Raw genomic sequence first — 57,079 nt, 5'->3', positions numbered from 1 at the left:
CGTAGCGCCTTGGCGATGCGGCCGAAATGATTCTGATGCGTAAGCGCCGCGCGAATCGCGTCGCCCTGCTCGCCCGTCAACACGCGATAACAGATTTCGCGAACCACGCCAGGTGCGAGAATGCGCGCGTCTAGCGGCGAGGCTAAGGCTTCCATCAAACGCTGCACTGCATTGTTCAAGGCCGGATCGAGCGGCGTCGAATAGATGCCGAGCGGCTCGTTCTGCGTGGCGCCCTGCGCTTCATTCAGCGCCATGAGCAGCTCGGCTACCATGGTCAGATCGACACGCACCGAGATGGCGAGGAACGGCTGTTCCGGGCTCGCCTCGGTTTCACACTCGAACGGCAGCGGCACCGAGAGCACCAGGTATTGCTGCGCATCGTACTGGAATACCTGATCGCCGAGAAAACCGCGCTTGCGCCCCTGGCAGACAATCACGATGCTCGGCTCGTACATCACGGGCCTGCGCGGCATCGGGGTATTCGCGCGCATCAGACTGACCCCTTCCACGCTCGAACGCGTAATGCCCGGATCGGGCGCAAGCATGTCGAACAATTCGACCAGACGCTGCTGGGCAGGGTCGGCAGGGCCGCCAGCGGCCGGGGCGCGAGTGAGCGGGGCGCGCTCGACGGGGTCGCTATCGACAGGGTCGCGCTCGACCGACGCGGGTTCAACGGAACGGGTTGGCATGACGGTATAGTGACGCGCAAGAGAATAATGCTTGAAATTTAGCACCGAACGACCAACTGCGCTCGCCGCCAGGAGTTTTAGGCAAATCTTCAAGACGTTCAGGTATTCCCCGGTTCGCGCCCGGCTCCTACTATGGGAACCCTGCCGGATCATCTTTTTCCGCGCTGCGCCGGGCTCGGTCGCCTGTTCACCTATTCACCGTTTCGGTGAATACGTCGGCCTCCATCTGCGCCGCGATCCTGGTCTACAACAAGGTTTGGCCGCATCGGCGACGCGCATCGCCCATCGTTGGCGCCTTGCGACATTACCCTCTTTGCTGGAGCTACCTATGAGCACGACTTATGCCTATGCAGCGACCGACGCTACCGCGCCGCTCGCCCCGTTCGAAATCCAGCGCCGCGAACTGCGCGCTCATGACGTGCAGATGGAAGTCCTTTTTTGCGGCGTGTGCCATTCCGACTTGCACCAGGCACGTAACGAATGGAAGAACACGGCTTTTCCTGTGGTGCCGGGCCATGAAATTGTCGGCCGCGTGACGGCGGTGGGTCCGGACGTGACGAAGTACAAGGCAGGCGACCTGGTGGGCGTGGGATGCCTCGTCGACTCATGCCGTACGTGTGCGAGTTGCGAGGAAGGTCTCGAGCAGTATTGCGAAAACGGTTTTGTCGGCACGTACAACGGTGTGGACCGGGTTGACGGTCAGATCACCTACGGCGGTTATTCGACGCAACTGGTGGTGGATGAGGCATTCACGCTGCGGGTGCCGGAGAATCTCGATCCGGCGGGTGTGGCGCCGTTGCTGTGCGCGGGTATCACGACGTATTCGCCGCTGCGCACGTGGGGTGCCGGTCCTGGCAAGAAGGTCGGGATTGTCGGTCTTGGTGGCCTGGGTCACATGGGCGTGAAATTGGCCCGTGCGATGGGTGCGCATGTGGTGTTGTTTACGACGTCGCCGTCGAAGATTGAAGATGCCAGGCGGCTTGGTGCGCATGAGGTTGTCATCTCGAAGAATGCTGAAGAGATGGGCGTGCATGCCAACAGCTTCGATTTCATTCTGAATACCGTGGCTGCGCAGCATGATTTGAATCCGTTTTTGAATCTGCTGAAGCGCGATGGGACGATGACGCTGGTCGGTGCGCCGGAGCACGATCATCCGTCGCCGCAGGTGTTCAATCTGATCTTCAAGCGTCGCCGGCTGGCTGGTTCGCTGATTGGCGGGATTGCCGAGACGCAGGAGATGCTCGATTTCTGTGGCGAGCACGGAATTACTTCGGATATTGAAGTGATTCCTATGCAGGGGATTAATGAGGCTTATGAACGGATGCTTAAGAGTGATGTTAAGTATCGGTTTGTTGTTGATCTGGATTCCTTACGGAAGTACTAACTGGAGTCAGAATCGTGATTGACAGAATAACTGCAATGCGGACATTCATCCGAATCGTGGACACAAACAGCTTCACCCGCGCAGCGGAGTCGCTCAACATCCCCCGCGCGACAGCGACAACCATCGTCCAGAACCTGGAGGCCCTGCTAGGCACTGCCCTCCTAACCCGCACGACGCGGCGTCTGAGCATCACGCCAGAAGGCGCGGCCTATTATGAGCGCTGCGCGCAAATCCTCGCTGACATCGACGAAATGGAAGCCAGCCTCCGTCACTCAACGGATAACCTGACCGGCCGCCTGCGCATCGAAATGCCCGGCGCGGTAGCGAGCGCCATCGTCCTGCCAGCCCTGGAGGACTTCCACGCCCGCTATCCGAACCTCGATCTGGCCATCGGCGTCAGCAACCGAACAGTCGATCTGATCTCGGAAGCCATCGACTGCAGTATCCAACTAGGCGAATTGCCGGATTCAAATCTGATCGCGCGGCAATTGGGCACCCTCGAGCACGTGACATGCGCAAGCCCGGCCTACCTGAGCCGCAACGGCACACCCGCCGACCTCGACGATCTGCGCGGACACACCGCCGTCAATTGCATGTCGCCGCATAACGGCCGCGAAGTCGACTTCGACTTTGAAGTGGACGGCGAAGCGCAAAACGTCAAGGTCAAAGGCTTTGTCAAAGTCAGCGACGAGCAGGCTTACCTCAGCTGCGGATTGCAAGGTCTGGGCCTGATCCAACCGGCGCGAATCGCCGCACAGCCCTACCTCGATTCGGGACGGTTGCGCGAAGTGCTGCCGCAATGGAAACCCGTGCCGATGCCGGTCTCCGTCGCGTATGTAAAGAACCGCCGGATCTCGCCACGCGTGCGGGCCTTCGTCGACTGGCTCGCTGAATTGTTCGAACAAGCCGAACACGTCGATCAGGACCTGTCGCGAGTCCGGCAATTGTTGCGTGGCCTGCATCCCGCCTAAGGCGGGTTTCATGCAGGCTCGCAACACCGTATTCACGAACGCCGCTGCGACGTATTCTGCCCCGCGGGCACGTTTAACCGCCGGTCTCGCACCACCTGCCACGGCCGCAGCAAATATACGAGCGACGCAAAGCCGCCCCAGATATGCACGCGCGACCTCGCAAGGCTGCGTCGACGCACCGCCGATGCCTGATTGCCTGCTTACTGCGATTCTTCCGCCCACACAGCGTTTTCGCGCGCCATCAGCGCCGTCGACGCAGCCGGTCCGAACGTGCCTGCCGTATAGCCACGCGGCTTGTCACCCGACTTGGCCCAGCCTTCCAGAATCGGTTCGGCCCACGCCCATGCGGCTTCGAGTTCGTCGCGGCGCATGAAGTGCGTGAGGCGTCCGCGAATCACGTCGATCAGCAAACGCTCGTACGCTTCCGCGCGACGCTCGGTGAAGGCCTGCTGCAAGTCGAGGTTCAAATTCACCGGCAGCATGTGCATGCCGCTGCCCGGCTCCTTCGCGAGCATCTGCAACTGGATCGACTCTTCCGGCTGCAGCTGGATCACGAGACGATTGCCGTAGTTGCGCCCACCGCTCGGAATGATCGAGAACGGCAATTCGGAAAACTCGATAACGATCTCCGACACCTTCTTCTGCATGCGCTTGCCGGTGCGCAGGAAGAACGGCACGTTGGCCCAGCGCCAATTGTTGATATGCGCACGCAAGGCGACGAACGTCTCGGCGCGGCTATTTGCCGGCACATTGTCTTCCTCGAGATAGCCCTTCACCGGCTCGCCATTCACCGCGCCGGCCGTGTACTGGCCGCGCACGGTATCGCGAGCGATATCTTCGGGCGTCATGGGCCGCAGCGAGCGCAGTACCTTGAGCTTTTCGTCGCGCACTGCATCCGGATTGAGCGACACCGGTGGCTCCATCGCGACGATGCACAGCAGTTGCAGCAAGTGGTTCTGCACCATGTCGCGCAGCGCGCCGGTTTTATCGTAGAAGCCCGCGCGGCTCCCCACGCCGACCTCTTCGGCCACCGTGATCTGCACGCGCTTGATATACGGCGCCTGCCACAGCGGGCCGAAAATCGCGTTGCCAAAGCGCAGCACCATCAGGTTCTGCACCGTTTCCTTGCCGAGGTAGTGGTCGATCCGGTAGATCTGCGCTTCGCCGAAATGCTTGCCGACCGCGGTGTTGATCTCCTGCGCCGACGCCAGATCGTGGCCCAGCGGTTTCTCGAGCACGACCCGTGAATTCTCGTCGACTAGTCCCGCCGCCGAAAGATGCTCGCAAATATTCGTGAACAGATCAGGCGAGGTCGCGAGATAGAACACGCGCCGCACACCTTCGCGCGACGCCTCCTTCAGACTGTGGTAGTCCTCGACCGAATCGACGTCCATGCGCACGTACTCGAACAGCGCCAGGAATTTGTCCCAGGCGGCGGAATCGAACGCCTTCTTTTCGATGAAGGGCTTCGCCTTCGCTTCCATGAATTCGTTGATGTACTGCTCACGCGACCACGGCTTGCGGCCAATCGTGAGAATGCGGGTATCCGGCGGCAGATTGCAGTGCAGATGCGCCATGTAGAGCGCGGGCAGCAGCTTGCGAAACGACAGGTCGCCGGTGCCGCCGAAGATGATCATATCCAGCGGCAGGGCAGGAGTGGCTAAAGCGTGTTGGGTCGTCATAGCGCGGTCGCAGCGTCGTGATAGGCGTCAAGTCAAATGACAAGGGGGCAAAAAGCGCCGGCTGACCGGCACTTTTTTGGCAAACGTCTATGTTGCAACGTTTTGGGATTGTTTGCACGGCAAGATGTGCCGCGGGTTGGCGCAAGATGCCAACCCGACTAGCAAAGCCAGCGTTTGCCGAACCTTTTCTGGACCTTTGGCGGGCCTTTTGCCGAGTCTTTTTCGAACCATCCGGACTGCCCCTGCTCAGCCGCCGGACAATGCCTCGCGCGCTACCCGGCAGGCCGCCAGATCCCATGCCGCGCAGCCGACGCTCTTGAACACAACCGGTTTTTCAGGCGGCAACGACGCGGCAGTGTCCAGCACCGCCGCAATTCCGCCGACCCGCGACCAATCGACGCCGGCCTGGATAAAATCACCGGCTTCATGCCTCGCGCCGGCTTCGTCGTCGACGAACAGCGCGCTGCCCGCGATCGTGCGCGCGCCGATCTCGACCATGGCCGGCGTGAACGCGCCCACGCCGATCACGAGCCGGTCCGCGCGCGCCGCTTCGTCGTAGACGGCCTGCTTGCTGGTGGTCAGCGCGATCACCACGTCGATCGAATCGGGGATGGCCGCGCCAGGGTCGGCCAGCGGTTGCAGTTCGCGCGCCTTGCCGCGATGCGCGCGATGTGCGGCGCAAAACGCTTCGGCCCGCGCGGGCGCACTGCCCTTCACCCATACACGCGCGTCGGGAAACAGTTCGCCCATCGCCTCCAGATGGTTCACTGCCTGTGTGCCCGTGCCAATCAGCAGGAATTCGTGCGGCCGGGCCGGCGCGAAAGTGTGTACGCCGAGCATCGACATCGCCGCCGTGCGCCGTCCGGTCACCGTCGGGCCGTCGAGAATGAAGAGCGTCTCGCCGGTGTCGGCGTCGAAGGCCATCACCTGGCCGTGGATCGTGGGGATGCCGCGCGCTCCATTGCTCGCGCATACATTGACCAGCTTGTGGATCGCGAGATCGGGCGCGGTAGCCGGCATCGACAGCATGATGCCGCCTTCGTTGAGCGGCACGACGAGCCGTTCAGGACTCGCGATGCGGTGCTGCGCATAGTCGATGCTCGCGCACTTCAAGGCGTCGACGAGCGTCGCGTACGGGATCAGCCGAGCGGTGGCGGCGGCGTCGAAAATCTGCGTGGTCGGGCGGCTCATAAGCGGGCTTTTTCTGTCCAGGCGAATTGATGGGTTCGATTCAGCGCACCAGAAAACCGTAAGTCAGCGGATCGCGTTCGTCGACGATCCAGTTTGCAAAACCAACCACATGCGCGTCGCCTTCAATCTCCGGAATCACTGCGTCGAATCGGTCGAGCTTCGTCTCCGACACAACGCGGCCGCGAAAAATCGTCCCGATCACCGATTCGTTGACGAGCGTCTCGTCGCGTCCCAACAAGCCGCGCAGATAGAGTTGCGCGACGCGGCGCGTTGTCGACGATCGTGCCGTAGATATGGTTGATTTCCGGAATCAGCGGATGCTCGACCTTGAAGGCCGCGTTCGCCGCGCGTTTGACTTCGTCGCCGAACTGGATCAGCCGGTCGAGCTCGGCTTCGCGCACGTTCAGATCGAAGGGCTTGCCCGACGTGTAGAAATAGAACGCACCGCCGAAGGCGATATCGCCGCGCACTTCGCCGAAACTGGGCGTGTGCACCGTCACGTCGCGCTGCCAGATGAACGACGGCACGTTCACGAAGCGTACGTGCCCCGCCTGCTCGCCGTCCCATTGCACGAACGCTTCAATGAAGCCGCACGGCGCGTCGATGCCGACACGCGTTTCCGGTTCGCTGCGCTCGATCCAGCCGAGCGCGACAGCCGCGGTCGCGAGGGCGATCACGCCGTGGCCGCAATGGTCGCTATACCCCTCGTTGTGCACGAAGATCACCCCGAAGTCCGCGCCTTCGCTGACCGGCTCCGTCAGATAACCGCCGTACATATCGGCGTGGCCGCGCGGCTCGAGCATCAGCGCGCGGCGCAAGTGATCGGCATGCGCCTTGAGCCACGCGCGCCGCTCGACGATGGTCTTGCCGGGAAACTTCGGCAAGCCGCTCGTGACGATGCGAAACGGTTCGCCGGCGGTGTGCACTTCGACCGTGCTGATCATGCGGTTCAGTTTCATGCTTGCGGCCTTCCTGTGTGTGGCTGATCAGACACGCGGCTGCTCCGGGAGTCGAGAACAAGCGATTCTACGACGCCCGTGCGCCGTGGGGCCGGATCGAGTTCTCACCGTCTGCTGGACGGCCATCCCGGCAGCGACGCAGGCGGATGGAATTTATTCGCGATGCAGATATTTGCCCTTTATTCGCCAGACAGATATTTTCACTTTATGCGTCACACGAATATTTGACAAATATCTGTGTGACGCATAAAGTGCATTTATTCGTTTCACGGATAATTTGCCATGATCCACCTCGTCGCCACGCCGGGCCAGATGGCTCAACTGCTGGCTGCCGGCCGGCGCCAGGCCGGCCTCACCCAGGCCGATGCCGCCGTGCGCATCGGCGTCAGTCAAAGCCGCATCTCGGCGCTGGAAACCGACGCCACCGCCCTCACCCTCACACAATTGCTGGCGCTGTGCGGCGCCTATGGCCTGCAATTGCAGGTACGCGACAAGAACCAGCCGGCGCCTGAGTCGGCGCCTTTGATCGAGTGGTAAGCATGGGCCGCCAGACGCACTCGCGGGCGCTTTCGGTGTGGGCCAACGGCGAGCGCGTCGGAGTCTGGCGCCTGCCCACCCGTGGCCCCATGGAGTTCGCTTACGACCCCGCGTGGGTCGCCTCGCCCGTGGGCCGGCCGCTTTCCCTCTCGCTGCCGTTTGCGCCGGGCAACGTGGCGCACAAAGGGCCACGGGTGCTCAACTATTTCGACAATCTGCTGCCTGACAGCGAGGCAATCAGAAAGCGCATCGCCCAGCGCTACCAGACCGATACGCTCGATGCGTTCGACCTGCTGCAAGCCATCGGCCGCGATTGCGTAGGCGCCGTTCAGTTGCTGGCCGTTGACGATGCGCCGGCCGGCGTCGAACGCATTGAAGGCACACCGCTCTCCGACAGCGAGATCGAAACCATGCTGGCACGCACCGTCAGCAACTCCGCCCCCGGCACACCCGACGAAGCGGACGATTTCCGCATCTCGCTCGCCGGCGCGCAGGAGAAAACCGCCCTGTTGTGGCACGACGGCAAGTGGCAGCGTCCGCATGGCGCCACGCCTACCACGCATATTTTCAAGCTGCCGCTTGGACTGGTCGGCAACAAGCTCGCCGACCTCAGCACCTCGGTCGAAAACGAATGGCTATGTCTGCGGATCCTGCACGCCTATGGCCTGCCGGTGGCCAACACCGAGATCATGACGTTCGGCAAGCAGCGGGTGCTGAGTGTCGAACGCTTCGACCGGCAACCGCATTCGAGCGGGCAATGGCTGCTGCGCCTGCCGCAGGAAGACTTCTGCCAGGTCTACGGCGTGCCGTCGCATCGCAAGTATGAAAACGAAGGCGGTCCGGGCGTGCTGGACCTCGCGCGGATTCTCCAGCAATCGGTGTCGGCGCAACAGGACATCGAGACGCTGCTGGCCAGCCAGATCCTGTTCTGGATGCTGGCGGCGCCGGACGGCCACGCCAAGAACTTTAGCATTCGCCTGCTGGCGGGCGGCCAGTACCGCCTGACGCCGCTTTACGACGTGATGTCGATCTGGCCGGTGGAAGGCAACGGCCCGAATCAATGGTCATGGTTCAAGGCCAGGCTCGCCATGGCGATGTGGTCGCGCAGCAAACACGACGCCTTTCGCGATGTGCAGCGGCGCCACTTCAATGCAATGGCGCAGCGATGCTCGTACGGCGCGAACGCCGAGCCATTGATCCAGCGGCTGATCGAACAGACGCCGGAGGTCATCGCGCGGGTCTCGGCCGAATTGCCCGAGCGGTTTCCGGGCAAGGTCGCCGAGCGGATTTTCAAAGGCCTGAAAAGCTCGGCGGCGAAACTTCACGCCATGCCGCCAGCATAGTGGCGCGTAAGGAATACACCAGCCGGCATTATTTCTTTACAGATGCCGCGCGCTTTCATCGGTAAAATGCGGTCAATGCCAACAGCATAAACAGATCGCCGGATCTGTCCGTTCGCACCTCGCACCGACAGGCTCGGCGGCGGTCATACAAAAACACAGACCGCGATACTTTTTACGGTACATTTGCTGTCCCCTGCGTAGCCGCGTCGATGCGCATTCAATGTGCATGGCGGCGCTGCGCGTGTCGTACGCACGCTCCACAGCCAACCTACAAGAAGGCGGATCCTCACGCAGCATGACCAACGAAACACACTCACCTGACTCCATCGCAGTCGCCGAGCGCGTGCGCGAGTTGATGAGCCGGCATGGAATCGGCAAGCGCCAGCAAACCACTGAGCTGTGCCGCATCCTCGATCTGAGTTTTTCGCAGGGACACCGCAAGCTGCGCGGCAACAGCCCATGGACCCTCTCGCAGATCAAGAAGGTTGCCGAGGTGTTCGGCGAACCTGCCGCTCAGCTATTCGGCGCACAGTCGCTCGATCCAGGCATGGTCGGCGCCATCGCCCAGGAGGCGGTGTTCTGCATCGGCGCGATCGAGCTGGCCTGCACCGCATGGGTCGGCGCCGCGCTCGAACCGGGCAGCCGCCCCGAATTTGTCGCGTACCCGAAGCTCGGCCAATGGCGCGTTGCGCGTCACGACGGCACGCTTTATCAAAGCGCGTACGAAGTCCACAAGATCGAGATCTATCCGCGCCGCGCTGAAACCGACAAGCCGACCATCGCCGTGGTCGACGACGATCAGGCCTCCGCCGACAACCTGCGCGACTATCTCGAGCGCAGCGGCTTCGCGGCGGTGGCGATTTACGGCCTCGCCGCGTTCGCCGAACAACTGCAAACGCAGATCTTCGACGGCATTGTGATCGACTGGCTGTTCGGCTCGCAGACCTCGGCAGAGGCGATCCGCGCGGTGCGGGCCTCGGAAAATCCGGACGCGCCGGTTTTCGTGCTGACCGGCGAATTGCTGACCGGCAAGGCCAGCGAATCGGAGATCAGCCAGGTCATCCGCAATTACGACGTCGCGTGCTATGAAAAGCCCGCGCGTATGGCGATCCTGGTCGCCGATCTGTCCAAGCGCCTCAACCGGCCTTGATGTTGCACGCGCCGGCAAGCGGCTGAAGGTGCGCTCAGGTTGAGCCCTCCTCCATCTGCGTCTTCCCAGGCGTCACGTCACACCGTATGCCGCGAAGCCAAAGCACGCTGCAACGCGCTGCGCAGCTCCTCGTAATGTACTGGCTTTAATAACGCTTCGAAAAACGGCTGCAAGCCGGCTTCGCCCGCTTCCTCTGCCGCTTTGCCGTCTGCATTGCCCACCACGCTATCCGGCTGCGGCGCATACGCGCTCACCACGATCACTGGAACACCCGACGACGGCCCCCCGCGTGCCGCGAAATCCGCAAGGAACGCATAACCGTCGCGATCCGGCATGTGCAGATCGAGCAGCACCACATCACAGCGATGCGCGTCGAGCCACGCGAGCGCATCGTCGGCATTGGAGACGGCGTGCGCGTCGAAATCCATGTGCGTAATCATTTCGCTGAGCGACTCGCGAATCAGCCGGTTGTCGTCGACGATCAACACGCACGGGCGCGCGCCGCCCGGTTTGGCGTGCGCCGCCACGCCGGGAGGCGCGGTTGCCGCAACGGGCGTGACAGGGATCGTCACCGTAAACGCGGTGCCCTTGCCCACCGTGCTCGCCACCTCGACGGAGCCGCCAAACAGCCTGACCAGCCCCTGCACGATCGTGAGCCCCATCCCCGCGCCCTCGAAGCGGCGCGTGCGCGATGCGTCCAGCTGCGTGAACTCCTGGAAGATCAGCGGAATCTGCGCATGCGGCACGCCCGGCCCCGTATCGCTGACGACGAAGATCAGCACTGCCGGCCGCTGTCTCAGTTGCACGCGCACCGTGCCGGTTTCGGTGTAACGGATCGCGTTGGTAACCAGGTTGTTGACGATCTGGCGGATGCGGTGCGGATCGGAATCGACGAGGCCGCTCATGCCGCTCGCCTCGCTTTCCAGCTTGAGGCCGCGCGCGGCGGCCGACATCGCGTGTTCGTCGACGATCGAAGCCAGCAGTTCGCGCGGCCCGAAATGCTCGTGACGCAGCTCGAGCTTGCCGGCGCCGAGACGCGCGTAGTCGGTCAGGTCTTTCATCTGTGCTTCCAGATGCCGCCCTGCGGTCTCGAGCCGCTGGATGACCTTGCGGTCGGCCTCGGAGTGATAGTTGAAGCCCAGCAATTCAATCGACGACACGATCGCATGCAAGGGCGTGCGCAGTTCGTGGCTGATCATGCCGAGAAACGCGTCCTTCGCGAGACTGGCCTCGCGCGCCGCGCGGCTCGCCTGATGCTCCGCTTCGAGCGCCGCGTGCTGCTGGTGCATCAGGCGCGTGCGGCGCCGGCCGTTGAACACCAGCAGCGTGGTCGCGGCCGCCGACAGTAACAGCAGCAACAGGCCGCCCGCGAACAGCATGCGGCGCTTGTCGATGAAATCGCGGTTCATCGCCTCACGGTCGGCCACATCGGCGAACCGGCGGCTCAACGCGAGATCGTTGACCTCATTCCAATGCTGACGCAGCTCCACGACGATCTGATTGGCGCGGCTGCGGTCCTTCGGCAACGCATCCACCTCAGGCTGAATCTCGCCCAGCAAATGATCGATCGACTGGATCTCGTCCATTTGCCGTTGCAGCAGCGCAAGCTTCGTGGTCAGCCGGCGTGTCGAACCGGCCATCACATGCAGCTTCGATTCCAGCAACTGGTAGCGCAGCGTGAGCCGCTGATAATCGTCGTCGACGCCGGATTGATACAGCAGCAGCTGGTTCTCGAACCGCGCGTAGGCGATCTGCAGTTGCGCGGCGTCCCAGTAGAAACCGTCGTACTGACCGGTCAGCGGTTCGGTGGCGCGCGGATTAAGCAGGTTCGCGTACAACAGATAGCCGATCGCGCCGGCCGGCGCCGCGAGCGCGGTTAGCCAGATCAGCACATAGAGGACACGACGCCATGGGCGGCGCGTTATTTGATGATGAGTGCCTTGATCTGCCATACGAATTTCGCGTCGCCCGCCGCGCCCATGAGTTCACCGGGGAACGCGTCGCGCGGATAGATAAGAAACAGCGGCCCGAAGTCTCTGATCTTCAGGCGCCGGCCGTTCATGCTGTACGCAACGACCACGCCGTAGCGATCGCAGTCCGACACCGGAATGGTGTAGGTATAGTCGTCGAGCGTATGGATCTCGACCGCGCTGCCGGATGCACCGACGCTCTTCAGGATATCCGCGAGCAGCGGTCCTGTGAAGGTGGAACGCGGCGTCCAGGTGGTGGCGGTCGTAATCGAATGGACCGGCAGCGCCAGCAGTTGCGCCTCGGTGAAGTGATACCGCTGGTGCGCCGCATCGTTGGTCTTGCTGATTTTGCCTGTCACGTCGAGCGATAACGGCAACGACTCTGCCTGTGCCTGTGCCTGTGCCTGTGCCTGTGCCTGTGCCTGTGCCTGTGCCTGTGCCTGTGCCTGTGCCTGTGCCTGTGCCTGTGCCTGTGCCTGTGCCTGTGCCTGCATGCTCCACGCGACGAAAGCGAGGAGCAGACCCAGCCCCCACCAGGCGCCCCTGTACGCGCCCTTCCTGTCATTCACCGCTACACTTACCTTGGTCATCTGCTTGTTTTTTCCATCGCTCGTTATTTTGCGGGCGGTTCTACGCTGCGCCGGCTCAGCCTGCCGCGCCCTCTACCGGCCGCGGCGCCGGCCTTTGCGGCCCACCCCGTCCAGCGACGCGCGTCACCCCCGACGCGCGACATTGAACCGCAGGCATAATATCGCCAAATTTCTCCGTCTCAAAAACGAGGACCTGCCGCTGCGTTGCGCCGCCCGCCGCTCTCCGTCTACGGGACACCCGCCCTACGCTCGACGCGACGCCATACGAGTCATGAACAAGCCGGTTTTGCCCCTGACGTACGAACAACTCGATCACTGGATCGAATCGCTGCAGCCCGCGTTGCTGGCGGAGCGCTTCACGATGGCGATCGGTATTCTGCGCGGCGGCGCGCCGCTTGCGCTGATGGTTTCGCATGCGGCCGGCACGCCGGTCGCATTTCTGCGCTACGACCGCCAGTCGCGCACGGTCGCCTGGGATTCGACGCTGCCGATCCCGCCCGCGGGTTCGAAAGTGCTGCTATGCGAAGACATCGCGGGGCGCGGCTTTACGCTGACCGATTGCATTGCATTTCTTCAGCAGCATGGCCTCGACGTCAGGACACTGACCGCCGCGGTCGACGACCTGAGCCGCACGCAACCCGATTACGCAATCGACGCCCGTGGTTACTTCGCGCTGTTTCCGTGGGAGCGCCAGGCCTACACCGAGCGTTATCGCGAGGACTGGGAGCGCGTTGAAGCGGGCGCTGCGCCCGCCATGGCCGACGATCACGAATACGCCACCTATGCGATCGATCTCGACGGCATTCTGCTACCCGACGTGCCGCTCGCGCGCTACGACGAGGATCTGGCCGCTGCACTCGCCGAACGCGACGCGCTGTTGCCGTTCGAGGTGCTGCCGGACATCGATCTGCAACGCGTGCGCACGATCATCACCGGCCGGCCGGAACTGGATCGCGCGCGCACCGAAGCGTGGCTCGCGCGGCACGGCTTCGGTCATCTGCAACTGGTGATGCGCACGCCGGGCACGCATGATGAAAGTGCCGCCGGCGCAGCCGCTCACAAGGCTGCGGCGGCATTGCGCGGCGGCGTCACGCATTTTGTCGAGAGCGATCCGGTGCAGGCGCTGCTGATTGCCCAGCAGGCGCCGTTGCTGCGCGTGATCTGGTGGGACGCGCTCACGCAAACGGGGATGCTGGTCGGGGCGCGCGCGTGGACTTCATGAAGCGCTAGGCTTCTTTCGCCTCCCTCACCTCTTTCACCTCTTTACCGCCGCGCAGATGCAGATGCCGCGCGGCCCGCTGCGAGGCGACGATGATCAGCTTCATCGTCGCTCGCGTGGCGCCGACAAACAGTTTGCGCGCAATACGCTCGTCGAACGATTCGAAGTCGACCTCGGTGAGAATCACGCACGGCGCCGCCTGCCCCTTGAAGCGATAGATCGACTCGAACAGCACATCCCCTTCGCGGTACGCCGGGTTGCCGAACAGATCGTACTTACCCGTAAAACTGCGCAACCGATGCGGGCCAAGATGATCCAGCGCGGTCATCGCCGAGCCTTCGCGGCCGCGGAACGAGAGCACCGCAATGTCCTGTTTGCGAAAGCCGAGCGACAACGCCTGCGTGATCGCCCGCTTGGTCGCCTCGATGCTGCCTTCGGCGGCATTCGCTTCGTCGTAGACGGAGAGAGAAATATCGGAGCCGTCGAACGGACTGCCCGACGCCAGACCCGCCGCGACCGGCACCGAAGCGCCGACCACGTCGCGCACATAATCGAGAATGTCGCGCGGACTGCGATAGTTAGTGGTTTCTTTCAGCATGGTCCAGCCGGGCAGCTCGACCGGCTCACGCATATACAGATTCTGCAGCGGGTCTTCGAGCCACCACCACGCGGCGCCCGGCCGCAACAGGCGCTCGAGGGCGGCTACCCACGGCTGTTCGAAATCCTGCCCTTCGTCGACGATCAGCACGTCGAATTGCCAGCGCGCGTCGATCGGCGTTTCGGCGAAAATCGTTTCAAGCTGATCGAACGCCGCAGAGGAAGTCCCCCGCCCCGAAGGAAGTCCCCCAGGGGGATTGGGAGACACGTCGCCAGACTGGAAATCCGGCTCACGGCCCGCGTCGCGCGCGATCCAGTCGCAGAGCTGGTGATAGTTCGCCACCTTCGCCTCGGGTGGCGCAACCCGCGCGATGTGATCCGCGAGCGGCCGGTTGAAACACACGTACAAAGGCCGCTGCCCGCGCGCCACCGCGTCTTTCATCACCTGCAAGGCCAGTTGTGTTTTACCGGAACCGGCCGTGCCGATCACGCGCAGCCGGAACGGCGAAAACGCGAGCCGCCGCGCCCAGGTCGCGAGGCCACCCGCCAGACGCGTCACGAGCGTGCCGGCCTGGCCGACCAGCGCGCTGGCGTCGGGCGTGAGCGCGAGTTCGTCGGCGAGAAAGTGGTGGATTTTCGGTGCGCAGGCGAGGCGCGGTTCGTCGGCCGGCAACGCTTCACGAATAATCGCGGCAAGCCGCTCCTTGCGCTTCGCGTCGACGATCCGCGCGGGATTCACGCCGGCAATCGCCGCGTCCTTGACGACGTGGTCCGGGCAATACAGCAGCTCTTCGATGAAATAAGTACCCGCGCCGAACGCCGCGGTGAAGCGCCGATGCAGCGTCTCGACGGTGTGCGCGAGCGCGATCGCCACATTGCGTTCCGTCTGAAGATAGACCTTGACGAGCCCCTTCGGCGTTTCGCGCAGGAAACCGGTTTTCTGTTCGACGATCATCACGCGCCCGGCGGGGCTGACGATCACGAAGTCGGCCTCGCCGAACACCGAAAAATTCTGGTTCAGGCGAGTCCAGTGCACACCGTGATAGACGGTGTAGCCATCAGGAAGCGCTTCTTCCAGCAGCGCGAGGGTTTCGCGTTCGCGTGCCGCCGCGCCGGTGGCGGCGAGGCTCTTCCAGTCGTCGGGGACAATGCGGGCCATGCGGCTCCTCGTGCTATTCGGATGCGCCCATTGTACGCAAGGCCCGCCCGTTGCCGGCACGCGAAAATCCCGCATCGTGTATCGTTGCTGGCTGAACGCCGCGCGCCGCGCGCGGCTTGCCACCTGTCAATGTAAAAAAGGGATTTACCGGATGATTACGATCTGGGGACGCACCAACTCGGTCAACGTACAGAAAGTCTTGTGGTGCTGCGACGAACTGGTGCTGCCGTACGAACGCATCGACGCGGGCCTGCAATTCGGCCGCAACAACGAGCCCGACTATCTGACAATGAACCCGACTGGCAAGATTCCGACGCTGGTCGACGACGGTTTCGTGCTCTGGGAATCGAACTCCATACTGCGCTATCTGGTGCTGCAATACGGCGAATCGAGCCTCCTGTACCCACCCGGACCGAAACTGCGCGCGAGCATCGAGCGCTGGCTCGACTGGTCGCTCACCACGCTGCAACCTGCGGAAAAGCCGGTGTTCTGGGCCCTCGTGCGTACGCCGGCCGCCGAGCGCGACGCCAACAAGCTCGCCAGCGATTTCGGCGCGCTCACGCTGCTGTGGCGCCTTTTGGATAACCATCTGCAAGGCCGCTTCTTCCTCGAAGGCGAGAATTTCACGCTCGCCGATATCGTGATCGGCGCGTACGCGAAACGCTGGTTCGGGCTGGACGGCGTCGAACGTCCCCCGCTGCCGAATCTGGAGCGTTGGTATTCGCGGCTTGCGACGCGCCCGGGTTTCAAGAAATACGTCGATTTACCGCTGACTTGAACCATCCCGGCAGCCATCCGGCGGCCTCGTGCCTGACAACGGCGACCGGCCGCGGCCGGCAGGCGCATTGGACACCGGCACAGCGAAGCACGATGGCCTTTATAATCGACGCATGAAGACCGCCAAGCCCGCCGCGACCGCCGACAAAGCCACCCTTGCTGCCTCCGCTCATCATCACGAGCCGGGGCACATGCACGCTGAGCGCAGTGAATCGCAGGAAGCCGCACTGATTCTCGCGGAAGAATATTGCCGCGAACGCGGCGAAAAACTCACGCCAATCCGCCGCAAAGTGCTCGAATTGCTGCTGAATTCCGGGCGCGCCACCAAGGCATATTCGTTGCTTGACGACATGCGCCAGATCCATCCCGGCTCAGCGCCGCCCACGGTTTACCGGGCGCTCGACTTTCTGCTCTCGGCCGGGCTCGTCCACCGCATCGAATCGATCAATGCGTTCACCGTCTGCCACGATCTGACGCAATGCCAGCACGGCATTCTGGTGGTCTGCCAGCAATGCGGCAATGTCACCGAACTGCATCAGCCCAAGCTGCGCCAGGCGCTCGTCGCGCAAATCGAAGATGCGGGCTACCGGCTTGCCAGCGACGAAATCGAATTGAAGGGATTGTGTTCCGCCTGTCAGGCTGTGGAAGCAGCCGGCGCCAGTGCCGCAACACCGGTCGCTGCTGCCAAATGACAGCGGCGCCAGCCAGCAGATTTGCAACCTGATGGCAGACAGTTTCGCTGCGCGGTTGCTTGCCGCCTGAGATGCGGCGGCAAGCAACCGCCGCCCGCCCACGAGATCCATCAACCTGCCGAGCGGGCATCGAGCGCGTCGTGCAATAGCGTCACGAGGTCTTCCGGCAGCGCCGGCTTGGTCATGAAATGCTGGAAGCCTTCGCCGATGCTGCGCAAGCGGTAAGCGTCGTCGGTATGGCCCGTGAGCGCCACGGCTACCGAAGGTGCGTGGTCGCTGCGAATCTCGTGATCGCGCAGCCGCTGGATCAGATAAAAACCGTCCATGGCCGGCAATTCGAGGTCGCACACCACGGCGTCAGGCAACAGCCGCACCGCCGCTTCGACGCCCTCTTCCGCATCCGCCACTGCGACGACATGCGCCCCTTCCGCCTCGAGTAACAAGGTCAGTGATTCCCGGCTATCCGGGTCGTCTTCGACGAGCACGATCGTGGCCTGATCGAGTCTCAATGCTCCGTTCATGTGCTGTTGCTGCTCTAAAAAACCGGTTAGGCCGTCAGACGCGGCCAACGTTTCGTCCTGCTGTGTGCCGCCGATTTGCGCGGCTGCGGTATGGCTGTTCAGGCTGTTCATGGTTCCGACTCGATTTCATGCGTCGAGTTGCATGCAGGCCCGCGATTGTAAAACATGGCCTGAGCGCAACGCGTGCGCACAGTAACGCGCCAAAATTGCACGCCGATGAAAATACGGCCCTCGGCGCCGCTGCCCCGGCACACCGATGCCGACACCCGATTCGCCGTGGCGGCTGGTGCAAACCCGTACGCAGCGCCTTTTCCGCACGGCATCTTCCCTGAGCATTCATGTTCTTTTGCGACGCCGCCGCTGTTGTGCTTCCCGCGCGGCGATCTCATCCACCCCTCAGGTAGCACACAGCGTGCCTCGGCGCTTTCTCCAACGTCGCCGTTGCGTCCGCATGGTTGCGCCAGCCGGCCGTACGATCCACGGCGGCGCTATCATCGTGTGCGCGGGACCGCAGCGGCGAGGCGTGGCGGCAGAAACGAAATGGCGAGTGAGTCAGTTGGCGTGTCAGTCCGCTTTGCGGGGGCCGATGCCCTGCACCAGCAAAGCCACCGCATGCCGGGCGATCTCCTCGCCGCCGATATCGCGCCGCACGGGATCGTTACGCCACAGCTTTGAGGCGGCCAGCGGCAGAATCGTCATACCCAGCAGCGTGACGAACACCAGCGACGGCTCCAGCCCCGCATTCAGGCGCCCTTCCTTTTGCCAGCGCGCGATGGCTAACAGCGACGCCTTCTGATTCGCGTCGCCGAACCGTTCATGCATGCGCTGGCGCAGCAGGCCGCCGTCGCTGATTACTTCGCGCACCCATAGCGACGGAAACCACGGATGGTCGCTCGCCGTCTGCACCAAACGCTGCGCGAGTTGCGTGATTGCCGCCACCGGGTCATCGGGATTTTCCTGAAACGGAGCGCCGAGCCCCGCGCGCAGCGGAGCGAAACGCTCGTCGATCAGCACGTCGAGCAGTTGATCACGCGTCTTGAAGTAGTAATGCATCATCGCCGGCGTGAAACCCGCTTCGCGGGCAATCTCCCCGAGCGTCGTGTCGACGATGCCCTGCCGCGCAAACAAAGCGAGCGCGGCGTCCAGCAGGCGGCTGCGTTGCTCCATGCCGCGCGCCGGCCCTGAAGGCCTGCCGGGGCGCCGAGCGGGTGCGGGTGCGGGTGCGGGAATCCTTGCCATTGCATTCAATTTGACGGGTGACGCGATGTCGCATATATTAATCTCCGAATTAATTAATTTCAACGCCGTGGCGCCATGGACCAATCGACAACGACTCAACCCGCCGGCCTCATGCAGCCGGATGTGCAGCCCGGCGCGCAACCCGTTATGCAGCCCGTTACGCAACCCGGCGCCCAGGCCACCGACCACCCGCCGATCCGTCTGCTGTTTCCGGCACTCCTGCTGGTCATGCTGCTCGCCGCGCTCGATCAGACAATCGTCTCGACCGCGCTGCCGACCATCGTCGGCGAACTCGGCGGGCTCAACAACCTGTCATGGGTGGTGACCGCCTACCTGCTCAGCTCGACCATCGTCGTGCCGCTGTACGGCAAATTCGGCGATCTGTTCGGCCGCAAGATCGTGCTGCAGACGGCGATCGTCGTGTTTCTCGTCGGCTCCGCGCTATGCGGCGTCGCCCAGAACATGACCCAGTTGATCGTGCTGCGCGCGCTGCAAGGGCTCGGCGGCGGCGGTCTGCTAGTCGTGACGATGGCCGCTATCGCGGACGTGATTCCGCCGGCTGAACGGGGCCGCTTCCAGGGCGTATTCGGCGGCGTGTTCGGTCTCGCAACCGTGGTCGGGCCGCTGCTCGGCGGCTTCCTTGTCGAGCACCTGTCATGGCGCTGGATTTTCTACATCAACCTGCCGCTCGGCATCATTTCGCTGGCTGTGATCGGCGCGGTCTTCAAACCGCACGTGCGCCATGTGAAGCACACCATCGATTACATGGGCGCCGCATTTCTCGCCGGCGCTCTCACCTGCATCATCCTGTTCACCAGCCAGGGCGGCACGATCCTGCCGTGGTCGTCGCCGCAGTTGTGGTTCACGTTAGGGATGGGGCTCGTGGCGATCTGGGGTTTCATCCACGAAGAGCGCACTGCCGTCGAACCGATCATGCCGCTCGAACTCTTCAGACAGCGCACGTTTTTGCTGAGCAGTCTGATTGGCTTCATCATCGGCGTGTCGATGTTCGGCTCGGTCACTTTCCTGCCGCTGTATTTGCAAGTGGTCAAAGGTTCGACACCGACCGAAGCCGGTATGCAAATGCTGCCGATGATGGGCGGCCTGTTCGTGATGTCGATGGCGACCGGCCGCCTGATCAGCAAGATCGGCAAGTACCGCATGTTCCCGATCGCCGGCACGTTCCTCGTGGCCGTGGCGATGCTGCTGCTCGCGCGCCTGCAGATCGGCACGCCGATTCATGTGATGTATATCGACATGGGCATTCTCGGTTGCGGCCTCGGCATGGTGATGCAGGTGCTGATCCTCGCCGTGCAGAATACGGTCGAGTTCAAGCACATGGGCGTCGCCACTTCGGGCGCAACGCTGTTCCGTTCGATCGGCGGCTCGATCGGCGTGGCCAGTTTTGGTGCGGTGTTTTCGAACGGCCTTGCCGCGCGCCTGGAAAATCTGATTCCGCCCGACACCGAATTGCCGCACGCGCTCGGGCCAGCGGCCATCCGCCAGTTGCCTGAAGCGTTGCGCGACGATTATCTGCAGGCGTTTGCCGGCGCGTTGCACACGGTGTATCTGTCGGCGGCCTGCGTGGTCGTCCTGGCCTTCGCACTCGCGTGGCTTCTGAAGGATCATCCACTGCGCAAGCACTGATCCCGTATTACGTTTCCTGCGAGCGTTTTCTGCAAGCGCTTGATAACGAGGTCGAACGCTGTAGGCTTCGACCTCGTTCTGTTTTCATCGCCCCCCTTCCGTTCTGCCGATTCCGCCATCGCGTCATTGCAGGCGCGCCGCGACTACGCGAGCGCGTGTGAAAAAAACACTTCGCCTGCTCGTTCTGCCGGCATATGCAGTGTTTCGTCGTACCTAAGAATGTGCTCTCCCGAACCTGAAGTAGGTGAGAACGTCGATTGACGTTTTAAATGAAACACCACATATTTCAAGCTGCGGCACCGCAAGCGAAGACTTGCGCCTCAAGGGTCTCCAGCGCATGTGGATCGTGCTTTCCGCGGACATCACTCCTGCCTCGACACGATCTGGAACATGCCGTAACAGCGTTGTTTCACATAGGTGGGTCCACAGCATGTCCACCCAGACAATACTCGGCCATAGTTTCCCGATGCCCTGCAAACGCTGTGGCGGTGCGCTGTACCGGCAAGTCGACTATTGTCCGTATTGCGGCGCGGTGCATCCACTCGACGCCGGCCCACACAAACGCACCGTGATTCCCGGCAGCCGCGCCAGCGCCATGAGCAAGACCGCGCAGAACAGCGGCTCGGCCCCGGCACAGCCGAACGAAACCAAGCTCGCAGAGCAGACTGCGTTCCCCGACGAAGCCGCCCCGATCGAGCCCCCGATGCAAGTGCCGGTATTCGCGACAGTTCCCCCACGCGCTGATCCGCCGCTCGCTGATCCTCCGCTCGCCGAACCGCCTCATTCTGACGGCCGCAGCGTGCTCCCGCTGCACCGGGTGCTGCTCGCGATCGCGGCCATTGGCGCAATCGGACTAGCGTATGTCGCCTATGCACTATTCAGCGGCAACCACGAATCGCAGAACGACAACACCGAGCAAACGGCAGACACCCCGCAGGACGCAAGAACCGCGACCGGCACGATTGCGCCGTACGCACCGGCTCAGGCGACGAACCGCGCTACCGCAAGCAAGCCCGCTACCCCCACCACGTCCGCCGAAGCCGGTCCGGTGATCTCATTTACGCCCATCGTGCCGCCGTTGGCCGCAACGCCTGCAAAGCCGGCGGCGCCGCAGTTCCGCGATACCGCGCAAGCGCTGCAGGCAGCGCGTCTCGCCTTGCGCGCCAACGATCTGTCCGCGGCACAAGCGGCGCTTGGCGCAGCGCAAACGCTGCAGCCCGGCAATAGCGACGCGCAAAGTCTGCTGACGGAATTGAGGCCGCTCGCCGCGCGCCGCGATGCCGCGTTGCAGGCGGCGCAAGCGTGTGCCGCGCAGCAGTCGTGGAGCTGCGCACGTCAGCACGCCAACGAGGCGCTCGCGATCGACACCGGCAACGACACCGCGAAGACGATCCTCGAACGCGTGATTCGCGAGACAGGGTGGGCGCCGCTCGAGCCGCATGCCGCGCTAGACAGTCCGGGCAGCGATAAGTCGTTTGGAGACCGAATTTCATAGCCGTCCGCGAGACCGATTCTCATGGCTGACTGCATGAATCATGGCAAGCCCGATTGCACTGGCGTTTCGCGTGTACTCTGCGCGGCAACAGACGGACATGACACCCGCAACGCATTGAACATGCGATGGCAAGCCGTCTCACCGGTGCTTCGCGCGTGCCGACGCGAGGGGCTGTTCAACCCTGACCGATAGGTAAGTAGACCATGCTGAAGAGACTTCTGGCGGGATGGCTAGGGCTGGTGCTAATGGTCATGTTTTCGTTTGCTTGCGCCGAGCCCGCGCACTACAAGATCGTCACCGGTCCGGAACGGGGCACGTATATTCAGATCGGCCAGGATCTGTCGAAATGGGTGGCGCAGCCGGCGGGCATCGATCTGGAAGTGATGGCGTCGAAGGGCTCGGCCGAAAACGTGCAGCGCATGCGCTTCGAGCCGGGCGTGAAGCTCGCGCTGGTGCAGTCCGACGTGTATCAGGCCTACATTGACATGGCCAACGCGGGCAATGCCGACGCGGGCACGACAATCCGGCCGCTACGGCTCATCATGCCGCTCTACGACGAGGAAATTAACGTCGTGGTGCGCGCGGACTCGCCGATGAAAACCTTCGCCGACATCAAGGACAAGAGCATCAGCGTGGGCCTGATCGGCAGCGGTACCGCTCAATCGGCCACGACCCTCTATCACCTGATGTTTGGACAGGCGATTCCCGAGCAGAACGTCCAGCACCTGAATAACGAAGACGCGCTGGCCGCGTTGATCGTCAAGAAGGTGGACGTTGCGATCATCGTGGTCGGGCAGCCGGCGAAACTGTTCACCGACATGAACCCCGAGTTGCTGCAACAGATCCGCCCTCTGAGGGTTGATCCCAACGCGCCCGAAACCGCACGTGCGAAGCAGACGTATTTTCCCGCCACGCTCCGCGCGACCAGCTATCCGAACTGGCTGAAGGAAGACGTCCCCACGCTGACGGTGAAGGCCTTTCTCGTCACCTATGACTACGGTCTGCGCGATACCGTCGGCAATCTGAATCACTTCGCCGACTCGCTGTGCGCCAACTTCGACAATCTGCAGGAGCACGGGCATCCGAAGTGGAAGCAGGTGAAACTCGAATTGCCAACGCTCGTGCGCGGATGGAAATACTACGGCCCAGTGGAGAAACATTTGCGCGCGTGTCTTGCGAACAGGAGCGCGGCGATCAGCGCGACGGCGGCGCAAGCCGCGCAGAAACCCCGCCCCACCTGCACGGATCAGGAGCGTCTGCTGTTGCTGTGCAAGTAACGCCGCCTGGCGCGGCGCGCGCGTTCAGGCGTGCTGTTTCGATGCGGCCGACACGTCCATCGCCCGTTGCAGCGCCTCGTACACCTTCGGCCGGTTGCATTGCGACACGTTAAAGCGCAGGAAGCCCGCCGCCGATTGCGATGCGCTGAACACATTGCCCGGCGCGAACACCACGCTCTCGGCTAACGCATGACGCGCGATGTCGGCGGCGTCGAGCGCATCCGGCAGGCGCGCCCACACGAAAATACCGGCGCGTGGCCGCGTCCACACTTCAAGGCCGGCATAGCCCAGCCGCCTGACCGTCTCTCCCATGGCGTCCGCGAGCTTCGCCCGCATCGATTCCAGATGCCGCCGATAGGTGCCGTCCACCAGCAGACGATGCACGACGCTCGCCGCGAGCTGGCTGTTGCCGAACGAGGTGGCCAGCTTCAGATCGACCAGCGGCTCGACCCATTCGCTGCGCGCCGCGATGTAGCCGCAGCGCACGGCCGCGGACAAGGTCTTCGAAAAGCTGCCGATCGAGACCACCCGCGCGAGACCGTCGAACGCCGCGAGACGCGGCGCGGGTTCGTCCTCGAAGTCGGCGAAGATATCGTCCTCGACGATCAGCAGATTGTGTTCGCCCGCCAGTTTCAGCAGCCGATGCGCGACGGCGGGCGCGAGCGTGGCGCCGGTCGGATTGTGGATCGCGGAATTGGTCACGTAGAGCCGCGGGCGATGCTCGTTCAGCGCTCGCTCGAATGCCGGCAAATCGGGCCCGGACGGCGTATAGGGCACACCGACGATGCGGGCGCGATGCGCGCGCAGCAGCGCCTGAAAGTTGAAGTAGCACGGATCGTCGATCAGGACTGTGTCGCCGGGTTCGAGCAGAAAGCGGCAGACGAGATCGAGTGCATGCGTGCCGCCGTCGGTCAGCACGATCTGCTCGGGCGGCGCTTCCACGCCATGCTGTGCGAGCCGCCAGGCGAGTTGCTGACGCAGCGCGGGCAGACCGAGCGGGCTCGCGTAGTCGGCGAGCGGCGACTGCGGATCGCGAGCCACCGCACGCAACGCGCGGCGCACGCCGTCTTCCGGCAGCCATGATGGCGGCATCCAGCCGCAGCCCGGCTTGAACACCTTCGCAGCGGCCTCCAGCGACTGCCGCGTGAGCCACAGCGGATCGACCTCGCGATCCAGCCGCGGCCCGAGATCGGCGAGCGCGAGCGGAGGCGCATGGCCGGACACGAAAAAGCCGGACCCGCGCCGCGCCACGATCACCCCTTCCGCGACCAGCCGGTCGTACGCTTCCACTACCGTCGACTTCGACACGCCGAGTGTCTCGGTCATCACGCGGATCGACGGCACGCGCGCGCCCGGCATCAGCGAACGGCTCGCGATGCGCTCGCGCAAGCTGTCCATCACGGTGCCGACCCGCGTGCCGGTTGGCGCCCCCGAGGCTACCCGGTTGCTCTCACTTTCCGCCATCTGTACTGCTCCATGTTCGGTACAGTTTGTACGAATTGTACTGATCCGTAGCTTACCCTTTGCAGCCTGAAAGCGGATGCTATGCGTTCTATTTTCAATGCGCACGGACTCTTTCGATGGACAAGACAACGAACGGCTGGGCGAGCGGCATGGTGGGGGTGTTGATTTTCAGCGGCTCGCTACCCGCCACCCGCATCGCCGTGCAGGGCCTCGATCCGGTGTTTCTGACGGTCGCCCGCGCGACCATCGCGGGCACGCTGGGTCTGTTGCTACTGCTGGCATTTCGCCAGGCCCGGCCCGCAAGGCGCGATCTCATTCCGCTGGTGGTGGTCGCGCTCGGCGTGGTGGTCGGCTTTCCGCTGCTGACCGCTTTCGCGTTGCGCCACGTCAGCTCCGCACACGCGGTGGTGTTCGTCGGGCTCCTGCCGCTGTCCACTGCGATCTTCGGCGTGCTGCGCGGCGGCGAGCGCCCACAGCCGGCGTTCTGGCTGTTCTCGGCGCTCGGCAGCGGCGCAGTGGTCGCGTTCGCCTTGCGCCACGGCCTCGACGCGTCGCCGCTCGGCGATGCGCTGATGCTGGCGGCGATCGTCGTCTGCGGCCTGGGTTATGCCGAAGGCGCGCGGCTGTCGCGCCATCTCGGCGGCTGGCAGGTGATTTCGTGGGCGCTGGTGCTGTCGCTGCCGGTGATGCTGCCGCTCGCCTGGTGGGTGCGGCCGGCATCGTTTGAAGGCGTGAGCCACGCGGCGCTCTGGGGACTCGCGTACGTGTCGCTCTTCAGCATGCTGATCGGCTTCGTGTTCTGGTATCGCGGACTGGCGCTCGGCGGCATCGCGGGAGTCGGGCAACTGCAGTTGCTGCAGCCGTTTTTCGGCCTGCTGCTCGCCGGCTTGCTGCTGCACGAACAGGTGCCGCCCGCGATGATCCTGGTGACCGTTGTGGTGGTGGCGTGTGTAGCGGGCGCGCGGCGCTTCTCGCGGACCGCGCCGGCGCGGCCGGCAGTCTGAACGGTGTCTCGCCCGCGCGTGCGCAGCTGGGATTCGCTGGCGCCGCTCACATGCCTGTTCAATTCGCTGATCGTGCCCGCCTGAGCGTGCGGAATGAGCCGCCAGCCGCATTGCGGTATCCTCACGGGCTCGTTCAGAAGGAGCATGGATACATGAAGTTTTCGATTTGCGTGGCGCTTGCCGCCCTGACACTGTCCGCCACCGCGTATGCGCAAACCTCGCAAACCTTTCGCTTCGGCGAAGGCCAGACCACGCTGCCGTCCGGCAATGCCCATCCGGCGCCCGCGCCGGGCGCGCAGGCTCAACAGCCGCAACCGATGCAAGCCCAGCAGCAACCCCAACCCGCCGAACCTGCCCCGGCCACGGCCAAGCCGAAGCACAAGGCAAAGCATCGTCGGCATCATCGCGGGCATGTGAAGCAGCCGGAAACGTACTCGCATAGTTGATCGGCGAAACGCTTGCCGCATGCATGTGTTTTCGTCCGGAAAAACTGCAGCGCTCGGTGCAGTCGCATGGCCGGGCGCTCCACGCCAAACCTGGATCGAGCCAGTCACCTATGCATGCGCCAATACCGCCTATCAATCGCGGCGATTTTTGATCGTGCTTCAAATCCGCGCGAGCGGCGGGCATAGTAAAACGTATCCGCAGACTCGCTGGCCTCGACAGGAACACGAATGAGCACCACCCGCCCCGCGCCCTCCACGCCCCATTCAGCGGACTCAGTTGCTACCGCACCCTTGATCCGCGACGCCACCGAGGCCGATCTGCCCGCGATCCAGGCGATCTATGCGCATCATGTGCTGACCGGGGTCGCTTCGTTCGAAGAAATCCCGCCTTCCGTCGACGACCTGCGCACGCGGCTCGCGTCGGTGCGAAGTCACGGGCTGCCTTACATGGTCGCCGAGATCGACGGTGAAGTCGCCGGCTATTGCTACGCCACACCCTACCGGCCGCGCGCCGCGTATCGCAACACGATCGAAGATTCGATCTATGTAAGCGACGCGTATCGCGGGCGAGGCTTGGGGCGCGTGCTATTGCAGGCGCTGATCGAACGCTGCGAAACCGGACCGTGGCGCCAGATGGTCGCCGTGATCGCCGACGGCGGCAGCGGCGGTTCGCTGTCTCTCCATACACAACTGGGTTTCGAATTGACCGGCACGTTGAAGGCGGTCGGGTTCAAGCACGGCCGCTGGCTGGACACCACGCTGATGCAGCGGACCTTGGGCGTGGGCGACTCGAGCGCGCCGGTCGACGTGGCGCAAGGACGCGGATAAGGCGCCGCGTTAAAATCCCCCCATGCCCAAAACGCCGTCCCCCATTCCGCCCTTGCCCACCGACCCGAGCGTCCCGGCAAGCAACACGCAGCGCAACGAATACACAGTCGACGAACTCGCGCGCGTCACCGACACCACCGTGCGCAACGTGCGCGCCTATCAGGACCGCGGCCTGCTCGCGCCGCCGGAAAAGCGCGGCCGCGTCGGCGTGTATGACGATACACACGTGTCGCGTCTGAAGCTGATCAATCACCTGCTTACGCGCGGCTACACGCTCGCGAACATTCAGGACCTGATCATGGCCGTGGACGAAGGCCATGATCTGCGTTCGATCCTCGGCCTTGAGACCGCGATCGGCGGCCGCTGGTCGCGCGAACGGCCGAAAAAATACTCGCTGCTCGAACTGCTGCAAATGTTCGGCGACAAAGCCTCGCCGAGCGCGCTCGGCAAAGCGGTCGATCTGGGTTTGCTGGAGCGCAACGGCCTCTCCTTCGTGTCCGGCAGCCCCACGGCGCTCGCCGCCGGCGCGACCATGGCCAAGGAAGGCATTCCGCTCGCCGACCTGCTCGACACCGTAGGCATCGCAAGGCCGCATTTCAATGCGGTCGCCAAGGCGCTGGTCGATCTGGTGGTCCGCCAGCTGGACCGCTACGATGCCGACGCGCTGCCGCCGCCTGCCGACGTGCCCGCCCTGGTCGACGCAATCTGGCGCGTGCGGCCGCTGGCAATGGTGCTGGTCGAAAGCGAAATGAACCGCGCGCTGGAAGAAGCCTCCGGCGACTATCTCGGCGACCGCGTCGCGGCAATCATGGCAAAGAAGCTGGGCCATCCGGCCGAAGGCGCAACGGCAGAACGCGCTGTGGCAAAGAAAGATAAACCAAAAAAATAGCCATGCAAGCGGCCACTCGCGGCGACCCGCGTTGCCCCGCGTCACGATAAGCGCGCCGTTCCTGTCGCCGCATATGCCGGCGCTTTCATGCCCCTTGGGCGTTCGTGCGCGTCATTTCCCGGATATCCGAGTCTGAACTGCACCCCAAAGGTTGGATCGGTGTCCAACTTTTGGGGTGCAGTTCAATCCGCCCGGCATTTTTCATATCGCTGAACGACACACACTTCCGCATCAGTCTCGAAGCCCTGCCGGGCCGACGCCGCCGCTTGGGCCTTGCGCCACAACCTTCTTCGCTCCGTAGAGTTTCCCGTCTAACCCGCTGCTTGCACCATCGGTTGACAGCCTCTATTGTTACATCAACCAATGTAACAGTTAAGAGCGAACAAAAGGGAGACGGATCGGATGAACGCACGCATGATGCCCCCTGACAACGCGGCGCCCAACGCATCCGCGCCCATCGATACGGATATCGCTATCATCGGCTCCGGCTTTGCGGGCCTCGGCATGGCGATCCGGCTGCGGCAAGGCGGCATGACCGATTTCATCATCGCCGAAAAAGCCGAGTCGGTCGGCGGCACCTGGCGCGACAACCACTACCCCGGTTGTGCCTGCGACGTGCAATCCCACGTCTATTCGTTCTCCTTCGCTCCGAATCCGCGCTGGACCCGTATGTTCGCGCGTCAGCCGGAAATTCGCGCGTATCTGGAAGCGTGCACGCAACGGTTCGGCATTCAGCGTCACCTGCGCTTCGGCCATGAACTTGCCTCCGCGATCTACGACGAGACCAGCCACCGCTGGCAACTGACGTTCGCAAACGGCCAGCAATGGTCGGCGCGCGTGCTGATCTCGGGAATGGGCGGACTCTCGCGTGCGGCCATACCGAACATTCCGGGCATCGAGCAATTCAAGGGCAAGGCGTTCCACTCGCAGCATTGGGACCATACGTATCCGCTCGAAGGCAAACGCGTCGCGGTGATCGGCACCGGTGCGAGCGCGATTCAGTTCGTGCCGCAGATCGCGCCGCGCGTCTCGCATCTGAACCTGTTCCAGCGCACGCCGCCGTGGATCATGCCGAAGGCCGACCGCGCGGTGAAGCCGTTCGAACAATGGCTGTTCAAGCATCTGCCGTTCACGCAGAAGATCATGCGTTCGGCGCTCTACTGCATGCTCGAATCGCGCGCCTTCGGTTTCGCGATTCATCCTTCGCTCATGAAGACCGCGCAGAAAGTCGCGGTGCGGCATCTGCACCGCCAGGTGCCCGATCCGCAATTGCGCGCCACGCTCACGCCGAACTACACGATGGGCTGCAAGCGCATCCTGATCTCGAACGACTACTTCCCCGCGCTGTCCCGCCAGAATGTGTCGGTCACGACCACCGGTATCGCCCGCGTGGAAGAAGACGCGGTGATCACGACCGACGGCGCGCGCCATCCGGCCGATTGCCTGATCTTCGGCACTGGCTTTCAGGTGGCCGATCCGTTTCCGGCGGGCGTGGTGCGTGGCCGCGGCGGCGTCGACATCGTCGATACGTGGCGCGATGGCGCGCATGCGTATCTCGGTACGACACTGCCTGGTTATCCGAACTTCTTCATGATCGTCGGACCGAACACCGGCCTCGGTCACAACTCGATGGTGTTCATGATCGAGTCGCAGGTCGAATATGTCCTGCGCGCACTGAAGACGATGAATGCAGAACGTGCCGATGCGATCGAAGTGCGTCCGCATGTCGAGCTTGCCTACAACCAACAGATCCAGCAGAAACTCGGCCGCGCAATCTGGTCGACGGGTGGTTGCAAGAGCTGGTATCTCGATCCGAAGACCGGCAGGAACACCACGCTGTGGCCAGGATTCGCCTACAAATTCCGCCAGGCGACCCGCACCTTCAGCATGGACGACTACTTCGCGTATTCGCCCACGGCGCAGTCGCTGAGCGGGCATGCGGGCCTGCAGCAGCCGGTGCATGCGCATTGCAATGCCGCCACGACGGCGGCCGCGAGATCCGCGGAAGCAACCTGAAAAGGCACAACCTGAAAAACATAACGACACGGCACCGTTCAGAGAGGACAGGAGATAAGCCAATGAAGAACTTCACCAATAGAGTGGCCGCGATTACCGGCGCAGGCTCGGGCATGGGCCGTTCGCTAGCGATCCGGCTGGCGCGCGAAGGCTGCCACCTCGCGCTCGCCGATCGCAATGCCACGAGCCTCGCCGAAACCGCGCAACTTGCGCAGGCCGCCGCGCCGCATATCGTCGGCTCGCCGCTGCATATCACCACGCGTGTGCTCGACGTGTCGGACCGCGCCGCGATGTTCGAATGGGCCGACGAAACGGCCGCGCAGCACCAGCGCGTGAACCTCGTGTTCAACAACGCGGGCGTGGCGCTGTCGAGCACCATCGAAGGGATGGAGTACGCCGATCTGGAGTGGATCGTCGGCATCAATTTCTGGGGCGTGGTGCACGGCACGAAGGCGTTTCTGCCGTATATCAAGGCCTCCGGTGCGGGACACATCGTCAATACGTCGAGCGTGTTCGGCCTTTTCTCGCAGCCCGGCATGAGCGGCTACAACGCGACCAAATTCGCCGTGCGCGGCTTTACCGAAGCGTTGCGCCAGGAGCTCGATCTGATGAAGTGCGGCGTGTCGGCGACCTGCGTGCATCCGGGCGGCATTCGCACAAGCATCGCGCAGTCGAGCCGGATCTCGTCGAACATGGTCGGCTTCATGCTGGAAAACGAACAGCAAGGCAAGGACGACTTCGAGAAGTTTTTCATCACCACCGCCGACGAAGCCGCACGCGTGATTCTCGACGGCGTGCGCAAGAACAGGCGGCGCGTGCTGATCGGCCGCGATGCGCGCGCCGCCGACTGGCTGGCGCGTACGTTACCGGCAGCCTATCAGGCGCTGGTCGTGATGCAGACCCGCCGCATGAAACGCATTGCGGAAAAGCGCGCGCGCCGCGCCGCGCAGGTGGACGGCCAGCGTGCGTAATGCGGCGCGGGTCACCTGATGCCAGTCACCTGATGCCATACGGCGTGCAATGCAAAGCACCCGGTCAGCACAATCAGCAGCACATACAGGATCACAAGGAGAAAGGCCATGATGCCGGTTCGCCGAGACCTCCGTTTCAACTTACCGCAGGAACGCGCCTGCGATTGGCATGTGCAGGGCTCGCATGTGACACACTTCTTCAACGCGCTTTCGCTGCTGTTCCCAGCCGGCGAGCGTTTCTTCATGGACAGCGTGCGCAACTACCGGGACCAGATCGACGACCCCGTGCTGAAGAAGCAGGTGCTCGGCTTCATCGGTCAGGAAGCGATGCATACGCGCGAGCACATCGAATACAACGACCTGCTGCAGGAAGCCGGTTTACCCGCGCATAAGCTCGACAAGCGACTGTGGGCGATTCTCAACTTCGGCCGCAAGATCCTGCCGCATTCGTATCAACTCGCGGTAACGGTCTGTCTCGAGCATTACACGGCGATGCTGGCCGGCTTGCTGCTGGAGGACGCATCGCGTATCGGCGGTTCGGTCGAAGGCTATACGCAGATGTGGACGTGGCATGCGCTGGAAGAAACCGAACACAAGTCGGTTTCGTACGACGTATGGAATGCCGTGCTCAAGCCCGGTCTCGGCCGCTACCTGCTGCGCACCGGCACGATGCTCGCCACCACGCTGACGTTCTGGCTGATCGTGTTCGACTACCACGTGCGTTTGCTGATCGCCGACCGCAAACGCGGCGGCCATATCCGCGGCATGTGGCGCGTCGTGAAGTATCTGTACGGTCCGCGTCACGGCGTATTTCCGCGTATTGCCGGTGAATGGCTGAGCTTTTTCCGGCCGGGCTTCCATCCGTGGGATCACGACAATCGCGCGCGACTATCGCGCATCGACAGCCTCGTCGCCGCGGTCGACGCCACCAACGCGGCCACGCCGAACGCGCGCAACGCCGCGCGACGCGGCGTGCGCGCTGCCGCGTGATCAGCCATGCGGTACGCGGCCCCGGCGCCTCGCCGATCAACGCCCACGCGGCAGGCGCGTGAACAACGTCGGATAGTCGATCACGAGGCCGTCTTCATCTACCGTCAGGTCCGCGGTGAAATCGCGGAAGATGCCTTCGTAGCGATAAACGCGATTCAACTCGATGCACGAATACGCCTGCTCGGCACGCGTCACCTGCAAATCGGGCGCCGAAATATAGGCCACTGAAATCGGCTGACGCTCGCCTTCCGCCAGTTGCAGACGACGGATCGGCAACGTGTTCGTATAGGGCGTGGCGGCGATATCGATATCGATGCACCCTTCAATTGCTTTCAGCACGAGACCATGGCCATCGTGCCAATGGCCGGCGCCATCGCCATGCAATTCCAGCTCACCGCCGCCGACAATCTTCAGCCACGCATAGGTGGTGCGCCATTGCGGATCGCAGCGCACCTTATAGTGCAGGCCGTACGCTTTGCCGTAACGCTGCCCGACCACGACGCTTTCCACCGCAAAGCCGTCCGCGCTCGCGTCGAACGCCAGATGTTCGAAACCGTCACCCTCTTCCGATGCCCACCGTAATTCACGCATCAGGCTGTCTCCTCGTGGAACGGCGCGGCAAATGCGCCGGATTGTTATCGTAGCGCGAAAGCTTTCGGGTCGCCGACACACTGCGTTTCGGCGTTTCGGCGTTTCGGCGTTTCGGCTCGTGGCTCGTGGCTCGTGGCTCATGGCTCATGGCTCATGGCTCATGGCTCGATGGCTCGATGGCTCCATGGCGCGCATGTGTCGCAAATAGCCACTATCAACACCTGACGATGCCCGGCGCGGGGCAAGTGGCCTATGCTCGCGGTTCACACTCAACCTGACCCGCTGCGCGCGCCTGACTTGCACGCGGCAAAGTCGCGCCGCATCGAATTCGCCGCCCTCAGACCATGCACGCCGCCGCAACCGAAGCCCAATCCGCCGCCTTGCGCACCTTGTTGCGCAGTCTCGGCCAGATCGTGCTGCAGCCGAACGCTTTCACCGGCGCGTGCCTGCTCGCCGCGTGGCTGCTATGCGATCCGCGCCTCGCCTGCGCGGCGCTGATGGGTGTGGTCGCGGCCAACGTGAGCGCGGTATTGGCCGGCTGCCGGGAGGACCACACGCGGGCCGGCCTGCACGGCTTTAACGGCGCACTAGCCGGTCTCGCCGCGTTCAGCTTCATCGCCGACAACGCGACGGCCGCCGCCGTGGCGATTCTGGCCGCCACGGGAACTGCGTGGCTGCTTGAACCATGGTCGCGCTGGCTGCGCGCGCGTGGCCTCGGCTATTTCTCAAGCCCCTGTCTGATCGTCACGTGGCTTTGGCTGCCGCTGGTGACGCGAGTCACTCAGCAAGCGAGCCTCATCACTGAACACACGCTCGGCGCGGCGCAATTGACTAGCGGCGTACTCGCCGGATTCGCGCAAACCGGTTTTGCGTCCGGCTCGCTGTCGGGTTTGCTCGTGTTAATCGGAATCGCTGTGGCGTCACGGCGGCATGCGCTATGGGCTTTGGTCGGCGCGGGCCTCGCGAGCGTCGCGCACCTGCTGCTGGGTGCGAGTGCAAGCTCGTTCGACGCGGGCCTGTTAGGATTCAACGGCGCGCTGACCGCGATCGCGCTGGCCGATTGCGGCATCGCGGTGACGCTCGGCGGTGTTGTGCTTTCGGCCGCGCTGCAAGCGGCGGCGACTTATTTTGCGTTACCGGCCATGACGGCGCCGTTCGTACTCGCGACGTGGAGCATGCAGCGGCTCACCGCCCGACTTACCCGTGGTGCGGCGGTGCCCGAACCGGCGCAGCGTGCCGAAGCCGGACGGCGTCTCACGTCGCCAAGCTCGGCCAGGTCGTCGGCATCGGTCAGGCACGCGGGTCAGGCGGCAGGGTTGGGCCGCGGACTTAAGCCGTAGGATTTGGGGGTAGCTTCAGGGGGTAGCTTCAGGCCATAGCTTCAGGCCATAGCTTCAGGCCGTAGCTTCAGGCCGTAGCTTCAGGCCGTAGCTCCAGGCCATAAACTCAGCCCGTAGGTTGAGTGCGCAAACTCCGGCCGCAGTCACAGCCCACCAGGCCATCTCAGGAGACAGACATGTCGTTCACCCACACGCCCGCCGGCCGTGTCGCCGAAGCGGGGCCGATGTCCGAAGCCGAACAACAGACCCGCGTCGACCTGGCTGCCGCCTATCGGCTCGCGGCGCTCAACGGCTGGGACGATCTGATCTACACGCATATCTCAGCCAGCGTTCCCGGCGAACCCGGCCACTTCCTGATCAATCCGTTCGGTCTCGCGTTCGACGAAGTATGCGCATCGAACCTGGTGAAGATCGATATCGAAGGCAATGTCGTCGGCGCGAGCGAGCATCCGGTCAACGCCACCGGCTTCGCGCTGCATGCCGCCGTGCACGCGGCCCGCGCCGATGCCTTCTGCGTAATGCACTTGCACAATACGGCAGGCGTAGCGGTTTCCGCTCAACCGGCCGGTTTGCTGCCGGCCTCGCAACACGCGCTGCGTTTTTACGGCCACCTCGCGTATCACGACTACGAAGGTCTCGCCTTTACGCCGACCGAAGGCGAGCGCCTCGTCGCGCATCTCGCCGACAAACCGGCCATGCTGCTGCGCAATCACGGCACGCTGACCGCCGGCCGCACCGTCGCCGAAGCCTATGTACTGATGGCGACGCTGATCAAGGCCTGCGAAATCCAGTTGCAGGCGCAAGCATGCGGCAGCAAGCTCGTCGTGCCGAGCGATGCCGTAGCCGCACGCACAGCCGACCAGCTGGTCGACGGCGGTGCGATCGAAGGCGCGCTGGAATGGCCCGCATTGTTACGCAAGCTCGACCGGCTCGATCGGACGTACCGCGATTAAACTCACACCTCACCGTCACGCATCACGGAGTCATGCAATGCCCACGTTTCATATCGAACTCTTCGAAGGCCGCACGCTGGAACAGAAACGCCAGTTCGTCGAAGCCATTACCAAAGCGACCTGCGACTCGCTCGGCGTCGAGCCGAACTCCGTCGACATTATTCTCACCGACGTCAAACGCGAAAACTGGGCAACGGGTGGGCGTTTGTGGTCCGAAGCGGACGCCTGAGTGCGCATTGGCTCGAAGGTCGAGCGGCGCTGGAAATGCTGCGCGCGTTGCGCGCGCAGCGGATACTTCTGGGCGACGCGCATCTGAAACGCGTCGCTATGGCGGCATAACGACATGCCGCCGCGATACTCGCTACCCTCGCCGGTCAGAACCGGTGAATGATGCCTACACCAGCCGCAAACTGGCTGCGTGACGAGGACGGCGCGGTGTTCTGGCCGTCGCCGATATCGGCCGTTGCGTTGATGATGCTCTTGCCGTTCGTCCCAAGCGTCTGGCCATTTGCACGCTGATAGGCTTCCAGCGCGTACAGACCGGTGCGCTTGGAGAGACTGTAGTACTGCGAGAGGTTGAATTGCTGATAGCTGGCCGCGCTCGTAATACCATTCGACTCTGTTGCGCGGGTATAGCTATAGCCGGCAGCCAGGTCCACCGCCGACAGTGGCTTGAAGTGCAGCACTGCACCAGCCGTGTTGAAGATCGCCTCGCCGTGGAAGAACGAGTTGACACCCGGGATGTATTGCACGTTCGAGTACGAGAACGAGACGTCCCATTGCGAACTGAACGTATAGCCAGCCGTCACCGCAACCCGCTGCTGCGCCTGCGCCGTCTGATAGCCGTTATTGATGCCCGACACACCCGCCTGCGCGCCGTTATTCGATGTCGTGGAGTCAGCGCCCCACGCACCGCCCCCAAGCGTCGAGTTATTGATGCGCTGATAGCCTGCTGCGATCCCGAACGGACCGTTCAGGTACTGGATCGCCGCGCTATACGTCGAACCGGCATTGGTTTTACCCGCCACGCCGCCCAGCGCATACGAACCGCTCACCGTCAGGCCATACATGCTCGGCGACGTGTACACCAGCGAGTTATTCACGCGATACACCGTATCCAGCGAATCGATATCGCCCGGGTGTGCGCCGTACGCGCCCGTCAGCCACGTGGTCGGGCTATAGGGCGACAGCAGCGTGTAGTACGACGTGTACTGGCGGCCAGCTGTGAACGAACCGTAGGTAGCATTGGCCAAGCCGACATAGGCTTGACGGTTGAACCCCAGACCCGAGACGGACTGCGCGCCGGTTGCACTGTTAAAGCCTTCTTCCAACTGGAAGATCGCCTTCGTGCCGCCACCCAGGTCCTCGGCGCCCTTCAGGCCGAAGCGGCTGCCTGCCCAGATGCCGTTGATCATCTTGGTCACCGAGCGGCCGCCCGTCGTCGAACCGAGCGACGTCGAGCTGCTCTGATAACCGATCCCCGTGTCGACGATCCCGTACAGCGTCACGCTGGTTTGAGCGTGCGCGCCGAGGGCGACCAACCCAAGGGCCGAGGTTGCTATTACCTTTTTCATTTCTGCTCCTCTGTAAAAAATTTGTTCTTTATCGCAGGAAGTGCCTCACCAGCGCCGGCGCTTAAACAAGCGTTCAAAACACCGGGTGGCCATTGATCAGGCTAGGCAACCAAGTCGAAAACATCGGTACGTAAGTCACAATGTTGATCGCGCTGAAGATAGCCAGGTAATAAGGCCACGCCACCTTGGTAGTTTCACCTATCGACACATTGCCAATCGCGCAACCTATGAACTGCACCGAACCGATCGGCGGATGCACGAGACCCAATGCACAGTTCAGCAAAATCATGATCCCGAACTGCACGGGGCCAACGCCGGCGTGCATCGCCATCGGCAGGAACAACGGCGTAGTGATCAGAATGTGCGCCGCCATGTCGACGAACGTGCCGAGGAAGATCTGGATGACGTTGATGTAAAGCAGCATCAGCCAGGGCAGGCTCGTGGCTCCGTCGAGCATGTGTTCGATTGCGTCGGGAATCTCCAGATAGGCCATCTGGTAGCGCAGCATGTTCGACACGCCAATCAGCAGCAGCACCACGCCGGTGGTTTTAGCCGCTTTCGACAGTGCTTGAAAGAGCTTCTTCATCGTCATCGTGCGATAGATGACGATGGTCAACACCAGTGAATAAGCCACGGCAATGGCCGCCGCTTCCGTCGCGGTGGCAATGCCTCTCGCCACGCAGAACAGAATGATCGCGATCACCATCAAGCCGGGCAACGCGCCGAGGAATGTGCGGGCCACCGCGAACCAGCCAGGAAAGCGCTGCAATTCGGTCGAGCCGTCAGCGCGGCGCGGATAGCCGAACTTGACCGCCTGCCAGTACGCGGCGATGAGCACGAAACCCATCACCCACAGCACCGGCAATAGACCCGAAAACAACAGATCGCCTATCGACACGCCGCTCATCGGGTGACCGTTCAACGTTCCGGTGATGCCTTGGGCCGCGAACGCATAGATGATCATGTTCGTCGACGTGGGCATCAGCGCACCCGCCAGCGACGAATGGGTTGTCACATTGACCGCATAGGCCGCGCTGTAGCCTTCGCGCTTCATCAGCGGAATGACGACGCCGCCCATGGCGGACGTGTCCGCCGTCGGCGAACCGGACACGCCGCCGAACAACGTGCACGCGACCACGTTAGCCATGCCAAGCCCGCCGCGAAAATGACCCACCGTGGCCTGCGCGAAACGCAGGATACGGTCGGCGATGCCGCCGTGCAGCATCAGTTCGCCGGAGAAAATGAAGAACGGGACCGCGAGGAACGAAAACGCGTTCATTCCCGAAATCATCGACTGCATGGCGGTGGCCGCCGGCAAGCCTTCATACAGATAGGTCAGGACGCACGAGAGTCCCAGCGCAAACGAAACCGGAACCCCGAAGACGAGGAAAACGAGGAAACTGACTGAGAGGATGGCAAGTTCCATGATTCTTCTATTTTTGTTTCTGTGCGAAAAGCGCCAGCAGGTTCTCGAACGAGAACAGAGCGATGCAGGCGCTGGCAATGACCGGAATCAAATAACGAAGCGCCTCCGGGAGGCCCAGGATCGGAATCCTGTCGTCCAGCGTCGTCTCCGCCATCTGCCAGCAGCCGAAGAAAATCGCCACGGCCAACACGATCAGGCAAAGATGCTGGAACGCATGGGCGATCACCTGACCTTTCGGCGGCAATTTCTTGACCAGCGAGTCAAGCCCGATGTGGCCGCCTTCGCGAACTTTGAGCGCGGCGCCGAACATGGCGATCACAATCACCAGCAAGAGGGCAATAGGCTCGACGAAATCCGGTGCGTCGCTGAAGGCATAGCGCATCACAACGCTATAAATCACCAACAGGCACAGCGTGGCAAGACTCGCCGATGCGACGACAACCAGCGCACGGAAGAGAAAATCATTTGGGCGTTTCATGAATCTCATTGACCCCATCCTTGCATTCGGTGGACTTATATTTAATCCTCAGGAATCCTGCCAACGACCACAAGCTCAGAAAACCGCGCGGCGCCAAAAACCCGCAGCGCGTGCTGCAAGGCCTCTCGCCACCGCGTTGCTGCCTAACTTATTTGACTGCCTGGATTTCGTCGACGAGCTGCTTCATTTGCGGGGTCTTTTCATATTTCGCCCAGACCGGCTGCATCGCCTTCACGAAAGCAGGACGGTCGATCTGCGAGGCGGTGACAATCGTCGCGCCACCCTTGGTGACCGTCTTTGCAGCGTCAGCTTCGCGCGCGGTCCACAGCTTCTCGTAATAAGGCACCGAGTCAGCCGCAGCCTTTTTGATGACGCCCTGCTCTTGCGGCGTCAGCGTGTCCCACACCTTCCTGGAGAACACCAGGACTTCCGGCGTCATCGAATGCTGGGTTTCGGAATAGACCTGCGCGACTTCGAAGTGCTTGGTCTCTTCGTACGACGGCAGGTTGTTTTCCGCGCCATCCACCAGCCCCGTCTTCAGGCCCGTATAGACTTCGGCGAACGGCATCGGCGTCGGCGTACCGCCCATCGCCTTGATTTCGTCGACCATCAGATCCGAAGGCTGCACGCGCACCTTGAGGCCCTTCATGTCGGCGGGCGAATGGATGGCCTTCTTCGCATACATCGAGCGCGCGCCGCTCTCATAGAACGTCAGCGCGATCATGCCCTTCGCCGCGAAGGCGTCGAGAATCTTCTGGCCTTCCGGGCCGTACATCACTTTGCGGAAATGGTCGATGTCGCGAAACAGGAACGGCAGCGAGGGAATCATCGACTCAGGAACGATCTCGTTGAACGCGGCACCGTTGGCGCGCGCCATGTCCAGTGCGCCGATGCGCACCTGATCGATCGTGTCGTTTTCGGAACCCAGCGCGCTGTTGCCGAAGACCTTCACGGAATCCTTGCCACCGGTTGCCTTGCTGATTTCTTCACCCATGTACTTCACGGCCATATTGGTCGGATAGGTGTCGCCATGCACGTCCGACACACGGAACACGCGAGCGTGTGCCGACACGGTGCTGAACGCCAGCACGGAGGCCGCGACAATCATCGAAACACGGGACGAGGCAAGCTTGTTTTTCATCGTGACATTCCTTGAAATTAGATCATCCAATCGATTGCGGAAGGCCGATTACGGAAGGCCGCCTTCGGATGCGACACGGTTTCGATGCGTCTCCCGACTCCACGCACGCCGCCCTTCCCGGGTAGCGAGCGGTTTGCCGTGCTGGCCTGCCTTGCTTCCCCGGCGCAGATGCTCAGCACTCCTGTCAGACAACTCGACTTCTTTGCGCCGACTGCTTCGGCATGAACCCCTCGCGCATTGAACATGCGCGCAGAGAACGCTGCCCTCTTTGTCCGGCTGCCCAAAGCTATCTCGAAAGGAATTTGTTTTGGCTCATACGTTGTACGACGACATATAAAGTCTATAAAACGCGGTTTGAATTGTACAGCCGGTATTTACCCGCACGACACCGGATTGGACGTAAGAGTTTCCGGATTGAATTCCAGCGAAAAGCCAAGACAGAAGGGAGAGTAAGCGGAATCCACAGCTCGTGGATTTATTCTTTTATTAGAATGGAAGATGGCCCGAAAGTGGCATTTACGCCACTATGTTGTACGACGAGTGATGAATAAAAGTTGCGACTGTTGGGCGCCGACGTGCCAATACCTCCGACGCCCCGTCTCATGCACGTCGCTTTTTCAGAGTTCGCCCGCGTATTCCGGCTCAGGCAGACCGCTCACGCCCGGACGAACCGCAAACAGATGGCCGTCGTGTTCATTCGCGTCAGCCGCGGGGCGAATCGACGTAACGAACAGCGTATCCAGATTGCTGCCGCCGAACGCGCACATCGCCGGCTTCACGGCGGGCACGGCAATCTGCCGGTCGAGCTTGCCTTGCGGTGTAAAGCGAAGCAACAGGCCGGCGTCGTTCGCGCAGATCCAGTAGCAGCCATCCGCATCCACCGCGGCGCCGTCCGGCCGGCCAGCATAGTGATGCAGATCGGCGAAGACGCGCCGATTACGCGGCTCGCCCGCTTCGATGTCGTAGTCGAACGCCCAGATTTGCCGGCGCAGAGGATGCGAGTCCGACAGATACATTGTGGCCCCATCGGGCGACCACGCCAGACCGTTCTGCGTGATCAAGGCGTCGACGACCGGCTCCGACAACACGCCGCGCTCGTCGAAGCGATAGAGCGCGCCCGCAGGGTTTGCCGCGGCCATGTCCTGCACCATCGTGCCGGACCAGAAGCGCCCTTGCCGATCGCAACGGCCGTCGTTGAAACGCATATCGGCAAACGGGAAAACCGGCGCGGCAAGTTTCCTTGCGGTCACTGCCAGCGGTTCGCCCTGCGGCGCACCTTCAGTCAGCGTCACCGCGAAGAGCCCCGTCTCGCAGCCCGCCAACACCGTGCCGCGGCGATCGAACGCCAGACAGGCCACCTTCTCCGGCAATTGCCACTCGGCGCGCTCGGCCGTTTCGAGCCGTAGCCGCACGATCTTTTGCGCCGGAATATCCACCCAGTAGAGCGCCTGTTCCGCCGCACGCCACACCGGGCTCTCGCCGACCGACGCGGGCGCCTGCCCCGCCGCCTCGACACGTTCCACCCGCGGGTTCGCCACGGCGCTCATCGCTTCGGCTCCATTGGACCGGCCAGCACGAACGCGCCGCCCTGGAACTGCTGTGCCGGATCGTCGAGCTCGGCGGTGGGCGCCGTGACCGGAAAGAGGTGTTCGAACTCGACCGAACTGTCCCGCGGACGAAAGCCGAGGAACGCCGCCTTGGTGTTATCGACCCACTTGGTCCGGTTATCCGAGACGCCATAAACGATCGCGTGTCCGACCCGGTTGGTGAACAGCGAGCAGCGCACCAGTTCGATAAAGTCGCGGAAGCTCAGGTAGGTGACGAGCATGCGCGGATTCTTCGGCTGCTCGAACGACGAGCCGATCCGCAGGCACACTGTCTCGAGACCGAAACGGTCGAAGTAATAGCGCGACAGCGATTCGCCGAAGCACTTTGTCACGCCATACAGGCTGTCGGGACGCAGCGGCGCGTCGATATCGAGCACCGAGGTAGTCGGATGAAAACCCACGGCATGATTCGAGCTCGCGTACACGATGCGCTTCACGCCCTGCTTCTGCGCGGCCGAATAGAGGTTGTACAGGCCGCGGATATTCGCTTCGAGCAGATCTTCGAACGGCGCCTCGACGGAAATGCCGCCAAGATGAACGACCGCATCCACGCCTTCGAGCAGCGCGTGAACGGCGGCTTCATCCGCAAGGTCGACGATCGAGGCTTCTTCATGCGCCGCTACGACGCCCAGCGGCGCGATATCGGTGACGCGCACGATATCGGCCCATGCGGCGAGCGCACCGCGCAATTGCTGGCCGAGGTTGCCGGCCGCGCCGGTGAGCAGAAGACGGCGGAAAGGTTTCCGCGCCGCCGGGCGGTCAAGGTTCGAGTCAGTCATGTCTCAGTCTTTATCGTGATTACGACCAGTGCCATCAGGTCACCGGCGCCGGATTGAACAGCGTCAACGCATTGTGGAGCTTGAGTTTCTCCGCGCAGGTTTGCTTACGTCCGCTTGCGACGTCGAGCATCAGGCGAAACAATTCCCAACCCACGTCTTCGATTGTCGCGGCGCCGGTTGCAATGGTGCCGGCGTTGATATCCATCAGATCATGCCAGCGGCGCGCGAGATCGGAGCGCGTCGCGACCTTGATGACGGGCACTTCCGCGAGGCTGTACGGCGTGCCTCGGCCCGTGGTGAACACATGCAGGTTGATGCCCGCGGCGACCTGCAACGTGCCGCAGATGAAATCGCTGGCCGGCGTGGCCGCGTAAATCAGGCCTTTCTGCTTGACCTTTTCACCGGGCGACAACACGCCGGAGATGGCCGAGTTGCCCGACTTGATGATCGAACCCATCGCCTTTTCAACGATGTTCGACAAGCCACCCTTCTTGTTGCCTGGCGTGGTGTTGGCACTGCGGTCCGCGCCGCCGCGCTTCAGATAATCGTCGTACCACCGCATCTCGCGGATGATCGCCGCGGCCACGTCAGCATTGGCCGCGCGCGCCGTCAGTTGATCGACACCGTCGCGCACTTCGGTGACTTCGGAGAACATCACGGTCGCCCCGGCGCGCACCAGCAAATCGGTGGCGAAGCCCACGGCGGGATTCGCGGTCAGCCCGGAAAATGCGTCGCTGCCGCCGCATTGCACGCCGATCACCAGATCAGAGGCCGGGCAGGTTTCGCGGCGGCGATTGTTCAGCCGCCTCAGATGACCGTCGGCCATTCTCATGATCGACTCGATCATCGACTGGAAGCCAACGTGCGCTTCGTCCTGAAGCACCACCACGTCGCCGTTCAGGTCGGCCTCGACGTCGCCGATGTCGGCCACTTCGGCGACATTCGCAGCAGCGGCAATCGGAATCGTGCCCGGCGGCATCAGGCGCTCGGGCTGCAGCTTCTCGCAACCGAGGCTGACCATCATCACTTCGCCGCCGAAGTTCGGATTCAGGCTGATGTTGCGCACGGTGCGGATCGGCACCATCGCGTCCGGCGCGTCGATCGCGACGCCGCAGCCATAGGTGTGGCCGAGACTCACGACATCGTCGACGTTCGGGTAGCGCGGCAGCAGTTCGGCCTTGATGCGCGTGACCGCGTGCTGAACCACGTCGGCCACGCATTGCACGGTGGTCGTGATCGCCAGAATGTTGCGCGAGCCGACGGAGCCGTCGGCATTGCGATAGCCCTCGAACGTGAAGCCTTCCAGCGGCGGCATGTCCGGCGCCTTGATGGTGGCGATCGGCAGATCTTCCAGTCCGGGAGGACTCGGCATGCGGATCACGTGTTCGTTGATCCAGCTGCCCTTCGGCAAGGCCTTGAGCGCGTAGCCGATCACCACGTTATAGCGGATGACCTCGTCGCCTTCCGCAAGATCGGCCAGCGCGACTTTGTGCCCTTGCGGAACACGCTCGCGCAGCGCAAGACCATCGGGAAACACGGCGCCCTCACCCAGACCGCCGTCGTTGACGACGATCGCGACGTTGTCATTGGGGTGAACGCGAATGTAGAGCGGAGTTTGTTCCATCACATCGATCCTTATGGCGGTTTCACGCCTGCTGCGGCAACCATTCATACGTCATCCTACAACATAAGCGATTGCGCAGATGTTCCGTATTTACCCTAGGGCGTGCATTATGCCGTGAAAACACCGTTGAGTTAGCCGATTCGTTGTTGTACGATGACGTATAAGAAATCTTCATTTCTCAATACCGACCCTATTCAACGCCCTGGATACTCATCATGACGACACCGCAGGAACTGAAGCAGATCGTTTCCGAAGGCCTTCTGTCCTTCCCCGTTACCGACTTCGACGAACAAGGCGATTTCCGCGCCGATACGTATGCCGAGCGCCTCGAATGGCTCGCTCCTTACGGTGCTTCGGCACTGTTCGTCGCTGGCGGCACGGGCGAATTCTTCTCGCTCACGCATAACGACTACTCGAACGTCGTGCGCACGGCAACCGAAGTCTGCAAGGGCAAGGTGCCGATTCTCGCCGGCGCGGGCGGCCCGACCCGTGTAGCGATCGCGTATGCCCAGGAAGCCGAACGTCACGGCGCGAACGGCATTCTGTTAATGCCGCACTACCTGACCGAAGCCTGCCAGGAAGGCATCGCGGCACACGCAGAAGAAGTCTGCAAGTCCGTGCCGAACATGGGCGTGATCATCTACAACCGCGCGAACTCCAAGCTTAACGCCGACATGCTCGAAGGGCTGGCCGAGCGCTGCCCCAACCTGATCGGCTTCAAGGACGGTGTGGGCGAGATCGAGAACATGGTGTCGATCCGCCGCCGCCTCGGCGAGCGCTTCTCGTACCTTGGCGGCCTGCCGACCGCCGAAGTCTATGCCGCGGCCTACAAGGCGCTGGGCGTGCCGGTGTACTCGTCGGCAGTGTTCAACTTCATCCCGAAGACCGCGATGGACTTCTACCGCGCGATTGCCGCGGACGATCACGCTACCGTCGGCAAGCTGATCGACGAATTCTTCCTGCCCTATCTGGCGATCCGTAACCGCCGCCAGGGTTACGCGGTGAGTATCGTGAAGGCCGGCGCGAAGCTGGTCGGCCACAGCGCCGGTCCGGTGCGCGCACCGCTGACCGATCTGACCGAAGAAGAAATGGCGCAACTCGACGTGCTGATCAAGAAGCTCGGCGCGCAGTGACGCAGTAAGGCGCCAGGCCGTGCGAACCGGGGTCGCGCGCACGGCACCAGAAAGAGCGCCCGGGACGGCAACGTCGCAGGGCGCTCTTTCGCTGATAAAGATTCAGGAGATGACGATGGAAATGAGCCGCACCGCGAACCCCGCCCATGCAGCACAGCGCACCAACGTCCGCTACGCGATTCTGCTGCTGATCTTTCTGATCACGACATTCAATTACGCGGACCGCGCCACGCTCTCGGTAACCGGGTCCGCGATGCGCGCCGAGTTCGGCCTCGACGCGATCAAGATGGGTTACATCTTCTCCGCGTTCAGTTGGGCCTATGTTCTGTCGCAATTGCCGGCGGGCTGGCTGCTCGACCGTTTCGGCGCGCGGCGCGTCTACGCGGCGAGCATTTTCCTGTGGTCGCTGTTTACGCTGCTGCAAAGCTCGATCGGTCTGCTGGGCAGCGCAGCCGCCGCCGTCACCGCGCTGTTCGTGCTGCGCTTCGCAATGGGTGCGGCGGAATCGCCGGCGTTTCCGGCCAATGCCAAGGTCGTGGCCAGCTGGTTTCCCACGAACGAACGCGGCACGGCGTCCGCCATTTTCAATTCAGCGCAATACTTCGCGGCAGTCATTTTCACGCCGCTGATGGCATGGCTGACCCACGCCTTCGGCTGGCACACGGTCTATGTCGTGATGGGCGCGACTGGACTGTTGCTTGCCCTCACCTGGCTGAAGGTGATGAAGAACCCCGCCGACCATCTACGCGTCTCGCGCGCCGAACTCGACTACATCGAACAGGGCGGCGGCGTGGTGAACGGGCACCGGAAAGCAGCCCGGACCGAGGACATCGCCGGCGCCGGCGGCTGGTCGCTGGTGCGTCAACTGCTGACCAACCGCATGCTGCTCGGCGTCTATCTCGCCCAGTACTGCATCAACGTGCTGACCTACTTCTTCCTGACCTGGTTTCCGATCTACCTCGTGCAGGCGCGCGGCATGACGATTCTGCAAGCGGGTCTGGTGGCGTCGCTGCCCGCGATTTGCGGATTTTCCGGTGGCGTGCTCGGCGGCATCCTGTCCGACGGGCTGATCCTGCGCGGGCATTCGCTCACCATCGCGCGCAAGGTGCCGATTGTCGGCGGCATGCTGCTGTCGGTGTGCATCATCGGCTGCAACTACGTTTCGACCGACTGGATCGTCGTCGCGCTCATGTCGCTCGCGTTCTTCGGCAAAGGCATCGGGGCGCTCGGCTGGGCCGTCGTGGCGGATACGTCGCCGAAGGAGGCCCTCGGCCTGTCGGGCGCGATCTTCAATATGTTCGGCAACGTCGCCGGCATCGTGACGCCCATCGTGATCGGCTATCTCGTCGCGAAGACCGGGTCGTTCAACGGCGCGCTGGTTTTCGTCGGCCTGAATGCCCTGCTGACGGTGTTCAGCTACCTCGTGATCGTGAAAGACATCAAACGGGTCGAACTGCGTGCGGGCTAGCAGTCAGGCTGTTATCGTACTTCCCGGGACGCCGGCAAAACAACGCGGCTTGTCCGCTTCGCGCCTGAAACCGGGCATCGACGCCGAGTCTGATGCCGACGCCGAAAATGATCCGGCGTTTATATAATCAGTCGTCAGACGACGGTATAATGGATCGCAGGAAATATCCGCAACTATCTGATTCGAGGGGCGTTTTCGATGGCTACTCCACTGGCATCCGCGGCACCGCCACGACGCGCGCGCAATCTTGCCGAGTTTGTCGTCAGCTACGTCACCGAGCAAATTGCGTCTAACGCCTTGAAGCCCGGCGACAAACTACCGACCGAATCGCAGCTGATGGTCACGCTGAGCGTGAGCCGCACCGTTATTCGCGAAGCAATTTCGCGCTTGCAGGCGGGCAAGGTCATCGAGACGCGCCACGGCATCGGCAGCTTCGTGCTGGAACCGCAGCGCGAAAAGCTGGGCATCGACATGGTGCCCGCCACCACCTTGCGCGACGTGCTGTCGATCCTGGAACTGCGCATCAGCCTCGAAACGGAATGCGCCGGTCTCGCCGCTCAGCGGGCCAAGCCGGACGACCTCGCGCGCATGCGCGCCGCGCTCGATGCGATCGAAGCCACCCGCCACAACGGGCTGGATAGCGTCGATGCCGACCTGCAGTTCCATATCTCCGTGGCGCGTGCAACCGGCAACCGGTATTTCGTCGACATCCTCACGCAAATGGGCAGCGCGCTGATTCCGCGCAACCGGCTCGACTCGGCGGGAATCGCGCGTGCCGAGCCCGATGCGTATCTGTCGCTTGTCAACCTGGAGCACGCAAGCATTCTCGAGGCGATTACGCGGCACGACGCCGAAGGCGCGCGTGCGGCGATGCGCATGCACCTGTCCAATAGCCGCGAACGGCTGCGGCGCGCCAATGAATCGGCTGAGGCAAATAGCTGATTCATTGCGCTGGGCAAGCGCTGATTCGCCACGCTGGGCGCAAAAAAAATGGCTGGGATATCTGAACTGACCCCGCAAAGTTGGACACCGATCCAACCTTTGGGGTGCAGTTCATATCCCGGCCATTTTTTTCTTACGCGGCGCCTACCTGGGCGCCGCTCATACATCGCTTAGCTGCGCGTGATCTCGCCGTCGCGACGGCGCCACAAGGCCAGCGGATTACCGTCTGCCAGCGATTCCGGCAGCAGATCGGCCGGGAAATCCTGATAGCACACCGGGCGCAGGAAACGCTCGATCGATGTCGTCCCCACTGACGTCGCCCGGCTATCGGAGGTGGCCGGGAACGGGCCGCCATGGACCATCGCGTGGGAAACCTCGACGCCCGTCGGGAATCCGTTGACAAGAATCCGGCCGGCCTTGCGCTCGAGAATCGGCACCAGCTTCTTTGCGACCGCCAGATCCGCGCTATCCATTTGCACCGTGGCGGTCAACTGACCGGCAAAGTGCTCGGCGACTGCGAGCATTTCCTGTTCGTCCTTGCAAAGCACAATGGTCGATGCCGGTCCGAAGACCTCGTCCTCCAACGCCGGCGTGGACAGGAAGGTCGGCGCGTCGGTCACGAACAGGACCGCGCGAGCCTGTGTCGGCCCCGTCGCGTCAACGCCTTGCGCAACCGTTTCGACGCCCCTGGTTGCCGCCAGTTTGCCTTCGCCCTCTTCATAGGCCGCGTGAATGCCCGCCGTCAGCATGGTCTGGGCCGGCTTGCCGCTCAGCGCCTCGGACGCCGTTGCAACGAAGCCTTTGAGTGCGTCGCTGTCGACAGCGATCGCGAGCCCCGGGTTGGTACAGAACTGCCCCGCGCCGAGCACCAGCGAATCGACGAAGCCACGCGCGATGGTCTCACCGCGTTGCGACAGCGCATTCGACAGGAGGAACACCGGGTTGATGCTGCTCATTTCCGCGTAGACCGGAATCGGCTCGGCCCGGGCGGCCGCGACGCGCATCAGCGAGGTGCCGCCTGCGCGCGAACCCGTGAAGCCCACCGCCTTGATCGCCGGATGCGCGACCAGCGCTTCACCGACCGAATTGCCGGCGCCGACGATCATCGAGAACACGCCTTCAGGCAAGTCCATGTCCCGCGCGACTTGCTGAATCACCCGGCCGACCATCTCCGAAGTGCCGAGGTGCGCGCGATGCGCCTTCACCACCACCGGGCAGCCTGCCGCGAGCGCCGCAGCGGTATCGCCACCCGCCACCGAAAACGCGAGCGGGAAATTGCTGGCGCCGAACACCGCGACCGGCCCCAGCGGAATCTTTTGCATCCGCAGATCGGAGCGCGGCAAAGGCTTGCGCTCGGGCAACGGCGAATCGAGCGTTGCAGCGAGCCATTGGCCGGCGCGTACGACTTGCGCGAACAGTTTGAGCTGGCCAGTCGTCCGGCCGCGCTCACCTTCGAGACGCGCCTTCGGCAGGCCCGACTCTTCGTGCGCACGCTGGATCAGCGCATCGCCGAGCGCCGTGATGCCATCCGCGATACGCTCCAGAAACGCGGCGCGCACCGCGAGCGGCAGATGCCGGTACGGGTCGAACGCTTTCCGCGCGAGTTCGCAGGCAAGCTCGACATTCGCGACCGAGCCGCTGCCGAACACCGGCTCGGCGATCTCGGATCCCGTAATGGGATTGAACGCGCGCAAGGGCTCTTCCTCGCCGCGCACGGCATTGCGGCCAATCAGCATTGCGCCGGTAATAGACATTTCGCTTTCCTTGAATGGACGTCTAAGATATATGTCATCCTATAACATAGGACGCCCTACGCGCAACCCGAAAACCTTTCTCCGCGAAGAATTCGGGTTTACGTGACAGTTACAAGCGAGCACGCCAATGCTACCCTCCAACAAGATATACGATGACCTATAACACTGAGTTCAGCACCCGTCAGAGCTTGCCCGGTCAATTGCAGTTCGAGGAGAGATCCCCATGACAGCCGTCACGCCTTACCAGTCCTTACCCAATAGCTTTCGCCGCGCCGTCTGCGGCGGCGAAACCCTGATCGGCTGCTGGGCCTCGCTCGCCAGCCCGATTGTCACGGAATTGCTCGGCGTGGTCGGCTTCGACTGGATGCTGCTCGATGCGGAACACGCGCCGAACGACGTTCTGACGCTGATCCCCCAGTTGATGGCGCTCAAGGACAGCCCGAGCGCACCGGTGGTGCGCCCGCCGGCAAACGACAGCGTGTTCATCAAGCGGCTCCTGGATAGCGGTTTCTCGAATTTTCTGGTGCCGTTTGTCGATAGCGCCGAAGACGCGGCGCGCGCTGTCGCCGCGACGCGTTATCCGCCGCAGGGTATTCGCGGCGTCTCGGTGAGCCAGCGAGGCAATCGCTACGCGACGGTCGCCAATTATTTCGACATCGCCAACGACAACGTCTGCGTCATCGTTCAGATCGAAAGCCGCAAGGCTGTCGACAACATTGACGAGATTCTCGCCGTGGACGGCGTCGATGCCGTTTTCGTCGGACCGTCCGATCTCGCGGCCGCCTATGGCCACATCGGCAACCCGAATCATCCCGACGTGCAACAGGCAATTGCGCGCGTGTTTGAGCGCGCACAGGCCGCCGGCAAGCCGAGTGGCATCCTCGCGCCCGTGCAGGCCGATGCGGAGCGCTATCTCTCGATGGGCTGCCGCGTCATCGCGGTCTGTGCGGATATGGGGCTGCTGAAAGCCGCCGCACAGACGGTGCAAAAACACTTCATGCAGAAATAAGCGGACCGGAAGTGGAGACGGCCGCCATGACATCTACGGAGAATTCCATGCAAAAAGCAGGCTTTATCGGACTCGGCATCATGGGCAAGCCCATGGCCGCCAACCTTCTCAAGAACGGCGTGGCCCTTGCTGCGTTTACGCGCAGCGGCGTGCCCGACGAGCTCATCCAGGCCGGTGCCGTCGCGTGTGACAGCCCGGCCGCCGTGGCCGCGCATGCCGACGTGATCTTCGTCATGGTGCCGGACACGCCGGACGTCGAACGCGTGCTGTTTGGCGAACACGGCCTCGCCGATGCCTTGCGCCCGGGACAAACCGTGGTCGACATGAGCTCGATTTCGCCGATGGCCACGCGCGACTTCGCGGCCCGCGTGCGCGAGCGCGGCGCGGACTATCTGGATGCACCGGTTTCAGGTGGCGAGGTCGGCGCCAAGGCCGGTTCGCTGACCATCATGGTGGGGGGCGAAACAGCAACCTTCGAGCAGGTCAAGCCGCTCTTTGACATGATGGGCAAGAACGTCACGCTGATCGGCGCCGTCGGCGCGGGCCAGGTGTGCAAGGTGGCCAATCAGGTGATCGTCGCCGCGACGATCGAGGCCGTCGGCGAAGCGTTGCTGCTCGCCTCCAAAGCCGGCGTCGATCCGGCGCGCGTGCGCGAAGCGCTGATGGGCGGCTTTGCGTCCTCGCGCATTCTCGAAGTGCACGGTGAACGGATGACAAAGCGCGCCTTCGACCCGGGTTTTCGCATCGAGCTTCACCGGAAGGATCTGAATCTCGCGCTCTCGACGGCCCAGGCGCTCGGCGTCTCCTTGCCGAATACCGCCACCTGCCAGCAGCTCTTCAACGCCTGCGTGGCGCATGGCGGCAAGGCATGGGATCACTCCGCCATGGTGCGCGCACTCGAAATACTCGCCAATCACGAAATCGGCCAGCAAACCACCTAAGCCAGCAAGGTCCGGCTCCAGGCGCCGATCGATGCGCACGACGTCAATGCAATCACGTTGAATAATGTGATCATCGGTTCAACGACTTACAACACGATGGTCGTCGATAAACGTTAAGCGGGAAGGAAAGAAAAATGGCGGCGTCCGAGGACGCCGCCATTTTCATTTACCCGGCGCGCTTCGCGGCCGGCCCTAACCGTTACCCGCGATAGCTCACTTGATCACAGCACTCGCCGGCACCCAGCGCGGCTCGGGCAGCTTGTCGCTGCTTCGGGCGAGCAGGCACACCACAGCAGCCGCGATGATGTCGAACACCGCCAGCACCACGAACAACGGGCTGTATCCGATCTGCGTGACCAGCACGCCGAACAGCGCCGTAAATGCCGCCGCGCCCAGGTAGCCCGCCATGCCGCCCATGCCGGTGGCGGTAGCGACTTCGTTCTTGCCGAACATGTCGGAGGTGATTGCGTACAGCGCACCCGACAGGGTCTGGTGGGCAAAGCCGCCGACGCACAGCAGCGCCACAGCCGCGTAAGGACTCGCCACCAGCCCGACGCAGGCTGGCCCGATCATGCAGAGCGCGCCAACGACGAAGACCATCTTGCGCGACGTGAACAGCGAGACCTTCGCGTATTTATGAAACAGCGGGCTGAGGTAGCCGCCGAGCACACAGCCGATATCCGCGGCCAGAAAAGGCATCCACGCGTACAGCGCGACTTCCTTCAGGTTCATGTGCCGCTCGGTCATCATGTACAGCGGGATCCACGCGTTGAAGGTCTGCCAGGCCGGCTCGGAAAGAATCCGGGGAATGCCGATTGCCCAGAAGTCGCGGCTGCCGAGCATGGCAATCCAGCTGCGCTTGACCGCGCCGGCTTCGCTGTGCTTCGCCTCCTGTCCGCTGAGGATGTAATCGCGCTCGGCGTCGCTCAGCAGCGTCTGTTTCTGCGGGTGCTTGTAAAGCAGCATCCACAGCACGCTCCAGACAATCCCCGCCACGCCGACGATCAGGAACGCCCATTGCCATTGACCGTGCAACAACGCCCAAACGACCAGCGGCGGCGCCAACAGCGCGCCAATGGACGAGCCGATATTGAACCAGCCGATCGCAACGGAACGCTCCTTGGCCGGGAACCACTCGCTCGTCGCCTTGACGCCGGCCGGGATGCCCGCCGCTTCGGCGATACCGAGCACGCCGCGGAAGAACGCCAGGCTGCGCCAGCCCGTCGACCATGCCGCTGCGGCGCAGGCCAGCGACCAGGCAATCGCGAACGCCGCAAAGCCGATCTTGGTGCCGACGGTGTCGAGCACGTAGCCCGCGACCGGCTGCATGAATGCATAGCAAAGTTGCCATGCCACCACCACGTGCGAATACTGCGCGGTCGTGATGTTGAGGTCCTTCATCAGCGTCGGCGCCGCCACTGACAGCGTATTGCGCGCGAGGTAATTGATGATGAGCCCGGCCGCGATCAGGCTGACCATCCACCAGCGGATGCCCTTGATTTTCATGACTGTGTCTCCTCGTATTCCTTAACCAATCAGAACGGCTGGCTCGCGGTGTCGTCGCGTGAGTAATCGATGCCGACGAAGCTGCCGCCCTGGTAACGCTGACCCAAGGCGTCGAGCGGGTTCGGCTGCGCAAGTATTTCCTCGGCATAGACCTCGGCGTCCTGCGTCGGCCGATAACCCAAACGCTCGGCGCCGCTGTTGTCCCACCAGCTCCGTGTGTTGGCCGAGACGCCCCACACGGCGATGAACCCGACGTCCTCTGCCTCGACACAGCGGTCAAGGAAATGCATCAGGTCGCGATGACCGAACCAGGTGCTCAGGTGCCGCTGCTCGGTCGGCCGCTCGAGGCAACTGCCGATGCGCACGCAAATACTCTCGATACCGTGCTTGTCCCAATACATGCGCGCGAGCGCTTCGCCCCACACCTTGCTCAGGCCGTAGAAACCGTCCGGGCGCAGCGCGCAGTCGAGACCGAGATGGTCGGTGACCGGATACATGCCGATCGCGTGGTTGGAGCTGGCGAACACCACGCGCCGAACCCCTTGCCGGCGCGCGCCTTCGTATACCTCGACCAGCGCGCGCAGGTTGTTGTCGATGATCTCCGGCAGCGGGCGCTCCACGCTCGTGCCGGCGAAGTGAATCAGCACGTCGACACCCTCCAGCAGGCGATCGACGACGGCAGGATCGCGCAGATCGCCATGCATCACGTCCTCGCCGTCCACCAGCGGCGCCAGGGCTCTCGAGCCCGCGGCCGAACGTACGGGGATCCCGCGCGCGATCAACGCCGCGCGCACTACCGAGCCGAGCTGGCCACCGGCCCCACTCAGGGCAATCTTTTTCATAAGGTTCCTTTACAGCGCCGCGCGCGATGGGAGCCGGGGGACGGCAAGGAGTCGAGCCGTGGCGGCAGTGAACCGGGAACGTCCCCGATAGTTGTACGATAACGTACTATCGTAGATCGGAAGGCGCATTTCAACCCGGCATTTACCCGCATTTTCGCTATCTGTCAGGAGAATTGCCTTTTATAGACAACCGCCTGCGACAATTCTATTTATGCGACATCGTATAACAAGACGTGCGAATAAGGACGTGGGCAATGCGTTATCCAGCCACCTCACCGAGCGCCCGCAATCGCGTCCCGCACGACTCAACCCAGCCGAACCGCTAGTTGCGCCAACGCCGTCGTAACCGCTCATCGCGGTCCTGCCTTCGCCCTCTTCCCGTCGTTCGATCTCCTGCCAGGCAACGCCCCCCGGTTTTTGCCGATTTACAGCAACAACTGGCAAGGTCGCCCGCTTGCGCACAAATAACATATTTGTTATCATGGATTCCAATGGCATTTACGATCGACTTCTACAACGAAAAGGTCAAAGTGAACGTTGCCTCATTGCCGAAAACGCTGCTCGCGCGCTTTATCGCGCTGGCCGATCGCATGGAGGAATACGGCCCGAATCTCGGCGAGCCGCACACTGCGTCAATGGGTGGCGGCCTGTTCGAGATGCGCCTGAAAGGCGCGGAGGGTATCGCCAGAGTGTTCTACTGCACGATCGTGGAACGCAAAATCGTCATGCTTCACAGTTTCGTGAAGAAGTCACAACAAACGCCGCGTAACGAACTGGACGTGGCGCGCAAAAGACTGCTGGAGATCAGAAATGGCAACGTATAAGGCAATGCGCGAACGGGCGCTCGCCGATCCCGAAGTACGCGCCGAATACGAGCGGCTGAACCGTGAAGAATTCGCGCTGCTCGATCAGATGCTCGCCGCGCGGCGTGAAGCCGGCTTGACGCAGGCGCAAGTCGCGGAGCGCATGGGCACGAAAGCGCCCGCTATCACCCGGCTCGAACGGGCGCTTGCTTCGGGGCAGCACTCGCCTTCTATCGACACGTTGCGCAGATACGCGGCCGCGTGCGGCAAGCAACTGTTTATCTCGATCGCGTAGCCCGCGTGCCCGTGGCGCTGAGCGTTCGCGTCGCGCATTCCTGCGCTTCCTGCTGTTCCTGCGCCTTGATCGCCTGCTTCACGCGCATCAATTCGGCTGCATGGGTCTTCTGAATTTTCTGTATGCGTTCGGCAGGTCCGCTACCGCGTTGTTGCAGCGCGGTCTATTGCCGCAGCTTCGCGCCGACCGCGAGAAACACACCTAAGCACGCAATAAAGAAAACTTGATACCTATCAAGCATTTGCCGTCTCAAAAACGGAAATCCGCGCGAAACAACGTGGTTTTTTGACGCACGTCGCGTCGCAGCAAAAAGCCGTCCCTTCCCCTACTCTTGCGACATCTGCCCAGCGCAGTGCGCACCGACAACGGTCGACGCGCGTAGTCCGCCCTCGCGGGCATCACGACCTTCACGCTCATGAACTCCGCAATTTCGGCATTCGATCTCGCCCGCATTCAGTTTGCGTTCACCGTTTCGTTTCACATTGTTTTTCCGGCGCTCAGCATTGGCCTCGCCAGCTTCATCGCCGTACTCGAATGGCGCTGGCTGAAAACCGGCAAGGCGTACTACAAAGATCTTTGCCTGTTCTGGTCGAAGATCTTCGCGGTCGCCTTCGGTATGGGCGTCGTGTCCGGCGTCGTGATGAGCTATCAGTTCGGCACCAACTGGTCGGGCTTCTCCAGTTTCGCCGGGCCGATCACCGGACCGCTTCTCATGTATGAGGTCATGACCGCGTTCTTCCTCGAAGCGGGTTTCCTCGGCATCATGCTGTTCGGCTGGCAGCGCGTAAGTCCCCGCGCCCACTTCGGCGCGACGCTGATGGTGGCGATCGGCACGCTGATCTCGACCTTCTGGATTCTCGCGTCCAATAGCTGGATGCAAACGCCGCAAGGGTTCGAAGTCGTAAACGGCCATGTCGTGCCGCTCGACTGGTTCAAGATCATTTTCAATCCGTCGTTCCCGTACCGGCTCGCGCATATGGCGCTGGCGGCATTCATCGTTGCGGGGCTGGTGGTGTCCGCGGTGGGCGCATGGCATCTGCTGCGCGGCCGGCGCGATCCGGCCGTCAGGAAGATGTTCTCGATGGCGCTCTGGCTGCTCCTGATCCTCACGCCGATTCAGGCGTTCGTCGGCGATCAGCACGGTCTGAACACGCGCAAGTATCAGCCGGCCAAGATCGCCGCGATCGAAGGTCTGTGGGAAACCGAGCAAGGCGGCACCGCGCTGAATCTGTTCGGCATTCCTGATATGCAAGCGGAGACCACGCGTTATGCCGTGTCGATTCCGCATCTCGGCAGCCTGATCCTCACGCATAGCTGGGACGGCGAAATTCGCGGCCTGAAGGAATTCCCGCCGCAAGACCGGCCGAACTCGACGGTGGTGTTCTGGAGCTTCCGCATCATGGCCGGGCTCGGCGTGCTGATGATCCTGATGTCTATCGCCGCATGGGCGCTGCGCCGCCGCGAACGCCTGTTCGAAGCGAAGTGGTTCCAGCGCGTCGCCGTGGCAATGGGCCCGACTGGCTTCATCACGTTGCTGGCGGGCTGGGTCACCACTGAAGCAGGCCGTCAGCCGTGGGTGGTGTACGGCGTGATGCGCACCTCGCAGGCGGTGTCGCCGCTCACCACGCAGCAGGTCGGCATTTCGCTAATGACGTTTGTGGCCGTGTACTTCCTCGTGTTCGGCACTGGCATCTACTACATGCTCAAGCTGATGCGCTCGGGTCCGGCATTGCCGGGACGAACGCCGCACGGTGTGCCTGAACACACGCCGAATCAGACCGCGCGCCGCCCGCTGTCCGCCGTCGATCATATGATCGACGCCGCCTAACCTCTCTGCCTGCGAGAAAGAAAATGGACGTAACCGTAGCGTGGGCCGCGATCATCGCGCTGGGCCTATTCATGTACGTGGTGCTCGACGGCTTCGATCTGGGCATCGGCATCGTCTTCCCGTTCTTCCCCGATGAGAAAGAACGCGACCTGATGATGAACACCGTCGCGCCCGTGTGGGACGGCAACGAAACCTGGCTGGTGCTGGGTGGCGCCGCGCTGTTCGCCGTGTTTCCGGTGGTCTACTCGACCGTGCTGTCCGCGCTGTATCTGCCGCTGATCTTCATGCTCGTGTGCCTGATTTTCCGCGGCGTGTCGTTCGAGATTCGCGCCAAGGCCACACGCACGAAACATCTGTGGGATCTGGCGTTCATCGGCGGCTCGGCGGGCGCGACGTTCTTTCAGGGCATCGTGCTGGGCGCGTTCCTGCAAGGCATCCCGGTGATCGACGGCGGCTATGCGGGCGACGCCTTCGGCTGGCTTACGCCGTTCAGTCTGCTGACAGGCCTCGGTCTGGTTATCACCTATGCGCTGCTCGGCTGCTGCTGGCTGGTCGCGAAGACCGAAGGCGATCTGCAACGCCGCCTGCATCGCGTGGTGTGGCCGCTGACGCTCGTGCTGCTCGGGTTCATCGCAATGGTCAGCCTGTGGACGCCGCTGCAAGATCCGAATATCGCGCAACGCTGGTTCCACGACAACCTGTTCTACCGTCTGCTGCCGGTGCCATTCCTCGTGGCGGTGTGCGCATTCTTCATGCACCGCGCGGTGCGTGCGCGGCATCACAACACGCCGTTCGTGCTGGCGCTTCTGCTGGTGCTGCTCGGTTACGCCGGCCTGCTAGTGAGCCTGTGGCCGTATGCGATTCCGTCGAGCATGACGCTCTGGGAAGCCGCCGCGCCGCGCTCGAGCCAGATGTTCACGCTAGTCGGCGCAGCGGTGATTCTGCCGGTCATCATCGCCTATACGACGATGGGTTATTGGGTATTTCGTGGCAAGGTGCGTCATGACGACCAACATCACTATCACTAAGGACGCGGGCGCCAACGCCGCCCGCAGCGCGTCTCGAACGCCGGCGCGCCGGCTGCCCGGCTGGCTGTGGTTCGTCGCGCTGTGGTGCTTCGGCGTGGCCTCGGCGATGTCGCTCGGTTTCGCGTTCAAGCTTCTGATGAATGCGACGTTATTTGCAGTCAAATGAATCGCGCATGTGCGTGATTTCATCTGGTGCGCATAACTTTCGGATTCCTGCGTGGACGGCTTCAAAAATTGCGGCGTGCGGCTCGTCTTCGTAACAAGCCGGAACCTATGCGCGGGAGACCTACCTTACGCATAATGCTGGTGCAGCAAAGCAG

Annotated in this window: 50 protein-coding genes and 2 pseudogenes (1 of these 52 running past the window's edge); 31 read left to right on the top strand and 21 right to left on the bottom strand. The window is 62.8% G+C overall.

The window, feature by feature from the left end:
• Positions 1-689: the 5' portion of an AraC family transcriptional regulator gene (locus tag AYM40_RS24660; protein ID WP_236721071.1), read on the bottom strand. The gene continues 355 nt to the left of window position 1, outside the view; only the first 689 of its 1,044 coding nucleotides appear in the window; it begins with the start codon at positions 687-689; its stop codon lies beyond the left edge, outside the window.
• A 328-nt stretch (positions 690-1,017) separates the two neighbouring features.
• On the opposite strand from AYM40_RS24660, the gene AYM40_RS24655 reads away from it, so the two are divergent.
• Positions 1,018-2,073 (top strand): NAD(P)-dependent alcohol dehydrogenase, encoded by a 1,056-nt coding sequence (locus AYM40_RS24655; protein ID WP_063498828.1) that lies wholly within the window; start codon positions 1,018-1,020, stop codon positions 2,071-2,073.
• A gap of 14 nt (positions 2,074-2,087) precedes the next feature.
• Positions 2,088-3,044 (top strand): LysR family transcriptional regulator, encoded by a 957-nt coding sequence (locus AYM40_RS24650; protein ID WP_063498827.1) that lies wholly within the window; start codon positions 2,088-2,090, stop codon positions 3,042-3,044.
• Between the two features lie 200 nt (positions 3,045-3,244).
• Here AYM40_RS24650 and zwf read toward each other — a convergent pair whose 3' ends face one another.
• The 3 genes and pseudogenes from zwf to AYM40_RS24635 form a co-directional block, all read right to left on the bottom strand.
• Complete coding sequence (gene zwf / locus AYM40_RS24645; RefSeq protein ID WP_063498826.1) at positions 3,245-4,726, bottom strand: glucose-6-phosphate dehydrogenase; 1,482 nt, start codon at positions 4,724-4,726, stop codon at positions 3,245-3,247.
• A gap of 246 nt (positions 4,727-4,972) precedes the next feature.
• On the bottom strand, positions 4,973-5,917 hold the full coding sequence (gene lhpI / locus AYM40_RS24640) for a bifunctional Delta(1)-pyrroline-2-carboxylate/Delta(1)-piperideine-2-carboxylate reductase (RefSeq protein WP_063498825.1): 945 nt from the start codon (positions 5,915-5,917) through the stop codon (positions 4,973-4,975).
• Positions 5,918-5,957: 40 nt separating this feature from the next.
• A pseudogene (locus AYM40_RS24635) lies at positions 5,958-6,876 on the bottom strand (proline racemase family protein).
• Positions 6,877-7,158: 282 nt separating this feature from the next.
• Here AYM40_RS24635 and AYM40_RS24630 point away from each other — a divergent pair.
• The 3 genes from AYM40_RS24630 (at position 7,159) to AYM40_RS24620 (ending at position 9,906) form a co-directional block, all read left to right on the top strand.
• On the top strand, positions 7,159-7,413 hold the full coding sequence (locus AYM40_RS24630; RefSeq protein ID WP_063498824.1) for a helix-turn-helix transcriptional regulator: 255 nt from the start codon (positions 7,159-7,161) through the stop codon (positions 7,411-7,413).
• 2 nt (positions 7,414-7,415) lie between these two features.
• A complete protein-coding gene (locus tag AYM40_RS24625; RefSeq protein WP_063498823.1) occupies positions 7,416-8,756 on the top strand; it encodes a type II toxin-antitoxin system HipA family toxin in 1,341 nt (446 codons plus the stop codon).
• A 295-nt stretch (positions 8,757-9,051) separates the two neighbouring features.
• Complete coding sequence (locus AYM40_RS24620; RefSeq protein ID WP_063498822.1) at positions 9,052-9,906, top strand: helix-turn-helix domain-containing protein; 855 nt, start codon at positions 9,052-9,054, stop codon at positions 9,904-9,906.
• Between the two features lie 77 nt (positions 9,907-9,983).
• On the opposite strand, the gene AYM40_RS24615 is transcribed toward AYM40_RS24620, so the two are convergent.
• Positions 9,984-11,858, bottom strand: coding sequence for a hybrid sensor histidine kinase/response regulator (locus AYM40_RS24615; RefSeq protein WP_063498821.1), 1,875 nt, complete (start codon positions 11,856-11,858; stop codon positions 9,984-9,986).
• Positions 11,828-12,466, bottom strand: a complete 639-nt coding sequence (locus AYM40_RS24610; protein WP_236721070.1) for a molybdopterin-dependent oxidoreductase — start codon at positions 12,464-12,466, stop codon at positions 11,828-11,830. The genes AYM40_RS24615 and AYM40_RS24610 overlap by 31 nt, the downstream gene beginning before the upstream one ends.
• Before the next feature lie 271 nt (positions 12,467-12,737).
• Here AYM40_RS24610 and AYM40_RS24605 point away from each other — a divergent pair, with 271 nt between their 5' ends.
• Positions 12,738-13,688, top strand: a complete 951-nt coding sequence (locus tag AYM40_RS24605; RefSeq protein WP_063498820.1) for a phosphoribosyltransferase — start codon at positions 12,738-12,740, stop codon at positions 13,686-13,688.
• 4 nt (positions 13,689-13,692) lie between these two features.
• Here the strand turns inward: AYM40_RS24605 and AYM40_RS24600 are convergent, their stop codons facing one another.
• Positions 13,693-15,441: an ATP-binding domain-containing protein gene (locus tag AYM40_RS24600; protein WP_063498819.1), complete on the bottom strand. Its 1,749-nt coding sequence runs from the start codon at positions 15,439-15,441 to the stop codon at positions 13,693-13,695.
• Between the two features lie 151 nt (positions 15,442-15,592).
• On the opposite strand from AYM40_RS24600, the gene AYM40_RS24595 reads away from it, so the two are divergent.
• Entirely contained in the window at positions 15,593-16,219 is a 627-nt protein-coding gene (locus AYM40_RS24595) for a glutathione S-transferase family protein (protein WP_063500669.1), read from the top strand.
• A 112-nt stretch (positions 16,220-16,331) separates the two neighbouring features.
• Positions 16,332-16,910 carry a Fur family transcriptional regulator gene (locus tag AYM40_RS24590; RefSeq protein ID WP_063500668.1) on the top strand — a complete coding sequence of 193 codons (579 nt, stop codon included), beginning with the start codon at positions 16,332-16,334 and terminating at the stop codon, positions 16,908-16,910.
• Between the two features lie 110 nt (positions 16,911-17,020).
• Here the strand turns inward: AYM40_RS24590 and AYM40_RS24585 are convergent, their stop codons facing one another.
• Positions 17,021-17,533 (bottom strand): response regulator, encoded by a 513-nt coding sequence (locus AYM40_RS24585; protein WP_063500667.1) that lies wholly within the window; start codon positions 17,531-17,533, stop codon positions 17,021-17,023.
• A gap of 462 nt (positions 17,534-17,995) precedes the next feature.
• A pseudogene (locus AYM40_RS24575) lies at positions 17,996-18,649 on the bottom strand (TetR/AcrR family transcriptional regulator); the annotation flags it as partial.
• A 132-nt stretch (positions 18,650-18,781) separates the two neighbouring features.
• On the opposite strand from AYM40_RS24575, the gene AYM40_RS24570 reads away from it, so the two are divergent.
• The 3 genes from AYM40_RS24570 (at position 18,782) to AYM40_RS24560 (ending at position 23,089) form a co-directional block, all read left to right on the top strand.
• On the top strand, positions 18,782-20,317 hold the full coding sequence (locus tag AYM40_RS24570) for a DHA2 family efflux MFS transporter permease subunit (protein ID WP_420488515.1): 1,536 nt from the start codon (positions 18,782-18,784) through the stop codon (positions 20,315-20,317).
• A gap of 430 nt (positions 20,318-20,747) precedes the next feature.
• Positions 20,748-21,812, top strand: coding sequence for a hypothetical protein (locus tag AYM40_RS24565; protein WP_063498817.1), 1,065 nt, complete (start codon positions 20,748-20,750; stop codon positions 21,810-21,812).
• A 203-nt stretch (positions 21,813-22,015) separates the two neighbouring features.
• Positions 22,016-23,089, top strand: a complete 1,074-nt coding sequence (locus tag AYM40_RS24560) for a TAXI family TRAP transporter solute-binding subunit (protein ID WP_063498816.1) — start codon at positions 22,016-22,018, stop codon at positions 23,087-23,089.
• 24 nt (positions 23,090-23,113) lie between these two features.
• On the opposite strand, the gene AYM40_RS24555 is transcribed toward AYM40_RS24560, so the two are convergent.
• Positions 23,114-24,553: a PLP-dependent aminotransferase family protein gene (locus tag AYM40_RS24555; protein ID WP_063498815.1), complete on the bottom strand. Its 1,440-nt coding sequence runs from the start codon at positions 24,551-24,553 to the stop codon at positions 23,114-23,116.
• 116 nt (positions 24,554-24,669) lie between these two features.
• Here AYM40_RS24555 and AYM40_RS24550 point away from each other — a divergent pair, with 116 nt between their 5' ends.
• The 7 genes from AYM40_RS24550 to AYM40_RS24515 all read left to right on the top strand — a co-directional run bounded on the left by AYM40_RS24550 (position 24,670) and on the right by AYM40_RS24515 (position 31,697).
• Positions 24,670-25,557 (top strand): DMT family transporter, encoded by an 888-nt coding sequence (locus tag AYM40_RS24550; protein WP_063498814.1) that lies wholly within the window; start codon positions 24,670-24,672, stop codon positions 25,555-25,557.
• Between the two features lie 152 nt (positions 25,558-25,709).
• Positions 25,710-26,003: a hypothetical protein gene (locus tag AYM40_RS24545; protein WP_063500664.1), complete on the top strand. Its 294-nt coding sequence runs from the start codon at positions 25,710-25,712 to the stop codon at positions 26,001-26,003.
• 228 nt (positions 26,004-26,231) lie between these two features.
• Positions 26,232-26,831: a GNAT family N-acetyltransferase gene (locus AYM40_RS24535; protein ID WP_063498812.1), complete on the top strand. Its 600-nt coding sequence runs from the start codon at positions 26,232-26,234 to the stop codon at positions 26,829-26,831.
• A gap of 22 nt (positions 26,832-26,853) precedes the next feature.
• Positions 26,854-27,720 carry a MerR family transcriptional regulator gene (locus tag AYM40_RS24530; protein ID WP_063498811.1) on the top strand — a complete coding sequence of 289 codons (867 nt, stop codon included), beginning with the start codon at positions 26,854-26,856 and terminating at the stop codon, positions 27,718-27,720.
• Between the two features lie 402 nt (positions 27,721-28,122).
• Positions 28,123-29,736 (top strand): flavin-containing monooxygenase, encoded by a 1,614-nt coding sequence (locus AYM40_RS24525; RefSeq protein WP_063498810.1) that lies wholly within the window; start codon positions 28,123-28,125, stop codon positions 29,734-29,736.
• A 62-nt stretch (positions 29,737-29,798) separates the two neighbouring features.
• On the top strand, positions 29,799-30,707 hold the full coding sequence (locus AYM40_RS24520) for an SDR family NAD(P)-dependent oxidoreductase (protein WP_063498809.1): 909 nt from the start codon (positions 29,799-29,801) through the stop codon (positions 30,705-30,707).
• Positions 30,708-30,815: 108 nt separating this feature from the next.
• Positions 30,816-31,697: a metal-dependent hydrolase gene (locus tag AYM40_RS24515; protein ID WP_063498808.1), complete on the top strand. Its 882-nt coding sequence runs from the start codon at positions 30,816-30,818 to the stop codon at positions 31,695-31,697.
• A 36-nt stretch (positions 31,698-31,733) separates the two neighbouring features.
• Here the strand turns inward: AYM40_RS24515 and AYM40_RS24510 are convergent, their stop codons facing one another.
• Positions 31,734-32,288, bottom strand: coding sequence for a putative glycolipid-binding domain-containing protein (locus AYM40_RS24510; RefSeq protein ID WP_063498807.1), 555 nt, complete (start codon positions 32,286-32,288; stop codon positions 31,734-31,736).
• A gap of 344 nt (positions 32,289-32,632) precedes the next feature.
• Between AYM40_RS24510 and AYM40_RS24505 the strand changes: the two genes are divergently transcribed.
• From AYM40_RS24505 to AYM40_RS40595, 3 genes are all read left to right on the top strand, one after another.
• A complete protein-coding gene (locus AYM40_RS24505) occupies positions 32,633-33,628 on the top strand; it encodes an urea transporter (protein WP_148662292.1) in 996 nt (331 codons plus the stop codon).
• A gap of 176 nt (positions 33,629-33,804) precedes the next feature.
• Positions 33,805-34,581: a class II aldolase/adducin family protein gene (locus AYM40_RS24500; RefSeq protein ID WP_063498806.1), complete on the top strand. Its 777-nt coding sequence runs from the start codon at positions 33,805-33,807 to the stop codon at positions 34,579-34,581.
• A complete protein-coding gene (locus AYM40_RS40595; protein ID WP_256390499.1) occupies positions 34,577-34,810 on the top strand; it encodes a 4-oxalocrotonate tautomerase in 234 nt (77 codons plus the stop codon). Before AYM40_RS24500 ends, AYM40_RS40595 begins: the two co-directional genes overlap by 5 nt.
• 145 nt (positions 34,811-34,955) lie before the next feature.
• Here AYM40_RS40595 and AYM40_RS24490 read toward each other — a convergent pair whose 3' ends face one another.
• From AYM40_RS24490 to garD, 7 genes are all read right to left on the bottom strand, one after another.
• Complete coding sequence (locus tag AYM40_RS24490; RefSeq protein ID WP_063498804.1) at positions 34,956-36,155, bottom strand: porin; 1,200 nt, start codon at positions 36,153-36,155, stop codon at positions 34,956-34,958.
• A gap of 73 nt (positions 36,156-36,228) precedes the next feature.
• Positions 36,229-37,581 (bottom strand): TRAP transporter large permease, encoded by a 1,353-nt coding sequence (locus AYM40_RS24485; protein WP_063498803.1) that lies wholly within the window; start codon positions 37,579-37,581, stop codon positions 36,229-36,231.
• Positions 37,582-37,588: 7 nt separating this feature from the next.
• Positions 37,589-38,068, bottom strand: a complete 480-nt coding sequence (locus tag AYM40_RS24480) for a TRAP transporter small permease (RefSeq protein ID WP_063498802.1) — start codon at positions 38,066-38,068, stop codon at positions 37,589-37,591.
• A 139-nt stretch (positions 38,069-38,207) separates the two neighbouring features.
• A complete protein-coding gene (locus AYM40_RS24475; RefSeq protein WP_063498801.1) occupies positions 38,208-39,200 on the bottom strand; it encodes a TRAP transporter substrate-binding protein in 993 nt (330 codons plus the stop codon).
• A gap of 617 nt (positions 39,201-39,817) precedes the next feature.
• A complete protein-coding gene (locus tag AYM40_RS24470; protein WP_063498800.1) occupies positions 39,818-40,747 on the bottom strand; it encodes an SMP-30/gluconolactonase/LRE family protein in 930 nt (309 codons plus the stop codon).
• Complete coding sequence (locus AYM40_RS24465; RefSeq protein ID WP_063498799.1) at positions 40,744-41,586, bottom strand: NAD-dependent epimerase/dehydratase family protein; 843 nt, start codon at positions 41,584-41,586, stop codon at positions 40,744-40,746. Before AYM40_RS24465 ends, AYM40_RS24470 begins: the two co-directional genes overlap by 4 nt.
• A 34-nt stretch (positions 41,587-41,620) precedes the next feature.
• Positions 41,621-43,210, bottom strand: a complete 1,590-nt coding sequence (garD, locus tag AYM40_RS24460; RefSeq protein WP_063498798.1) for a galactarate dehydratase — start codon at positions 43,208-43,210, stop codon at positions 41,621-41,623.
• 215 nt (positions 43,211-43,425) lie between these two features.
• Here garD and kdgD point away from each other — a divergent pair, with 215 nt between their 5' ends.
• The 3 genes from kdgD (at position 43,426) to AYM40_RS24445 (ending at position 46,753) form a co-directional block, all read left to right on the top strand.
• Positions 43,426-44,343, top strand: a complete 918-nt coding sequence (gene kdgD / locus AYM40_RS24455; protein ID WP_063498797.1) for a 5-dehydro-4-deoxyglucarate dehydratase — start codon at positions 43,426-43,428, stop codon at positions 44,341-44,343.
• 115 nt (positions 44,344-44,458) lie between these two features.
• Positions 44,459-45,811, top strand: a complete 1,353-nt coding sequence (locus AYM40_RS24450) for an MFS transporter (protein ID WP_063498796.1) — start codon at positions 44,459-44,461, stop codon at positions 45,809-45,811.
• A 198-nt stretch (positions 45,812-46,009) separates the two neighbouring features.
• Positions 46,010-46,753: a FadR/GntR family transcriptional regulator gene (locus AYM40_RS24445; protein ID WP_063498795.1), complete on the top strand. Its 744-nt coding sequence runs from the start codon at positions 46,010-46,012 to the stop codon at positions 46,751-46,753.
• A 170-nt stretch (positions 46,754-46,923) separates the two neighbouring features.
• Here AYM40_RS24445 and AYM40_RS24440 read toward each other — a convergent pair whose 3' ends face one another.
• Positions 46,924-48,507: an aldehyde dehydrogenase (NADP(+)) gene (locus AYM40_RS24440; RefSeq protein WP_063498794.1), complete on the bottom strand. Its 1,584-nt coding sequence runs from the start codon at positions 48,505-48,507 to the stop codon at positions 46,924-46,926.
• Between the two features lie 223 nt (positions 48,508-48,730).
• Here AYM40_RS24440 and garL point away from each other — a divergent pair, with 223 nt between their 5' ends.
• Together garL and AYM40_RS24430 are read left to right on the top strand one after the other, a co-directional pair.
• Entirely contained in the window at positions 48,731-49,516 is a 786-nt protein-coding gene (gene garL, locus AYM40_RS24435) for a 2-dehydro-3-deoxyglucarate aldolase (RefSeq protein ID WP_063498793.1), read from the top strand.
• Between the two features lie 11 nt (positions 49,517-49,527).
• Entirely contained in the window at positions 49,528-50,457 is a 930-nt protein-coding gene (locus AYM40_RS24430) for a 2-hydroxy-3-oxopropionate reductase (RefSeq protein WP_256390495.1), read from the top strand.
• A 213-nt stretch (positions 50,458-50,670) separates the two neighbouring features.
• On the opposite strand, the gene AYM40_RS24425 is transcribed toward AYM40_RS24430, so the two are convergent.
• Both AYM40_RS24425 and AYM40_RS24420 read right to left on the bottom strand, forming a co-directional pair.
• Positions 50,671-51,963: an MFS transporter gene (locus AYM40_RS24425; RefSeq protein WP_063498791.1), complete on the bottom strand. Its 1,293-nt coding sequence runs from the start codon at positions 51,961-51,963 to the stop codon at positions 50,671-50,673.
• Between the two features lie 29 nt (positions 51,964-51,992).
• Positions 51,993-52,805: an NAD-dependent epimerase/dehydratase family protein gene (locus tag AYM40_RS24420; RefSeq protein WP_063498790.1), complete on the bottom strand. Its 813-nt coding sequence runs from the start codon at positions 52,803-52,805 to the stop codon at positions 51,993-51,995.
• Between the two features lie 491 nt (positions 52,806-53,296).
• On the opposite strand from AYM40_RS24420, the gene AYM40_RS24415 reads away from it, so the two are divergent.
• The 5 genes from AYM40_RS24415 to AYM40_RS24395 all read left to right on the top strand — a co-directional run bounded on the left by AYM40_RS24415 (position 53,297) and on the right by AYM40_RS24395 (position 56,925).
• Entirely contained in the window at positions 53,297-53,629 is a 333-nt protein-coding gene (locus AYM40_RS24415) for a type II toxin-antitoxin system RelE/ParE family toxin (protein ID WP_063498789.1), read from the top strand.
• Positions 53,616-53,903, top strand: a complete 288-nt coding sequence (locus tag AYM40_RS24410; protein WP_063498788.1) for a helix-turn-helix domain-containing protein — start codon at positions 53,616-53,618, stop codon at positions 53,901-53,903. Before AYM40_RS24415 ends, AYM40_RS24410 begins: the two co-directional genes overlap by 14 nt.
• A gap of 415 nt (positions 53,904-54,318) precedes the next feature.
• Entirely contained in the window at positions 54,319-55,731 is a 1,413-nt protein-coding gene (locus AYM40_RS24405; RefSeq protein ID WP_063498787.1) for a cytochrome ubiquinol oxidase subunit I, read from the top strand.
• Between the two features lie 23 nt (positions 55,732-55,754).
• Positions 55,755-56,759: a cytochrome d ubiquinol oxidase subunit II gene (gene cydB, locus AYM40_RS24400; protein WP_063498786.1), complete on the top strand. Its 1,005-nt coding sequence runs from the start codon at positions 55,755-55,757 to the stop codon at positions 56,757-56,759.
• A complete protein-coding gene (locus AYM40_RS24395) occupies positions 56,734-56,925 on the top strand; it encodes a hypothetical protein (protein ID WP_063498785.1) in 192 nt (63 codons plus the stop codon). Before cydB ends, AYM40_RS24395 begins: the two co-directional genes overlap by 26 nt.
• Positions 56,926-57,079 lie beyond the last annotated feature (154 nt).

This window comes from Paraburkholderia phytofirmans OLGA172, assembly GCF_001634365.1.
In the GTDB taxonomy this organism is placed as follows: domain Bacteria; phylum Pseudomonadota; class Gammaproteobacteria; order Burkholderiales; family Burkholderiaceae; genus Paraburkholderia.
The sequence above is the reverse complement of the archived record's forward strand: the minus strand, read 5'-3'. Positions and strand labels throughout refer to the sequence as shown.

Excerpts from the sequence above, each read along its gene's own strand:
- AYM40_RS24510 (WP_063498807.1), bottom strand. The coding sequence starts at position 32,288 with ATGCGTGAATTACGGTGGGCATCGGAAGAGGGTGACGGTTTCGAACAT.
- AYM40_RS24425 (WP_063498791.1), bottom strand. The coding sequence starts at position 51,963 with ATGAAAATCAAGGGCATCCGCTGGTGGATGGTCAGCCTGATCGCGGCC.
- AYM40_RS24620 (WP_063498822.1), top strand. The coding sequence starts at position 9,052 with ATGACCAACGAAACACACTCACCTGACTCCATCGCAGTCGCCGAGCGC.
- AYM40_RS24530 (WP_063498811.1), top strand. The coding sequence starts at position 26,854 with ATGCCCAAAACGCCGTCCCCCATTCCGCCCTTGCCCACCGACCCGAGC.
- AYM40_RS24545 (WP_063500664.1), top strand. The coding sequence starts at position 25,710 with ATGAAGTTTTCGATTTGCGTGGCGCTTGCCGCCCTGACACTGTCCGCC.
- AYM40_RS24555 (WP_063498815.1), bottom strand. The coding sequence starts at position 24,553 with ATGGCGGAAAGTGAGAGCAACCGGGTAGCCTCGGGGGCGCCAACCGGC.
- AYM40_RS24490 (WP_063498804.1), bottom strand. The coding sequence starts at position 36,155 with ATGAAAAAGGTAATAGCAACCTCGGCCCTTGGGTTGGTCGCCCTCGGC.
- AYM40_RS24475 (WP_063498801.1), bottom strand. The coding sequence starts at position 39,200 with ATGAAAAACAAGCTTGCCTCGTCCCGTGTTTCGATGATTGTCGCGGCC.
- zwf (WP_063498826.1), bottom strand. The coding sequence starts at position 4,726 with ATGACGACCCAACACGCTTTAGCCACTCCTGCCCTGCCGCTGGATATG.
- garD (WP_063498798.1), bottom strand. The coding sequence starts at position 43,210 with ATGGAACAAACTCCGCTCTACATTCGCGTTCACCCCAATGACAACGTC.
- AYM40_RS24420 (WP_063498790.1), bottom strand. The coding sequence starts at position 52,805 with ATGAAAAAGATTGCCCTGAGTGGGGCCGGTGGCCAGCTCGGCTCGGTA.
- AYM40_RS24590 (WP_063500668.1), top strand. The coding sequence starts at position 16,332 with ATGAAGACCGCCAAGCCCGCCGCGACCGCCGACAAAGCCACCCTTGCT.
- AYM40_RS24505 (WP_148662292.1), top strand. The coding sequence starts at position 32,633 with ATGCACGCCGCCGCAACCGAAGCCCAATCCGCCGCCTTGCGCACCTTG.
- AYM40_RS24410 (WP_063498788.1), top strand. The coding sequence starts at position 53,616 with ATGGCAACGTATAAGGCAATGCGCGAACGGGCGCTCGCCGATCCCGAA.
- cydB (WP_063498786.1), top strand. The coding sequence starts at position 55,755 with ATGGACGTAACCGTAGCGTGGGCCGCGATCATCGCGCTGGGCCTATTC.
- AYM40_RS24405 (WP_063498787.1), top strand. The coding sequence starts at position 54,319 with ATGAACTCCGCAATTTCGGCATTCGATCTCGCCCGCATTCAGTTTGCG.
- AYM40_RS24500 (WP_063498806.1), top strand. The coding sequence starts at position 33,805 with ATGTCGTTCACCCACACGCCCGCCGGCCGTGTCGCCGAAGCGGGGCCG.
- AYM40_RS24605 (WP_063498820.1), top strand. The coding sequence starts at position 12,738 with ATGAACAAGCCGGTTTTGCCCCTGACGTACGAACAACTCGATCACTGG.
- AYM40_RS24485 (WP_063498803.1), bottom strand. The coding sequence starts at position 37,581 with ATGGAACTTGCCATCCTCTCAGTCAGTTTCCTCGTTTTCCTCGTCTTC.
- AYM40_RS24625 (WP_063498823.1), top strand. The coding sequence starts at position 7,416 with ATGGGCCGCCAGACGCACTCGCGGGCGCTTTCGGTGTGGGCCAACGGC.
- AYM40_RS24570 (WP_420488515.1), top strand. The coding sequence starts at position 18,782 with ATGCAGCCGGATGTGCAGCCCGGCGCGCAACCCGTTATGCAGCCCGTT.
- AYM40_RS24465 (WP_063498799.1), bottom strand. The coding sequence starts at position 41,586 with ATGACTGACTCGAACCTTGACCGCCCGGCGGCGCGGAAACCTTTCCGC.
- AYM40_RS24655 (WP_063498828.1), top strand. The coding sequence starts at position 1,018 with ATGAGCACGACTTATGCCTATGCAGCGACCGACGCTACCGCGCCGCTC.
- AYM40_RS24615 (WP_063498821.1), bottom strand. The coding sequence starts at position 11,858 with ATGGCAGATCAAGGCACTCATCATCAAATAACGCGCCGCCCATGGCGT.
- AYM40_RS24445 (WP_063498795.1), top strand. The coding sequence starts at position 46,010 with ATGGCTACTCCACTGGCATCCGCGGCACCGCCACGACGCGCGCGCAAT.
- kdgD (WP_063498797.1), top strand. The coding sequence starts at position 43,426 with ATGACGACACCGCAGGAACTGAAGCAGATCGTTTCCGAAGGCCTTCTG.
- lhpI (WP_063498825.1), bottom strand. The coding sequence starts at position 5,917 with ATGAGCCGCCCGACCACGCAGATTTTCGACGCCGCCGCCACCGCTCGG.
- garL (WP_063498793.1), top strand. The coding sequence starts at position 48,731 with ATGACAGCCGTCACGCCTTACCAGTCCTTACCCAATAGCTTTCGCCGC.
- AYM40_RS24560 (WP_063498816.1), top strand. The coding sequence starts at position 22,016 with ATGCTGAAGAGACTTCTGGCGGGATGGCTAGGGCTGGTGCTAATGGTC.
- AYM40_RS24480 (WP_063498802.1), bottom strand. The coding sequence starts at position 38,068 with ATGAGATTCATGAAACGCCCAAATGATTTTCTCTTCCGTGCGCTGGTT.
- AYM40_RS24610 (WP_236721070.1), bottom strand. The coding sequence starts at position 12,466 with ATGACCAAGGTAAGTGTAGCGGTGAATGACAGGAAGGGCGCGTACAGG.
- AYM40_RS24440 (WP_063498794.1), bottom strand. The coding sequence starts at position 48,507 with ATGTCTATTACCGGCGCAATGCTGATTGGCCGCAATGCCGTGCGCGGC.
- AYM40_RS24415 (WP_063498789.1), top strand. The coding sequence starts at position 53,297 with ATGGCATTTACGATCGACTTCTACAACGAAAAGGTCAAAGTGAACGTT.
- AYM40_RS24595 (WP_063500669.1), top strand. The coding sequence starts at position 15,593 with ATGATTACGATCTGGGGACGCACCAACTCGGTCAACGTACAGAAAGTC.
- AYM40_RS24520 (WP_063498809.1), top strand. The coding sequence starts at position 29,799 with ATGAAGAACTTCACCAATAGAGTGGCCGCGATTACCGGCGCAGGCTCG.
- AYM40_RS24550 (WP_063498814.1), top strand. The coding sequence starts at position 24,670 with ATGGACAAGACAACGAACGGCTGGGCGAGCGGCATGGTGGGGGTGTTG.
- AYM40_RS24525 (WP_063498810.1), top strand. The coding sequence starts at position 28,123 with ATGAACGCACGCATGATGCCCCCTGACAACGCGGCGCCCAACGCATCC.
- AYM40_RS24600 (WP_063498819.1), bottom strand. The coding sequence starts at position 15,441 with ATGGCCCGCATTGTCCCCGACGACTGGAAGAGCCTCGCCGCCACCGGC.
- AYM40_RS24565 (WP_063498817.1), top strand. The coding sequence starts at position 20,748 with ATGTCCACCCAGACAATACTCGGCCATAGTTTCCCGATGCCCTGCAAA.
- AYM40_RS24515 (WP_063498808.1), top strand. The coding sequence starts at position 30,816 with ATGATGCCGGTTCGCCGAGACCTCCGTTTCAACTTACCGCAGGAACGC.
- AYM40_RS24470 (WP_063498800.1), bottom strand. The coding sequence starts at position 40,747 with ATGAGCGCCGTGGCGAACCCGCGGGTGGAACGTGTCGAGGCGGCGGGG.
- AYM40_RS24535 (WP_063498812.1), top strand. The coding sequence starts at position 26,232 with ATGAGCACCACCCGCCCCGCGCCCTCCACGCCCCATTCAGCGGACTCA.
- AYM40_RS24450 (WP_063498796.1), top strand. The coding sequence starts at position 44,459 with ATGGAAATGAGCCGCACCGCGAACCCCGCCCATGCAGCACAGCGCACC.
- AYM40_RS24630 (WP_063498824.1), top strand. The coding sequence starts at position 7,159 with ATGATCCACCTCGTCGCCACGCCGGGCCAGATGGCTCAACTGCTGGCT.
- AYM40_RS24395 (WP_063498785.1), top strand. The coding sequence starts at position 56,734 with ATGACGACCAACATCACTATCACTAAGGACGCGGGCGCCAACGCCGCC.